The following is a 57,505-nucleotide window of genomic DNA, read 5'->3' as shown; positions in this document are numbered from 1 at the left end:
GGTGCAGGCGCTGCACGCGCAAAGCGAGCGCCGCATCCGCTGGTCGGCCGACATCGACCCGCAGGAAATGTAGCCCGCAAAAGCAGCCTGAAAACCGCGCCCAGCCTTTCAGGCTGCCTGTTTGCGCCAATACCCGAAACTTTAATCCGATATAATTCATGCCGATAAAATTTTCAGGCTGCCCAAGCCTTGCCAAGAGCGGCCTTCTTTGGTTTAATGCGCGTCTTTCGCAAGGCCAGATAGCTCAGTTGGTAGAGCAACGGACTGAAAATCCGTGTGTCGGCAGTTCGATCCTGCCTCTGGCCACCAAGTTTTTAAAGCCGCTTTCCAAAGCGGCTTTTTCTTATGGCAAATTTCCCCGCCGTTTGCCGCGCAAAAAAAGCAGCCTGAAAACCAAAATCGGTTTTCAGGCTGCTTTTTTATTGCACTCAGATCAGCTTATTTGGCCTGCTCGATCTGTTCGGCCTGGATGGCGGTAAGGGCGATGGTATAGACGATGTCTTCCACCAGCGCGCCGCGCGAAAGGTCGTTTACCGGCTTGCGCAGGCCTTGCAGCATGGGACCGACGCTCAGCACGTTGGCGTTGCGCTGCACGGCTTTGTAGGTGCAGTTGCCGGTGTTCAGGTCGGGGAAGACGAACACGGTGGCTTTGCCGGCGACGGCGCTGTCGGGCGCTTTGGATTTGGCAACGCTCTCAACCACTGCGGCATCGTATTGCAGCGGGCCGTCCACCGCCAGATCGGGGCGTTTTTCGCGCACCAGGCGGGTGGCTTCGATAACGGCATCAACATCGGGGCCGCTGCCGGAATTGATAGTGGAATAGGAAATCATCGCCACACGCGGCTCGATGCCGAAGGCTTTGGCCGAATCGGCCGACTGGATGGCAATCTCTGCCAGCTGCTCGGGCGTGGGGTTGGGATTGACCGCGCAGTCGCCGTAAACCACGGTCTGGCCGGGCAGCAGCATAAAGAATACGCTGGATACGATGCTGGCATTGGGCGCGGTTTTAATCAGCTGCAATGCAGGGCGGATGGTGTTGGCGGTGGTGTGCACGGCGCCGGAAACCAGGCCGTCCACATCGTTTTGCGCCATCATCATGGTGCCCAGCACCACGGTGTCTTTGAGCTGTTCGCGCGCCTGCTCTTCGGTCAGACCTTTGGATTTGCGCAGTTCGCACATCGGCGCGACGTATTGCTCGGCGATGCTTTCGGGATCGATGATTTCCAGGCTGTCCGGCAGGGCGATGGCCAATTCCTGCGCCACGGCATGCACCGCGTGGCGGCTGGCCAAGAGCACGCAGCGGGCGATGCCTTTTTCGTGGCAGATAGCGGCGGCGCGCACGGTGCGCGGCTCGGCGCCTTCGGGCAGCACGATGCGTTTGTTTGCCTTGCGGGCGGCCTGCATCATGTTGTAGCGGAACTGCGCGGGCGACACACGGTCGCTGCCGGTTTTCGCCAAATGAGCGGTATTTTCCGGCTTGGCGGCACTGCCCAGATACGGCAGTTTCACCAGTTCGGCGGTTTTCGGATTGTCGGCAACCACGCCGGCGAACACCACGTCGCGGCCGGCGAAGGTCTGCTTGGCGGCGGCCACGCGGCGCGCGCTTTCGGCGGAATGGTCGCCGCTCACGGCAAACACCACCGCCGCATTAAACGACAGCGCCAGCTCGACGTTTTGCGATGACAGCAAAAGATTGTCGGCATCGGGCTGGATGCCCTGGATGACGATATTCCGCTGCGGCAGCGCGCCGACTTCGCCCACCAGCAGATCGAGCCAGTCGTCGCCCTTGCCTTCGGACAGCAGGCGCTCGGCGCGTTCGGCATCGGCCAGCGGATTGAAAACGGCCGCATCGGGAAGCGTTGCGGCCACGGCTTGGGCAACGGCACCGCTGTTGGCATAGCGGCCCACCGGCACAATCAGGATTTTGGACATAGTATTTTCCTTTGGTAATCAGACAAACGGACAAGGCGGCAATATAGCGTATTTGCGCCGATTGATAAACCGCTTTATCCGGCAAAAAGCAGCCTGAAAGCGGCAAAAAACGCTTTTCAGGCTGCTTTTTTTGTCCCGACCTTTTCAGGCTGCCAGCAGATCGGCGAGCATGTTTTCATACACCGCCGAAAGTTTGGGAATATCGGCCAGTTCCACGTTTTCATTAACCTGGTGGATGGTGGCATTGACCAGCCCCAGCTCGATCAGCTCGCGGGCGACGGCTTTGATAAAGCGGCCGTCGGACGTGCCGCCGGTGGTGGAGAGCGCGGCGTCGATGCCGCAGACGGCTTTTACCGCGCGTTTGGCGCTGTCGGTCAGGCGGCCGGCTTCGGTTAGGAAGGGATGGCCGGAGAGCGACCAGTCGAGCGTATAGTTCAAACCGTGCGCGTCCAGAATTGCGTGTACCCGTTTTTTCAGACTGCTTTCACTGCTTTCGGTGCTGAAACGGAAGTTGAACTTCACGTCCAAATCGCCGGGAATCACATTGGTGGCGCCGGTGCCGCCTTGGATATTGGAAATCTGAAAGCCGGTGGGCGGGAAATAGGCGTTGCCGTTGTCCCAATGCTCGGCGGCCAGCGCGGCCAGCGCGGGGGCGGCGCGGTGGACGGGGTTGTCGGCCAGATGCGGATAGGCGATATGCCCCTGCTTGCCGATCACTTTCAGGCTGCCTGAAAGCGAGCCGCGACGGCCGTTTTTCAGGGTGTCGCCCAGCTGCTTTTCGGCGGTCGGTTCACCGACGATGCAGTAGTCGATGCTCTCGCCGCGCGCTTTGAGCGCATCGACCACGCGGGTGGTGCCGTCGGCGGCGTCGCCTTCTTCGTCGGACGTAATCAGCAGGGCGATGCTGCCGCCGTGATCGGGATGTGCGGCGACAAAGCGCTCGCAGGCGGTAACGAAGCAGGCGATGGCGCTTTTCATATCGGCGGCGCCGCGCCCGTAGAGCCGGCCGTCGCGCTCGTTGGGCACAAAGGGCGGGCTGTCCCACGTCGCTTCATTGCCGGCGGGCACGACATCGGTATGGCCGGCGAAGCACAGCAGCGGCGCCGCCCTGCCGCGCCGCGCCCACAGGTTTTTGGTGTTGCCGAAGTTCATTTCTTCGATTGCAAAACCGATGGCGGCCAGGCGCTCGGCCAGAATCTGCTGGCAGCGGCGGTCGTCAGGCGTTACGGAGGGTTCGGCAATCAGTTGTTTGGCCAAATCAAGGGTGGCGGTTTCGTGGGAAGACATGGAAGGCAGCCTGAAAAGTTGGAAAATCAAAAGGGGCGGATTTTAACCGATGGGCGGGCAAAAGGGCGAAAAGCAGCCTGAAAACGGCTTTCAGGCTGCCTATGCCGCTTGGCGGCGTTTAAGCGTTTTAAGCGTCGAGCCGCTCGCCGTTAAAGGTTTTGCGCCGTTTCCAAAAGGCAAACTGCGGCTTGGGCGGCACGGTGAGCACGCCGCCGGACAAACCGTCGCAGACCAGGCGCAGGCCTTTCAGGCTGGCGGTTTTGAGTGCGTCCCACACCGGGGCGAAAAAGTCTTTTTCCCAAGCCGCAAGGGTATCGAGATAGCGGGCGGGGTCGTCGCTGCCGGCGTTTAAGGCATCGAGCCACAGGGCGCTGCGGTTGATGTCGGCACCGGCGTTGCGGCACTGCTGCTGCCAGGCGGCAAAGTCCTGCGGCTCATCGGCGGTGTTCAGCGCGCTGTGGCTGCGCCACGGATTGCCGCTGCCCACCAGCTCAAAGGCTTCGGCCGGCGCCGGCAGCACCGGCGGCGTCCACAGCCAAACGGCATTGACCGGAATGCCGCGGCCGCTGTTGAGCGGATGGGCGTGCAGCCACATCTGGATTTCGGTCTGCATCGACAGCCATTGGCGCGCGTTTTCGCCCTGCGCGCGGGCGGAGCCGTCGATCAGCCCTTCGGCCTGCCACAAGGGCGGCGCCTGCCAGCCGGCCGGCTCAGGCAGGGTCAGCAGCCACAAATCGGGGCGCAGCACGGCAAACTCGGCGTCGCCGGCGAAAAACTCGTTCAGGCCACGGCACCACTCTCCGGCTTCTTCGGCGCTGATGCCGAGTATGGCGCCGCCGTGCTGCATAATGCTGTTCATGCCGGTGCGCTGGCACACCGGACTGGCGTAGGCCTGATTGGCCGGCAGATCGAAGGCGGCGCCGAGCCAGCGGCCGAGCATCTCGCCGCGCTCGGCGGCTTCGCCGGCAAAACGGCCGAAGCGCAGCAGGCGGTTTAAAGCGGGGGTGGGCGGCAGCGGCAGTTGGGCGGCGTTCTCGCGCAGCAGGCCGGGAAGAATCAGGGTAAACATGGGCGGATAAAACGGCAAAAGCAGCCTGAAACGGCCGCCGAAACAGGAAAAACGGTTTTTCAGGCTACCAAGCTTGCCGGCAGCGCCAACCGGACGGAAAAACCGGCGGATTCTAGCATTTTTCCGTTTTTCAGGCTGCCTGCGCGGGCAGAGCGCCGCCGCTCTCCGCCGGCAGCCTGAAAGCGGCGGCGTTTGTGCGCTACAAGACGCGCGTTTTCAGGCTGCCGCCGTTGAAAAAGCGCCGCCCAAGCCTTAGCATGGCCGCCTTAACTCTTTTCCCAACCGTTTTCAGGCTGCCCTGCCGTTTGCGCCATGATTCCGAACGACTTGACCGCTTTTCTCGCCGCGCTCCACCGCCACCCGCCGTCCGGCGCGTTGGCTGCGCGCAATTTCAGCGTGCGCCGCCACCGCGGCACCTTTAAAGAAGCCGCGGTGCTGGTGGGCATTGTGCCCGATGCTGCCGGCGCCCAGCTGCTGCTGACCCGCCGTACCGCCAGTCTGCGCCAGCACGGCGGCCAGATTGCCTTTCCCGGCGGCCGCCAAGACCCGCAAGACGCCGGCAGCCACACCGCCACCGCCCTGCGCGAAGCCGCCGAAGAAATCGGCACCCCGCCCGAGAGCTGGCAGACCTTCCCGCCGCTGCCGCCCTTTTATTCGCCCACCGGCTACAGCGTCCGCCCCGTGCCCGCGCTGCACACCGGCGGCAGCTGGCGCGCCAGCCCCGACGAAGTGGCGGAAATCTTCCTGCTGCCGCTGGCCACCGCGCTGAACCCCGACGCCTACCGTTTCCGCCCGCTGCCGCAGGAGCTGGAGCGCGTCGTCCCCGCCCTGCCCTACCGCCATTACGACATCTGGGGACTGACCGCCGCCATTCTCTACCACATCGCCCAAGCGGCGCAGGCAGCCTGAAAAGCGCCGGCAGGTTTTCAAGCTGCCTGCGTTCCGTTCATTTCCACCCATACTTCTTGCAAAATCGCACCCAAGCCTTTTCCAAACCCTTTATTGTGCCGGCAAAAATTAAAATCGGCGGCAGCGTCCCGCCATTGCGCCACCAGCGGAGAACCGTCGTCCGCAAGCTCGATCTCAAAATAAACAATCTGCTCGCGCCCGTGCATGATCCAACCATAGAGATATTCGGCTTCGTGAAAACTATTGTTGTCAAACGAGCCGCCCACATCAAAAAACACGGCGTGTTCGGTGTCGATTCCGCGTTCTTGGCAAACTTGCGCCAAGACATCAGGCAGGCCATGTTCGCGCCAATAGCGGGCTTCCCGCAGGCAGTTTTCCTTAATCTGTTTGTTTTGTGATTGGACATCCAAACCGCGCGCCATTGTTGCCTCCACAAGAAAAAGCGGATTATCGGCCAAATGCGTGCCGATACAAAACCGCTTTCAGGCTGCACTGTTTGGGGCGGTAGGACAGCTAATCCCCTTGCGAAAAAGAAACCCCAAGAGCAGCCTGAAAGCAGAAATTCTGTTTTCAGGCTGCCTTGTTTTACAATACGCGCCTTTTTCACAAACGTTTGACTGAAACCGCCATGACCCTGCAAATCGGCATCGATCTGGGCACCACCAACAGCTTGGTCGCCCAATTTCTCGACGGCGAAACCCGCCTGATTCCCAACCGCCTCGGCCATTTCCTTACTCCCTCCGTCGTCAGTGCCGACGATGCGGGCAATATCCTTGTCGGCCTGGCCGCCCGCGAGCGTCTGCGCACCGCGCCGCAGTCCACCGCTTCGGCTTTCAAACGCTTTATGGGCACCGACAAAACCTTCCGCCTCGGCGGCAAAAACTTCCGCGCCGAAGAGCTGTCGGCGCTGGTGTTGAAGCAGCTCAAAGAAGATGCCGAAGCCTTTTTGGGCGAAGCCGTTACCGATGTTGTGATTACCGTACCCGCCTATTTCAACGCCATCCAGCGTCAGGCCACGCGCAACGCGGTGCAGATGGCGGGGCTCAATCCCTTGCGCTTACTGAACGAACCCACCGCCGCCGGCCTGGCCTACGGCCTGCAGGAGCGGCCGGACGACACCCGTTTTCTGATTTACGACCTGGGCGGCGGCACCTTTGACGTGTCCGTGCTCGATTATTTCGACGGTGTGGTGCAGGTGTCCGCCAGCGCGGGCGACAACCATTTGGGCGGTGAAGATTTCGTGCAGGTGCTGCGCCACTGCTTTTTACGCCAATGCAAAGATTTGAGCGACGACGAACGCGCCAAACTCACCGACAGCAGCGAATTGTGGCAGGCGCTGGAAACCGCCAAGCGCAAACTCGGCAGCGAAATGCAGGCGGAAATCGCCGTAAACGTTGGCGGGCGCATGGTGTCCGCCAACGTTACCCGCAACGAGTTCCACGAAGCCGCCAAGCCGCTGATGGCACGATTGCGCCGCCCGCTCGAGCGCGCCCTGCGCGATGCCAAGCTGCGCCCCGACGAAATCGACAGCATTATTCTGGTCGGCGGCGCCACCCGTATGCCGCTGATTCGCCAGAGCATTGCCCAACTCTTCCGCCGCATTGCCAACGTATCGGTGAATCCCGACGAAGCCATCGCCCGCGGCGCGGCGGTTCAGGCTGCCCTGATTGCCCGCGACGAGAGCGTGGAAGAAGTGGTGCTCACCGACGTAATGCCCTTTTCGCTGGGCGTGGAAACCAGCGTCGAAATCGAAAACGGCCAGCTGGTCGGCGGCCGCTTCTCGCCGATTATCGAGCGCAATATGCCGGTGCCGGTGTCGCGCGTCGAACGCTATTTCACCGTAAACGACCATCAGGACGCCATCCGCTTCAACGTTTTTCAGGGCGAATCGGCCGTTGCCAAAGAAAACCTGCATCTGGGCAGCATGGAAATCAAAATCCCGCCGCGCCCCGCCGGCGCCGTGTATGCCGACGTGCGCTTCAGCTACGACATCAACGGCCTGCTCGACGTGGACATCAGCAACGACGAGTTCGACATCCGCGCCAACCAAACCTTCCGCCACAACAGCGCCAACCTCAGCGAAGCCGAAATCCAGGCCTCGCTGGCCAAACTCGCCGCGCTCAAAGTACATCCGCGCGAGCAGCAGGAAAACGTCTATCTCTTGGAAAAAGCCAAACGCCTCTACGAAGAATACCTTGGCGACCAGCGCCAAACCATCGGCCATGCCCTCGCCCAGTTCGAACGCGTGTTAGAGAGCCAAGACCCCGCCGCCATCCGCCGCGCACAAAAAGAGTTCGGCGAATTTTTGGAACGCTACGACGGCGGCTGGCTGCTGTAAAACAACGCCGCAGGCAGCCTGAAAGCCTTTTTCAGGCGGCCTGAAAAGAAAACGGAAGCAGCCTGAAAGCCTTACCAAACCGCAAATCGAAGTTTTTTGTGCCGAGATAATATGAGCAATCTGACATGGTTTATCGTTTTGGCGTTATCGCTTGCCATACTGAAAGCCTTTCTAAACAGCCCGACCATCAAAGGCAAAATGGGTGAATCCGCCGTCCGTTCGCGCTTGGGCAAGGATTTGGATCAGAAAATCTACATCCCGTTTCACGACCTGATTATTCCGGCCGGCTCGGGCACTACCCAGATCGATCACATTTACGTTTCTGTTTTCGGGATATTTGTTGTCGAAACCAAAAACTACACGGGCTGGATTTTCGGCAGCGAAAAACAGGCATATTGGACGCAGACCATCTACAAGGAAAAACACCGCTTCCAAAACCCGCTGCGGCAAAACTACGCGCACATCAAAGCACTGGCCGCCCTGTTGAAGCTGCCCGAAAGCGTTTTCCATTCCGTGGTGGTGTTTACCGGCGATTGTGAGCTGAAAACCGAAATGCCGCCCAATGTCTGCCGCACGCGCCAAGCCGCACGGCATATACGGAGTTTTCAGGCTGCCCTGCTTTCCAAAAGCGAAGTCCGAGCCGCCCTATCCGTCTTGTCCGACCCCAAATATCAGGCAGACAGCGAAAAACTGCGCCTGCACAAAAAGCACCTGCGCCAACGCCACAAACGCTGATACCCAAAGGCAGTCTGAAACGGCTTTCAGGCTGCTTTCCCGTCTCCACCGAAAGCCCCTTATGGACTGCTGGCAAATCCTGCAAATCGAGCCCACCGGCGATACGCGCGCCATCAAACGCGCCTACGCCAAGCTCCTGAAAACCACCCGCCCCGACGACGATGCCGCCGCCTATCAGGCGCTGCGCGAAGCGTTTGACGAAGCGCTTGCCATCGCCCCCCATCTGCTTGCGGACGAAGACGCAGACGACTGGTCGTTCGACGGCGATACCGCCGGCGAAACCCCGCCGCCCGATGCGTTTGCCGACAGCCGCGATCAGCAGCCTGAAAGCGCCGATACGGATTTTCAGGCTGCCTTTACGCCCGACGAAACGCCGTCTGGCCAAGCCGGATATGCCGAACAGGATTTTTCAGGCTGCCCCGATACCGCTTGGGAAAACGAATCCGAAGCGCCGGCCGATGGCAAAAGGCAGCCTGAAAATCCGGAAAATGTTTATTCCTATCCCGAAAAGCAGCCTGAAAGCGCCGACGATGCTTATTTTTACCCCGATCCGCCGCCGGCCGACGATACGCCGCTGCTGGTATCGCAGCTGGAATATCTGTATGCCGAAGGCGGCAGCGCTTTGCTGCTTGAGCGCTGGCCGCAGATTAGCGGGGCGCTCGACAATCTGCCGCTGGGCGCCGCCGAGCAGGCTTCCCACGCTTTTGCCGGCTTTTTGCGCCGCCACCGCATCGCCCATCCGCTGCTGTGGGTGCAGTGGGCGGACTATTTCCGCTGGGACGAAGATGTGCGCGGCGAAGTGCTGTCGCTGGAAGAGTCGCAGCGGCTGGCACAGTTTCGCCGCCACGCTGCGCTGCTGGCGGGCTACCGCCATGTGCGGCCGGATGCCGGCAGCGCGCCCGATATCGGTGAAGGCTGGCGCTTTACCCGCGCCTTCAACCGCTTTCTTGGCAGCCATCCTTCCGGCTGGCGCAGTTTTCAGGCTGCCTGCGCGGCGGCGCTGCTGTGGCCGGAATTGGATCGCGAAACCGATGAATCCGACCGCGCGGATATTGCTGTCAGCCATCCGCCGCTGGCGCGGCTGCTGTTGTGCAACCGCCCGTGGCGCATAGCCATGCTGCTGGCCGTGCTGGCGCTGTGTCTGGCGGCGGGCATGTGGCTGCAGCCGGTATCCGGGGAGAGCCAGTCATGGGCGCAGCTGATGTTCGGTTTGATTTTGTCGCCGCTGGCCGCGTCCGCCGCCATCTGCGTTTATCTTTTTGGCTGCGGCCTGCTGCACAATATGCTGTTTTTGGAAGATGTCTTAAACAAATGGCGCGAAACCAAATACCGGCCGCACATCGCCCCGCTGTTTCTGTTTACCCTGCCGGCGCTGGCGGTGGCGCTCTTTGCCTACGCGCCGGAAGATTCATGGGCGCAATGGCTGCTGACATTCTGCTTCGGCACCGCCTGGTTTTACTACTATTTTTACCTGATACCCAATAATCGCGGCGGCTGGTGGGGCTGGGGCTGGCTGGCGGCCTGTCTGGCGGTTACCCCTGCAACACTCTGGCTGCTGAGCCGCGATCTGCCCGCCGGCTGGCGGCTGCCCGCATCCGTCAGCATGCTGCTGGTGCTGCTGTGGTTCGACGCCGCGCTCTGGCTGCTGATGAGCCACAACGAGCGCTTTGAGCGGATAAACGCCTTGGTTCTCCGCGCCGCCCGTTTTCAGGCTGCCCCGCTGTGGCTGCGCCCGTTTGCCGCCATGGCGGCGGGCGTGGTATGGCTGCTGCTCCTGCCGGCCTACGCCGCCCGCGCCGTGCTGCTGAACGCACACGGACGGATGCTGGACTGCACGGCGCTGGCGCTCACGCTGCTGGTGCCGCTGCTGCCCTTGCTCCCGTCCGGGCATCCGCACAATATGCTGCTCGCCTACCCCGCCCTGCTGCTGGTGGTGTGGCTGCGCCTGCTGCTGGGCGACTGGGTTTTGCGTTTTATCGAACGCCGCCCCGCGCCCGAAAATGCCAAAGCAGCCTGAAAATTTCCATACAGGGTTCAGCTAGCTGCGCTGCCCTTGCCGGCGTTTTCAGGCTGCCCGGCCGGCGCCGATTGTCCCCGCCGGCAATCGCCGATACAATGCCGCGCTTTGCCGCCCCTTCAGGCAGCCTGAAAACGCGGCACCCCGCGAAAGGACGTTTCCGATGGCTTCAACCAAACCCTATCTGATCCGCGCGCTCTACGAATGGTGCGGCGACGAAGGCTACACCCCTTATCTTTCGGTTTGGGTAAACGAGCACACCCGCGTGCCCGCCCAATTCGTGCGCGACAGCCAAATCGTGCTCAGCATCAGCCCCGCCGCCACCAAAGATTTGCAGATCGACAACGAATGGATCCACTTTCACGCCCGCTTTAGCGGCGTGTCGCACGAATTGTGGATACCCGTCGGCCACGTCCAAAGCATCTTCGCAAAAGAAACCGGCGAAGGCATGGGCTTCGAAGTCGAACCCTGGCAGCCTGAAAACGCCGACAGTACCCCTGCAGCAGCCGACAGCAGCAGCGATCCCGCCCCCGCCGCCGCCACGTCCGAAAGCGGCGAAGCGCCCAAGAAAAAGGGGCTGAAACTGGTGAAATAGGCTGCCGGCGCGTTCCAAACGCTTGCCGCCGCAAGCAGCACAGCGGCGTTTGCCACCGCATCAGCCAAACGCGGTTTGGTGCGCGGTGCGCACCCTACACACGATTGTGCAAACAAACCGACGTAGGGTGCGCACCGCGCACCAAAAAGCAGCCTGAAACCCAAAAAGCAGCCTGAAACGCCGTTTTAAGCGTTTCAGGCTGCTTTTTGGGTTTCAGGCTGCGACGCTGCCTTATCCGCGGTTTTTGCCGTCGCGGCGCAGAAAGTCGGCCAGCGCGCTGTGGCGGCGGCTTTGCTTGTGCACCGCTTCGGCCAGCAGCGCGGCGTTCCAGCAGACAAAGCGCTCTTTGGCGCGGGTAACGGCGGTGTACAGCAGGGTGCGGTCGGGCAGCTGTTCGGCGACAGCGGGCAGCGGCAGCCACACTTCGCGGTATTCCGAACCCTGGCTTTTGTGCACGGTAATCGCAAAAGCGCTGTCGTGCTCGGGCAGACGGGCTGGCGGGACGGGGCGCAGGCGGGCGCCGTCGGCAAACCACACGGCGGGCACGCCCTGATGCGGCAGCACGATGCCGATGTCGCCGTTAAACAGCTGCTGCGCCGGATCGTTGCGGCTGATCATCAAGAGCTGGCCGGCAAACCAGCCTTCGGCATCGGCGCGACCGTGCGCCTGCAGCAGGCGGCGGTAGGCACGGTTGAAGGCGGCGGCTTCGTCGCGCAGGGCGCACAGCACCACGGCATCGGCGTAATGCCCGAACACGGCGGCGGCTTCGCCCGCATCCACCGCCTGCCAATAGGCTTCCTGCGTGCGGTAAAGCGCGGCGGCCATCTCGTCGATGCTGCCTTCGCGCCGCGCCAGCTGCTCGGGAAAGTCGGCAAACGCCCGCTCCGCCGCCGCGCCGTCGCCCGCCACCACCGCGCGCGCCAGCACGCCGATGCCGCTGCCGCTGTCAAAACGGTGGCTGACGGCCAAACGGGCGCTGTGCTCGCGCAATTCGGTCTGCCAGCCCTGCGGCAGCAGTTCGCGCAACAGTTCGGCGGTGGCGGGCGACAGCGCTTCGCCCTGCGACAAGGCTTCGAGCACCGCGCCGGCGCCCACCGAAGGCAGCTGGTCGGCATCGCCCAGCAGCACCACGCGGCAGCCGTCGGGCAGGGCGGACAGGGTTTGCAGCAGCAGGCCGTTGTCGAGCATCGACGCTTCGTCGAGCAGCAGTACATCCAGCGGCAGCGGGTTGCCGGCGTGAAAAACCGGCTGCATCTGCGGCGGGCGCAGGCCGAGCAGGCGGTGCACGGTCTGCCCCTGCAGCGCCGACAAATGGCCGCGCACGGCATCGTCCAAGCCGCTGATTTTCGCCACCGCCTGATGCAGCGACTGCGCCATCCGCGCCGCCGCCTTGCCGGTGGGCGCCGCCAGCGCGATGCGCGGCAGGCTGCCGTTTTGGCACAACAGCGCCAGCAGCTTGGCAACGGTAGTCGTTTTGCCGGTGCCCGGCCCGCCGCTGACCAGCATAAAGTTCTGCAGCAGCGTCAGCGCCGCCGCGGCTTGTTGGTCGCGGCTGCCGGCATCGGCAAACCACTGCTGCAAAAGGGCGCGCAGCTGCGGCAGATTGTCCGGCGGCGCGGCGCGGGTGCGCAGACGCAGAATCTGCCGCGCCAAATCGCGCTCCAGCTGCCAGTGCCGCGCCAGAAACAGCCGCCGTCCGTCCAGCACCAGCGGCGACGCGGCATCACTGCCGACCACCGGCACCGCCTGCGCCAGCTCCTGCGCTTCGTCGCGGCTCAGATAGATAAAGCTGTTGCCGTCGGCCAGCGCGGCAAACAGCCGCGGGATATACGGCGCCACGCGCTCTGCCGCCTGCGGTGCGAGTTTGGCCAGCAGCGGCAGCACCGCCGCGCTCAGATAATCGGGGGTTTCGCTCATGGCTGTTCCTGATAGGGGGCGGATAACGAAAAACGAAGCGCAACAGGCAGCCTGAAAAGCGTATCGGCGTTTTCAGGCTGCCTGCGGCAAAACGGCGGGCGCATTCAGTCTTCCCAGGCGCGGCGCTCGTCGCGGGCACGGCGGATGCGGGCAAACGCCCAACCGGCCAAATGGCCGAGGGCATACCAATATACGGCATTCAGCGCCACCATAATCCACTGCTCGGCGCTGATGCACTGCTCCGGCTGCCAGTGGCGCGATACGCACAGCCACGATGCCAGTTCAGAGCTCCACTCCAGCGAAAACAGGCTGAAGGGATAGGCGCCGTAAAGCGAGTACAACACCGGCAGCCGCGCATCGGCCGCCGCCGTCAGCGCCGCCCAGCCGGCCAGATAAATCGCAGCGGCCGCCAGGCCGGTACGGCTGATATTCACGGTTTACTCCTGTTTTGCGGTTTTAATCGGGACAAAACGTTTTCAGGCTACCTGCACCGCTTGCGGCAGAAAAGGCAGCCTGAAAAGCTATAGGTAAGCTAGGTATGTTGGCATTCGGCTTGCAAAGCGGTTTTTTGCCAAAAACACCGCCGCAATGCCGATTGCCAGCACACCCTAAGCAAGTACCAGCACCGCTTCGGCTTCCACCAGCGCGCCGCGGGGCAGGGCGGCAACGCCGACGGCGGCGCGGGCGGGATAGGGCTGGGCAAAATACTCCGCCATCACTTGGTTGAATACGGCAAAGTCGGACAAATCGGTCAGATAGGCGTTAAGCTTGACGATGTCGTTCAGGCTGCCGCCGGCCGCTTCGCACACCGCGCGCAGGTTTTTAAACACCTGATGCGCCTGCTCGGCAAAGCCGCCGGCCACCATTTCCATGCTGGCGGGATCGAGCGGAATCTGGCCGCTGAGATAAACGGTATTGCCGGCGCGTACCGCCTGGCTGTAGGCGCCGATGGCGGCGGGCGCCTGATCGCTGTGGATGATCTGTTTGCTCATGTCAAAACTCCTGTCGGGGGTGAAAAAAGGGGGGCGGCTCAGCGTTTGCGTTTGCTTTTGGCCGCTGCCGGCGGCGCGCCGCATTGGGCTTTTCCCTCGGCAATGCAGCGTACTTCGTTGAAGAAAGACTGCTGGTGTTTCTCGGTAACTTCGTTGGTCAGGCGGGTTAGCGACGGCGTGAAACGCTCAAAAAACTGCGGCTGTTTGGCCAAAACCGACTGCCCGACCGGCGTGCTGTAAAAAGCGATCAGCGCGTCCACTTCTTCCTGGGTATAGGTTTTGGCGGCTTCGGCCGCAAACAGCGCTTTGAAGCGGCCGGTAAACACCGGCGAGCGGATATCGGCCGCCATGTTTTCCAGATAGCGCTCGGTGGCGGCTTTGACCGCCTGCCGTTTGTCGGCCGGCACTCGGTTGAGCATACCCTGTTTTTGCACCATATCGATGGTAAGGGCCGGCACTTTGGCAAACATCTCGTCGAGCATTTTATCGACGTGCTGCACCTGCATCAGCCGCTCCAGCGACTCTTCGCTCGGCGGTGCGGCAAACGCGGCGGCGGCACTCAAAAACAGCGCGGCGCCAAACAGATACTTTTTCATGTTTTTTCTCCCAATAAAGCCAAACAAACGGACGCCCGATTGTAAAGGCAGCCGCCGGCGCAGGCAACCGCGGGCGCGGCGGCGGTTTTCAGGCTGCCGTAAAGGACGGCGGCCTTGTTATAATCGCGCCTTTTTCTCCCGCCGCGAAAACCGATGGATACTGCCGCCCCCCTGCCCGACTACCTGCAAAACTTAAGCGTGGTGCTGTGCCGCACCAGCCATCCGGCCAATATCGGCGCGGCGGCGCGGGCGATGAAAACCATGGGGCTGACCCGGCTGGTGCTGGTCGCCCCCAATCTGATGGCCACGCCGATGACGCCCGAACCGCCGGCCTTCGATCCAGCCGCGCCCGAGTCTTTCAGGCTGCCTGAAGAAAGTTTCGTCCTCGCTTCCGGCGCCGCCGACGTGCTGGAAAACGCCCGCATCTGCGCCACCCTGCCCGAAGCGCTGGCCGACACCGTTTTGAGCTGCGCGCTCACCAGCCGCAAACGCGAGCTGTCCGCCCCCTTGCACAGCCCGCGCGAACTCACCCCCGAAATTCTTGCCGCCGCCCGCGCTGATCTGCCGGCGGCGCTGGTGTTCGGCAACGAAACCTTCGGTCTGAGCATCGAAGAAGTGCAGTGCTGCAACCGCCTGATGACCATCAGCGGCAACCCCGCCTATTTCTCGCTCAATCTGGCGCAGGCGGTGCAGGTGGTGAGCTACGAAATCTTCAGCCAGACCGGCTATGAAATGAGCCACCTGCTGCCCGAGTCCCGCCCCGCTACCCATGAGCAGGTGGCGGGGATGACCGGCCATCTGGAGCGCATGCTCGACGAAATCGGTTTTTTCCGCCGCCGCAACCGCGAGCGCATGATGCGCCGTCTCAAAGCATTGTTCGACCGCGCCGGCGCCGGCAGCGAAGACATCGACATCCTGCGCGGCATCTTCAGCACCGTGGAAAAAAAACTCGATGCCAAGCAGCCTGAAAACTGATTTTTCAGGCTGCCTGCAGGCCTTGGCAGCCGCACGCTGCGGATGAATTTGCCTGCCGTTTCGGCTATAATCGGCCGCTTGGAATTTCCCCAAACCCGTATCGGAGCGCGAATGTTTAACAAACCGGAAGAACTGATTATGGCCGTGCTGGCCGGGCTGTGGGTGGTGGCGAGCTATTTTCTCGCCGGCTTTACCGGCGCCTCGGCCAAATATGTGTTTCTGATTAGCGGCCTGACTCTGGGCTGGTCGGCGCTGTCGTTTACGATATGGCGCGCCGACCGTCTCTCTGCGTGGTGGCCGGTACTGCTCGGCCTTTTGGCCGCCTGCTGGTGGCCGTGGCTCGACTGGCTGGTGGTGCGCGGCGTGGTGCCGGAGAGCAGCAACGGCGTGATCGTGCTCAACAAACCCTGGTACGCCTCGTGGACTTTCAAACTCACCGTGTCGCTGCTGATCGCCGCCGCCGGCTACGCCTACAAATGGCAGCGCGGCAGACGCCGCCGCAACGCCGGCCTGCTGTAAACCCGTTTCGCGCCGGCCGCCCGTCCGCCATCCCAACGGCTTTCAGGCTGCCTTATCCTGCCTGAAAGCCGTTTGCCGTGATTATTTAGGGGAATCGCGGCGGTTTTGTCCAAGTCCCGGCCGGCCTTCCCCGCGCGGCATATAGTGTTCCTGCCATGAAAAACATCTTCGTCCTTTACACCGGCGGCACCATTGGCATGCGCCCCGGAGAACACGGGCTGGAGCCCGATCCCGCGCTGGCGCAACACGCGCTGGCCGCCCACGCCGGCAGCCTGAAAGCCGACTGGCACATCTGCGAACCGCTGATCGACAGTTCCGCCGTTTCGCCGCAGCATTGGCATGACTGGCTGCAGCTGCTGCGCGAGCGCCTGCCGCATTACGACGGCGCGCTGGTGCTGCACGGCACCGACACCCTCGCCTACACCGCCAACCTGCTCGCCCTCGCTCTCGACACCGGCGGCAAAGCGGTGGTGCTGACCGGATCGCAGCGCCCTTTCGGTACGGACTACAGCGACGCCCCCGCCAATCTCGCCCTTGCCGCCCAAACGCTGGCCGCCGGCAAAGCAAAAGGCGTGATGCTGGCCTTTGCCGGCAGCCTGTTTCCCGCCGTCGGCAGCAGCAAATGCAGCACCGAGCGCGATGCCGGTTTTACCAACCACCGCTTCGGCGCCCTTAATCCGCAGGGTGCAGACGTTTCAGGCTGCTTTTTGGCGCCGCCCGCAGGCAGCCTGAAACGCGAAATCGACCCCGCCAAGCGCATTGCTGCGGTGTTTCTGCTGCCCGGCAGCGAAGCCGCCGCCGCGCACACACTCAACAGCGGCGAAAGCGACGGCGCCGTGATTTTGGGCTACGGCCACGGCAACGCCCCCGCCCATCCCTCCCTGCTGGCGGCGGCGCAACAATACTGCGCCGGCGGCCGCCCGCTGCTGTTAATCAGCCAAACGCCCGACGGCTGCGCCGCACCCGTTTACGCCCAAAGCGCGCCACTGCTGGATGCCGGCGCACTGGCTGCCGGCTACTGCAACACCGAAACCGCCGCCGCCCTGCTGCTTTTGGCCGCCTCCAACGGCTGGCAGCACGACGACATCCGCACCGAACTGCAACGCCTGCAGCTGCTGCCGGCAGCCTGAAACCCCGTAGGGTGCGCACCATAAAGCAGCCTGAAAACTCCCCGCAACCCCGTCCCGGAAATCCGCCATGTCCACCCTCGAAACCAAACTCGCCGCCGGCCTGGCCGCCATGAACCTGCAACTGCCCGCCGAGTCGCAGCAAAAACTGCTGGCCTACATCGGCCTGCTGCAAAAATGGAACAGCACCTACAACCTCACCGCGCTGCGCGACCCGCTGCGCATGGTCAGCCACCACCTGCTCGACAGCCTCACCCTGCTGCCCTATCTCGACGGCGCGTCCGGCCTGATTGACGTCGGCTCCGGCGGCGGCATGCCCGGCATTCCCGTTGCGATTGCCCGCCCCGATCTGGCGGTTACCCTGCTTGATGCCAACACCAAAAAAACCGCCTTTTTGCAGCAGGCGGTGATCGAATTGGGGCTGGACAACGTAACCGTCAGCTCCTGCCGCGTGGAAAAACTCACCGACCGCCAGGCCGACGTGGTAACCAGCCGCGCCTTTGCCGAACTGGGCGACTTCGTCTCCCTCAGCCGCCACCTGCTCAAAGACGGCGGCCGCTGGGCGGCGATGAAAGGCGTTTACCCCTACGAAGAACTGGAAACGCTGCCGGAAGACGTCGAAGTCTGCCAAATCGACAAACTCACCGTGCCCGAACTCGACGCCGAGCGCCACATGGTGCTGCTGCGCCCGAAAGGAAACTGATATGGCCGCCCGCATCCTCGCCGTTGCCAACCAAAAAGGCGGCGTAGGCAAAACCACCACCGCCGTCAATCTGGCCGCCTCGCTCGCCCACAAAGGGCAGCGCGTGCTGCTGATCGATCTCGACCCGCAGGGCAACGCCACTACCGGCAGCGGCATCGACAAAACCGATTTTGCCGCCGGCGTGTACCACGTTTTACTCGGCGAAGCGGGCGCCGCCGATGCGCGGCTGCACAGCGAAGAAGGCGGCTACGACCTTCTCGCCGCCAACCGCAGCCTGGCCGGCGCCGAAATCGAGCTGGTGCAGGAATTGGCGCGCGAGATGCGGCTCAAGCAGGCGCTGGCCGCCGTTGCCGATGATTACGACTACATCCTGATCGACTGCCCGCCCACCCTCACCCTGCTCACGCTCAACGGCCTGGTCGCCGCCCACGGCGTGCTGGTGCCGATGGTGTGCGAATACTACGCGCTCGAAGGCATCAGCGATCTGGTGGCCACCGTGCGCAAAATCCGCCAGGCGGTCAATCCCGATTTGGACATCGAAGGCATCGTGCGCACGCTCTACAACAACCAAAACCGCCTGTCGCAGGAAGTGAGCGAGCAGCTCGAACAGCATTTCGGCGGCAAGCTCTTTGCCACCGCCATCCCGCGCAACGTGCGCCTGGCCGAAGCGCCGAGTTACGGCAAACCGGCGCTGGCCTACGACCCCCGCGCCAAAGGCACGCTGGCCTATCTGGATTTGGCCGACGAAATCCTCGCCCGCGCCGGCCGCGGGTAAATACCGGCGGCAGCGCTTTCGGTGCGCGGTGCGCACCCTACAGTGATATTGTTTTCAGGCTGCCTGCCGTAGGGTGCGCACCGCGCACCAAACTCTGTCAAAGCAAACGCGGCAAAACAACCTAAAAAACCTTTTTCAGGCTGCCTGAAACCCCGTTCCGCCGCCATAACAAATCTCCCGAACCCAAACCACTGCCGTCTGCCTTTTCATTGTTACGGGAAACGCACGATGAGCATCAAACACTGGCCCGAAGGCGAGCGCCCGCGCGAAAAACTGCTCGAGCGCGGCGCCGCCGCCCTGAGCGACGCCGAACTACTGGCCATCCTGCTGCGGGTGGGTACGCAGGGCATGAGCGCCGTCGATCTGGCGCGTTCGCTGCTGCAGGACTTTGGCGGACTGGGCGCGCTGATGACGGCGCCGCAGGCCGAATTATGCCGGCACAAAGGCATGGGGCGCGCCGCCTACGCGCAGTTTGCCGCGGTGCTGGAAATCGGCCGGCGGGTGCTGGGCGAAGAGATGCGGCAGCTGCCGCTGGTCGATTCACCGCAAAAAGCCGCCGAGTTTCTGCGCCTGCGCATCGGTCGCGAACGGGTCGAAGTCGGCACCGCGCTGTTTCTCGACGCGCAAAACCGCCTGCTCGCCTGCGAAGAAATGGGGCGCGGCAGCGTGGCCGAACATACCGTTTATCTCGGGTCGCTCGCCCGCCGCGCGCTGCACCACCACGCCGCCGCGGTGATTTTCGCCCACAACCACCCCGGCGGCAGCCTGAACGCCAGCGCTGCCGACCTGGCCTTTACCGAGCGCCTGAGCGCGGCGCTGGCGCTGATCGACGTGCGCCTTTTGGACCATTTTGTCGTTACCGCCGCCGCCGCGGTGTCGATTATGCCGCGTGGCGGCTGATGTGGTATATTGCGCCGCTTTACGAACCCTTCTCACTTCAACCGCAAGGACAAGGCCATGAACTTCAAAGCGAAACTCTCCGCCATCGCCCTGATGCTGCCACTGGCGGCGTGCAATGTGATCGACAGCGCTTCCATCAACCAGCAGTCTGAAAACAGCTACCGCCAGGTGGTGCAGCAGGCGCGCAGCAAAAACGTGGTCGACAATTCCTCGCCCACCGCCCAGCGCATCCGCCGCGTGTACCAGCGCCTGCTGCCGCACGCCAAAGCCGCCAACCAAACCGGCCAGCAGTTCAACTGGGAGCTGACCGTTATCCGCTCCGACGAACTCAACGCCTGGGCGATGCCCGGCGGCAAAATGGCGGTCTATACCGGCATCGTTGAAAAACTGAAACTGAGCGACGACGAAACCGCCGCCATCATCGGCCACGAAATGACCCACGCGCTGCTCGAGCACAGCAAAAAAGAAGCCAACCGCAGCGTCGGCATCGGCATCGGCGCGCAGCTGGGCGCCAGCATCCTCACCGCCGCCACCGGCGTGGACGGCCAGCTGATCAACACCGGCGTCGGCCTGGCCACCGACTTGGGTCTGAACAAACCCTTCAGCCGCAAAGCCGAGCGCGAAGCCGATCTCGGCGGGCTGCGACTGATGGCGCAGGCCGGCTACGATCCGCGCGCTGCCGTTACCGTGTGGGAAAAAATGAACCGCATGAACGACAACAACAATATGGCCAACAAAATCCTCTCCACCCACCCCACCAACAACGAGCGCATCCAGCTGATCCGCAACGAGCTGCCCAACGTGATGCCGATTTACGAGCAGGCGCGCCGCGGTGGCGCTTCCGTACGCACCGACAGCCCGTCTGCGCCCACCGCGAAAAAACCGACGCGCCGCCGCCGTTAAACCCCGCCCGCAGGCAGCCTGAAAGCGCGCAAACCGTTTTCAGGCTGCCTGCGGTTTTGTCTGCCCCAAGCAGCCTGAAAACCCGCAGGGTCGCTCCGCGCACCGAAACCATCCGCAACCCAAAAGGCAGCCTGAAACTCCGTCCCGCGTTTTCAGGCTGCCTTGCCGCCCATCCTTGCCCCAAACCATGCCCCGCTACGCCCTTACCCTTTCCTACGACGGCAGCCGCTTTTTCGGCTGGCAGAAGCAGGCCGGCGACACGCCCACCGTCCAAGCCGCGCTGGAACACGCGCTCGCGGGCATCGCCGGCCATCCCGTTGCGGTAACCGCCGCCGGCCGCACCGACACCGGCGTGCACGCGCTGGCGCAAACCGTCCATTTCGACAGCGACGCCGTGCGCCCGCAGCAGGCATGGGTGCGCGGCGTCAACGCCCTGCTGCCCGCCGGCGTGGCGGTGTTGCAGGTGCAGGAAACCGACCCGCATTTCCACGCCCGCTTCGACGCCTGCGCCCGCCGCTACCGCTACCTGCTCGCCTCCGCGCCGGTACGGCCGCCGCTGCTGGCCGGCCGCGCCGGCTGGACGCACTACCCGCTCGATACCGCCGCCATGAGCCGCGCCGCCGCGCTGTTGGAAGGCGAACACGATTTTTCCAGCTTCCGCGCCAGCCAGTGCCAGGCCAAATCGCCGGTCAAAACCCTCTACTGCGCCCGTGTCGCCGAAAGCGCCGGCCTGATCCGTTTCGACTTTCACGCCAACGCCTTTTTGCACCACATGATCCGCAACATCGTCGGCGCGCTGGTGTACGTCGGCAGCGGCCGCCTCGATACCGCAGACTTCGCCGCGCTGCTCGCCTGCCGCAGCCGCCTGTCCGCCCCGCCCACCTTTATGCCCGACGGCCTGTATTTCGTCGGCGCCGACTACCCGCCGCAATGGCAGATCAGGCAGCCTGAAATCCCCGAATGGCTGTGGTAGCAGGCAGCCTGAAACGTGCCGGCCTTCGCCGTTCACAAACAAAAAGCAGCCTGAAAGCCGGTATTGCGGTTTTCAGACTGCCTTTATACCAACGGCTGATACCTTACCCTCCCTCTCCCGCTTGCGGGGGAGGGTCGGGGTGGGGGCGGTTGGCGTTTCGGCAATATCTGCTGCAGCATTTCTGCGAAATACCACCCCCACCCTAACCCTCCCCCGCGCAAGCGCAGGAGAGGGAATAAGTACGCCGCAACCGTATCGGCGGCAGCCTGAAAACAGAATTGCTGCTTTCAGGCTGCCTTAAAAGCCGCTTTAAAGGCAGCCTGAAAACGCTGCGGCCGCCCGCAGCGCCCGTCCCGCCCCGTCGGCAGATATGCGAAAATAGCGCGTCCGCATTGCCTGATTTTAAGGAGCCTGCCATGTCCGGCAACGTTTTCCGACTGCTGCGCCTGAGCGCGGCGCTGCTGCTGTGTTCCTGCTCGCTGGTGTCCTACCAGCCGCTGGAAACCATAGACAAAATCGATCCCGACAGCGGCTACCGTCTCGGCAGCCGCTTCGGCCAGAGCGAAGACGACACGCTGCTGGTGCTGGCCTTTTCCGGCGGCGGCAGCCGCGCGGCGGCCTTCGGCTACGGCGTACTCGAGCAGCTGAACCGCCAGCAGGTCGAAATCGGCGGCAGGCGCCAAAGCCTGCTCGAGAGCACCGACCTGGTGTACGGCGTGTCCGGCGGCTCGGTGCTGGCGGCCTATTATTCGCTGCACGGCAAAGACAGCATTCCCGCCTTTGAAAAGCGTTTTCTCAAGCAGAACTTCCAGCGGCAGGTGGCCGGCCAGGTGTTTTCGCTGGCCAATATGCCGCGCCTGACTTCACCGCAGTTCGGCCGCAGTGATCTGGTGCAGGAGCAGTTTGAAGCCGCCCTTTTCGGCCAGACCACCTTCGGCGATTTGGAAAAACGGCGCAAAGGGCCGTTCGCGGTGATTTCCGCCACCGATATGAGCCTGGGCAGCCGCTTCGATTTCGTGCAGGAATACTTCGACCCGATGTGCCTGAACCTTGCCAAGCTGCCGATTGCCCGCGCCGTGGCCGCTTCCAGCGCGGTGCCGCTGGTGTTTAGTCCGATCACGCTCAACAACAACGGCGGCCGCTGCGGCTACCGGCCGCCGGCGCATCTGCAGGCGCCATCAAAGTCCCAAGACGGCGAAGGCCGGCTGCAGGACGAAACACGCAAAGAATACCTGCGCCAGATCGAAGCCTATACCGACGGCGGCAAACGCCCCTTTATCCACCTGCTCGACGGCGGCCTGACCGACAACCTCGCCCTGCGCGGCCTGCTCGACGGCACCGTCGTCCACCCGCAGGCGCTGCTGCAGCGCAGTCTGGCGGAAAACCGGCTCAAACGGGTGGTGCTTATCAGCGTCAATGCGCAAAACCAGGCCGGCAGCCCCATCGACCAAAGCGCCGACGTTCCGGGCTTTAAGCCGGTGCTCGATGCCGTGGTCAATGTGCCCATCGACCGCAATTCGCAGGAATCGCTGCGCCAGGTGCGCGCCTACGCCGACCAGTGGAACGCCAAACTGCCGGTCGGCGGCGGCGCGCCGCGGGTGTATTTCGTCAGCCTGCAGCTGCGCGATCTGCCGCCCTCGGTGCTTAAAGAGCAGGTGCTGAACATCTCTACCAGTTTCAGGCTGCTGCCCTCGGAAGTGAACGCGCTCAAGCAGGCCGCCGCCGTGCTGCTGCGCACCTCGCCCGAATACCGCCGCCTGCTCGACGACCTTTCCGCCACCCCCGACAACAGCCCGATGCCTGCCGACCTTCAGGCTGCCGCCACCGTTTCCGCCGCGCTCGGGAACGATGGCGCAGACGGCAACGCGGCCGCCTCCGCCGCCTCGGCACCGGCGGCGGAATAAGCGCCCGCGAGCCGTGCTCCCCAAAAGCAGCCTGAAACCTGAAAGAAAGGCAGCCTGAAAGCCGGTAGGGTGCGCCGCGCGCACCAAAAAACTCCAAAAGACACGAAACGAAGCTGCTGTGCCGCTTACGCCCAAGCAGCCTGAAACCCTTTCAGGCTGCCTGACAAGCCAAACCAAACGCAAAAAACCGCATGCCCTGCTTCAGGCATGCGGTTTTGTGTTGCGTCCAAACGGTGCGGGTTAGTCTTTTTCCGCTTCCAGCGCCGTTTTGCAGCTTTCTTCCTGCTCCGCCGGCTCGGCGAGTTTGAGCTGCGCCAGCCATTCGTCGAGATGTTTTTGCTCCTCGGCTTTTTCCTCGCCGCTCAGGGTGGCGATGTATTTCTCGTTTTCGGCTACCGCCTGACGGCAGACCGGCGGCAGCTCGCCCACGGCCACCGGCTCGGCGGGCATTTCGACGGCGCTGTCGGACGCGGTTTCTACCGCGGCGGCTTCGGACACGGCGGCCTCGACGGCACCGTCGTTTTGCTGGCCGCCGCAGGCGGCAAGCACGGCTGCCAGCAGCAGGGCGGCAAACGGGGAAGTTTTCATAAGTGGCTCCTTTCCTAATTATCGCTTATCCGAGCCGGCATCATGCCAGCCGGAAACGGGGGCAGGTTATTGCCTGACGGCGGCGCTGTCAAACTTTTGCCAAGTATCTGCTCGAATCTTTGCGGCAGCGGCAACAGGCAGCCTGAAAACGGCCGCCGGTGTTTTGTTTGCTATACTTGCCGCTTTTATCAGCACAAGCACCCAAGGAGAAAACATGCAAGCGACGCTCAGGCCGCGCAGCGCGAGCATTTTGCTGGTGGCCGGCTCGGTATTGTTCGGGCTGGGCAGCGTGATTGTGGCGCGGGTGTCGCTGGGCGCTTATGCCGTCGCCTTTTGGCGGCTGGCGGTGGCGGCCGCGGTTTTTCTGCCGCTGGTGCGCCTGTCCGGCCAGCGCTGGCCGCAAAGCCGCAGGGCGCTTGCCGGAGCGCTGCTGGCGGGCGTGTTTCTCGCTTTCGATCTGGCGCTGTGGCATGAGAGCATCCGCGCCGTCGGCCCGGGCATTTCCACCGTGCTCAACTGCCTGCAGATTTTCTGGCTGACCGCCATCGGGCTGATGCTGTTCGGCGAAACGCTGGGCAGGCTGCAGCTGGCGGGACTGCTGGCGGCAATCGGCGGCGTGGCGATGATTGCCGTGCCCGAGTTCGGCCACAACGTGCAGGCAGGCTGGGGGTTGGTATCGGGGCTGCTGTCGGGCGTGATGCTGGCGGTGTCGATGGTTTTCGTGCGCCAAACCCAGCAGGCCGGACCGGTGGGCATTTTTCCGCTGATGTTTTTGATCAGCGTCGGCGGCATGGCGGCGCTGCTGCCGATTTCGCTGCTTTGGGAGAGCAACCGTTTTTTTCCCGCCGATTGGACGGAAGCCGGCTGGGTAATCGTTTACGGCATCGTGATGCAGTGCCTGGCCTGGGGCATGATTGCCTACTCGATTCCGCTGCTGTCGCTGGCGCTTACTGGTCTTTTACTGCTGGCCGAGCCGGTGGCGGCGCTGCTGATCGACAGCGTGTTTCTGCACAAGCCGGTCAGCGCCCTGCAATGGGCGGGCGCGGCGCTGACCATGCTGGCGATTTATCTCGGCTCGCTCAAAAGCGGCGCCAAGCAGGAGGCAGCCTGAAATGTCGCTGCAACGCATTATCGAGCGCCACTGGCAGCAGCCCAATTTGCTGCTGACCATATTGCTCTGCAGCTTCTCGCGCCTGTTTCAGGCTGCCGTATCGCTGCGACGGTGTCTGTATCTTTCAGGCTGCCTGAAACGCGAAAAACTGCCGCTGCCGGTGGTGGTGGTGGGCAATCTGCACAGCGGCGGCACCGGTAAAACGCCGGTTACCGCCGCGCTGGTGCGCGAACTGCGCCGGCAGGGCGTTGCCGCCGGCATCGTCAGCCGTGGCTACGGCCGCCGCAGCGGCGATATCCATGTGTTAAACGACAACAGCAGCGCTGACCAGGCCGGCGACGAGCCGCTGATGCTCTACCGCCAAACCGGCGCGCCGGTGGCCGTCGGCGCCGACCGCGCCGCCGCCGCCCGCGCCCTGATCACCGCCCATCCCGAACTCACGCTTTTGGTATGCGACGACGGCCTGCAGCACTACCGCTTGGCGCGCGATTTGGAAATCGTCGTCTATCCCGCCGCCGACGCCGGACGCCGCCCCGACCTGCTGCCCAACGGCAGCCTGCGCGAGCCGCTCTCGCGGCTGGCCGCAGCCGATGCGGTGCTGTTTTCCAACGGTGATGCCGATACCGCCCGCAGCGCCGAAAAACTTTTCAGGCTGCCTGCAGCGCGTTTTTACAGCCGCACCGAAGCCGGCCGCCCTTATCGTTTCGGCAGCCCCGCAGAAACCCTGTCGCCCACCGACATCCCCGCAGGCACGCGCTGCGCCGCCGCCGCCGCCATCGCCCGCCCCGAGCGCTTTTTCCACGAATTGGCGCAGCAGGGCTTTTGTCTCGACTCTGCCACCGCCCTGCCCGACCACGCCGCCATCGACCCGGCCAAACTGCCTGCAGCCGACTACGTTTTCATCACCGAAAAAGACGCGGTCAAACTGCCGCCCACAGCCGCCGGCAATATCTGGGTGCTGCCGGTTTGTGCGATAATCGCGCCCGATTTGGCTGCTTTCGTGCGTGCGCGCCTGAAGCTGTAACAAGCGCCACGCCAAGCAGCCTGAACGCCCCAAACGCCAACCCGCAGCCTGTTTTCAGGCTGCCTGAAAACGGAAAAACCGCCATGAACCGCGAAACCCTTGCCGTTTTGGTCTGCCCGCTGACCAAAAAACCGCTCGAATACCACGCCGACAAACAGGAATTGTGGAGCAAAGCCGCCAAGCTCGCCTTCCCCATCCGCGACGGCATCCCGATTATGCTGCCCGACGAAGCCCGCGAACTGAGCGATTTGGAAATCGATTCATGAGCATCTTCAGCGTGATTGTGCCCGCGCGGCTCGCGTCCACCCGCCTGCCCAACAAAGCGCTGGCCGACATCGGCGGCAAACCGATGGTGGTGCGTACCGCCGAACAGGCCGCCAAAAGCGGCGCGCAGCGGGTGTGCGTCGCCACCGACCACGCCGACATTCAGGCTGCCTGCCGCGAACATCACATCGACTGCGTGATGACCGCCGCCGATCACGCCAGCGGCACCAGCCGTCTGGCCGAAGCCGCCGCCCTGCTCGGTCTGGCCGACGGCGAAACCGTGGTCAATGTGCAGGGCGACGAGCCGCTGATTCCGCCGGCACTGATTGGCCGCGTTGCCGCCACCCTGCACGATAGCGGCTGCGCGATGGCGACCGCCGCCCATCCGGTTGCCGACTTTGCCGAGTTCACCAACCCCAACTGCGTGAAAGTCCTGACCGACGCCCAAGGCCGCGCCCTGTATTTCAGCCGCGCGCCGATTCCCTACCCGCGCGATTCGATGGCGCACGGCCGTCTGCCCGAACCGGCGCCGCTGCGCCACATCGGCATCTACGCCTACCGCGTCGGCTTTCTGCGCCGCTACGCCGCCCTGCCGCCCGCGCCGCCGGAAACGCTGGAAAGTCTCGAGCAGCTGCGCGCGCTGTGGCACGGTTTTGACATCGCCGTCGAAACCGCCGCCGAAGCCCCGCCCGCCGGCGTCGATACCGCCGCCGATCTGGCCCGCGCCCGCGCGGCTTTTCAGGCTGCCCAAAGCGTTTAAGGCAGCCTGAAACGGCACAAAGGCTGTTCAGGCTGCTTTTATCCCGCCCCGTTTTCCCGTTCACCCGCCCGATGCCTGCCGGCACCGCGCCCGTTTTTTCAGGCTGCCTGCCATGTCTCCCGATGCCCTGCGCGCCGAGTTGCGCGCCATACTCGGCGAAAACGAAATCGCCGCCGATCCCGCCCCCTACCAAACCGACCAGCGCCGCCGTTATTTCAGTCCCGATACCGTGGTGGCGCTGCCCGCCAGCGTGGCGGCGGTACAGGCGCTGGTGCGTTTTTGCCGCGAGCGCGGCATCACCCTGACCCCGCAGGGCGGCAACACCGGCCTGGTGGGCGGCAGCTGCGCCGATGGCGGCGTGATACTCAACCTGAGCCGCATCAACCGCATCCGCCACATTGATTTGGCGGATAACGCGGTTACCGTCGAAGCCGGCTGCGTGCTCGACACCCTGCGCGCTGCGGTGCGCGACGCCGGCCGTTTTTTCCCCTTGTCGCTTGCCAGCGGCGGCAGCTGCCAGATCGGCGGCAACATCGCCTGCAATGCCGGCGGCCTGAACGTGCTGCGCTACGGCACCATGCGCAATCTGGTGCTGGGGCTGGAAGTGGTGCTGCCCGACGGCTCGCTGGTGTCGCAGCTGGCGCCGCTGCACAAAAACACCACCGGCTACGATCTCAAGCAGCTTTTTATCGGCAGCGAAGGCACGCTGGGCGTGATTACCGCCGCCACACTGAAGCTGTTTGCGCTGCCGCAGTCGGATGCCACCGCCTGGGTCGGTACTGCCGGCATCGACGACGCGGTGCGGCTGCTGGCGCTGGTGCGCGACCGCTTCGGCGAGCGTTTGAGCAGCTTCGAGCTGGTCAGCCGCTACGCGCTGGAATTGTCGGCTTCTTTCAGCAGCCTGAAAGCACCAGCCGATGCCGACTGGCATGTGTTAATCGAGCTGACCGACAGCCTGCCGCAGCAGGATTTGGGCGCGCTGCTGGCCGAATGCCTGCTGGAAAACGGTTTTGACAACGCGGTACTGGCGCAGTCGGAACAAGAGCGGCGCGAATTGTGGACGCTGCGCGAAAATATTTCCGCCGCCCAGCGCAGTCTGGGCGCCAGCATCAAGCACGACATCGCCCTGCCGATCGCCCGCGTGCCCGAATTTGCCGACGCCTGCAGCTACGAGCTGAGCGCGCGTTTTGCCGGCATCAAAATCGTGCTGTTCGGCCATCTGGGCGACGGCTCGCTGCACTACAACACTTTTTTGCCCGGGCATCTGGACAATTCGGTGTACGAAGCCGAAGCGGCGATCAACGAAACCGTTTACCGCCACGTGCTGGCGCTGGATGGCACCATCGCCGCCGAACACGGCATCGGCAGCCTGAAAAAACACTGGCTGCCCCAAGTGCGCAGTGCCGAAGAAATGGCGCTGATGCGCGCGGTCAAGCAGCATCTCGATCCGCAAAACCTGTTCAACCCCGGCAAAATCTTTATTTAATTTCCCTACAAATCAAACCAATAAAAATCCCGCCGCGCCGGCGCATTGACAGGAAAACGCCGCCACAGTATAGTGCGCGCTTTCCAAACGCAGCGGCGAATTAGCTCAGTCGGTTAGAGCAGAGGAATCATAATCCTTGTGTCCGGGGTTCGAATCCCTGATTCGCCACCACAATTTGGGGGTATAGCTCAGTTGGTAGAGCGCTTGCATGGCATGCAAGAGGTCAGCGGTTCGATCCCGCTTACCTCCACCAAATTCAGAAAACACCGGCTTTCACAGCCGGTGTTTTTATATGCGCGGAAAATCTGCCGCCTGCTGCCGGTTCCAATATCAAAAAGGCAGCCTGAAAACCGTAAAACCGGTTTTCAGGCTGCCTTTATGCTGTCAAAAACGCTTTAAGAGGGCAGCGGATAAGTGCCTTTAACCAAGATGCTCTCGTCCACGCCCTGCAGGTCGCGGTGGCCGGTGAAGGCCATGGAGATGTCCATTTCGTTGTACATAATCTGCAGCGCACGGGTTACGCCGTCTTCGCCGTAGGCACCCAGGCCGTACAGGAAGGCGCGGCCGGTCATAAAGCCGCGGGCGCCCATTGCCCAGGCTTTGAGCATGTCCTGGCCGCTGCGGATGCCGCTGTCGAGCCATACTTCGGTTTGGCTGCCGACGGCCTGCACCACATCGGGCAGGGCGCGGATGCTGGACGGCGCACCGTCGAGCTGGCGGCCGCCGTGGTTGGAAACCACAATCGCATCGGCGCCGTATTTGACCGCCATTTCGGCGTCTTCCGGCTCCATAATGCCTTTGATGATGAGCTTGCCGCCCCACAAATCTTTAATGCGGGCCACGTCGTCCCAAGAAAGGCGCGGGTCGAACTGCTCGGAAGTCCAGGAAGAGAGCGAAGACAAATCGCCGACGTTTTTCGCATGGCCGACGATATTGCGGAAGGTGCGGCGCTCGGTATTGAGCATCGCTAAGCCCCATTCGGGTTTGGTCATCAGGTTGAGGATGTTCATCAGCGTCGGTTTGGGCGGCGCGGACAGGCCGTTTTTGATGTCGCGGTGGCGCTGGCCCAAAACCTGCAGATCGGCGGTCAGAATCAAGGCCGAACATTTGGCAGCTTGGGCGCGCTTGATCAGGTTTTCCATAAATTCGCGGTCGCGCATCACATACAGCTGGAACCAAAATGGCGCGCTGGTATTTTCGGCCACGTCTTCAATCGAGCAGATCGACATGGTGGAGAGCGAAAACGGAATGCCGAATTTTTCGGCGGCGCGGGCGGCAAGGATTTCGCCGTCGGCGTGCATCATGCCGGTGAAACCGGTGGGGGCGATGGCCAGCGGCATGTGGACGTCCTGGCCGATCATTTTGGTAGCGAGGCTGCGGCCTTCCATGTTGACCAGCACCCGCTGGCGGAATTTGATGGGATCGAAGTCGCTGCTGTTTTCGCGCAGGGTGGTTTCGGTCCACGAGCCGGAGGCTACGTAGTCGTAAAACATCTTCGGCACTTTGCGCTTGGCAACGCGGCGCAGGTCTTCGATGCAGGTCATTTTGCTGAGATTGCGTTTCATGGATTACCTTTTCTTCTTCGGAATGGAAACACAGGGGCGGCGCGGCAGGCCGGTCGTCCCACGGGGAAAAAACGCTGCATTCTTACCGATTCGCCCGCAAATTACAATAAGCAGTAGGGATTAGAAGGCGGCTATAATGCGCCCCGCACCGTTTCAGGCAGCCTGAAAGCGGCGCGCCGCCTCCTTCCAACCGTATGAAAGCAGCCGCCATGCACACCTGGCAAGACATTCTGGGCGCGGAAAAACAGCAGCCCTATTTTCAAAACACCCTGGCCGCCGTGCGCGGCGAACGCGAAAGCGGGCAGGCCGTTTACCCGCCCGCTGCTGATGTGTTCAACGCCTTCAAATACACCGCCTTTGCCGATGTAAAGGCAGTTATCCTCGGCCAAGACCCCTATCACAACGCCGGCCAGGCGCACGGGCTGGCCTTTTCGGTGCGCGAAGGCGTCCAGATTCCGCCCTCGCTGGCCAATATTTATAAAGAACTTTCCGAAGACATCCCCGATTTCCAGATTCCGCCGCACGGCTGCCTGACCGCCTGGGCGCAGCAGGGCGTACTGCTGCTCAACACCGTGCTTACCGTCCGCGCCCATCAGGCACACTCGCACGCCAATCTCGGCTGGGAAACCTTTACCGACCGCGTGATTGCCGGCCTGAACCAAGAGCGCGAGCATCTGGTGTTTATGCTGTGGGGCAGCCACGCCCAGAAAAAAGGCGCCATGATCGACCGCAGCCGCCATCTGGTGCTCACCGCGCCCCACCCCTCGCCGCTGTCGGCCTACCGCGGCTTTTTCGGCTGCCGCCATTTCTCGCAGGCCAACGCCTATCTTGCGGCGCACGGCATTGTGCCGATCGACTGGCGTTTGTAACACGGCTTTCAGGCTGCTTTCGGGTAAAAAGCAGCCTAAAAACTTGTCTGCCCGCCAAACTTTCAGGCTGCCCTGCCGGCAGCGCAGGCAGCCTGAAACATCCGAGTGCCCTGCCCCGCCGCCAATCTATGAATCATTTAAGCGCGCGCGTCGAAAATAATGGCGGATGCCAAAACGGCGTTCCGTTATAGAATGCGCGCTTTCAGGCTGCCTGAAAGGTTTTCAGGCTGCCGCACCGGTTTTCTTTCCCCAACCCGAGAGGATTACTATGAATTTCCAAGATCTGTTCAACCGCGACGAATTTGCCGCCCGCCACATCAGCTTCCCCAACCAGGCCGCGCTGCTGGCCGAGCTGGGCGAAAAGGACATGGCGTCCTTTATCGGCAACACCGTGCCGCAGAGCATCCGCATGCCCGGCGAAGTGCCGCTGCCCGACGCGCTCTCCGAAGCCGACGCGCTGGCCAAGCTCAAAGGCATCGCCGCCAAAAACCAAATCAAAAAATCCTATATCGGGCTGGGCTACTACCCCACCCGTCTGCCCAATGTGATTCTGCGCAACGTGCTGGAAAACCCGGGCTGGTACACCGCCTACACCCCCTATCAGGCCGAAATCGCCCAGGGGCGCTTGGAAGCGCTGCTGAACTTCCAGCAGATGTGCATCGACTTGACCGGTTTTGAAGTGGCCGGCGCCTCGCTCTTGGACGAGGCGACCGCCGCTGCCGAAGCGATGTCGATGGCGCACCGCGTGAGCAAATCGAAATCCAACCGCTTTTTCGTTGACGAGCGCGTTTATCCGCAAACGCTGGATGTGCTCAAAACCCGCGCCAAATATTTCGGCTTCGAGCTGGTGGTCGGCGGCTTTCAGGCTGCCTCGGAAGGCGAATTTTTCGGCGCGCTGTTCCAATACGTCGGCAAAGACGGCGATGTGGCCGATCTGGCCGACGTGATTGCCGCCGTAAAAGCCAAGGGCGCGGTGGTGGCCGTGGCCGCCGACGTAATGAGCTTGGTGCTACTCAAATCGCCCGCCGCGCTCGGCGCCGACATCGCTTTGGGCAACACCCAGCGCTTCGGCGTGCCGATGGCCTTCGGCGGCCCGCACGCGGCTTACTTTGCCTTTAAAGACGAATACAAACGCTCCTCGCCCGGCCGCATCATCGGCGTATCGAAAGACGCGGCGGGCAAACCGGCGCTGCGCATGGCGCTCTCCACCCGCGAGCAACACATCCGCCGCGAAAAAGCCACGTCCAACATCTGCACCGCGCAGGCGCTGTTGGCCAACCTATCGGGCATGTACGCGGTTTACCACGGCCCCGAAGGCGTCAAACGCATCGCCCGCCGCATCCACGCGCTGGCCTCGGCCTTTGCCGATGCCGTTCAGGCGGCAGGCAGCCTGAAAACCGTGCATCCAGTGTTTTTTGACACCGTTGCCGTCGATTGCGGCAGCGCGGCCAAAGCCGACGAAATCTACCAAAACGCGCTGGATGCCGGTTACAACCTGCGCCGCGCCGGCGATAACGTGCTCTCCGTCGCCTTCCACGAGCAGGCAAACGCCGAAGAATTTGCCGAGCTGGTAAAACTCTTTACCGGCCAAAGCGGCACCCTGCCGACCGAACCCGTTTTCAGGCTGCCTGAAAACCTGCTGCGCAGCGACGCCATCCTGCAGCACCCCGTGTTCAACCGCTACCACACCGAACACGAAATGCTGCGCTATCTGAAAAAACTCGAAGACCGCGATCTGGCGATGAACCGCAGCATGATTTCGCTCGGTTCCTGCACCATGAAGCTCAACGCCACCAGCGAAATGCTGCCGATTACCTGGCCCGAGTTCACCGAAATCCACCCCTTCGCCCCCCGCGAGCAGACCGCAGGCTATCTGGAAATGATCCGCGGCCTGGAAGAGCAGCTCAAAGCCGTTACCGGATTTGACGCCATCTCCATCCAGCCCAACTCCGGCGCCCAGGGCGAATACACCGGCATCCTGTCCATCCGCCGCTACCACGAAGCCAACGGCCAGCCCGAGCGCAACGTCTGCCTGATTCCGCGTTCTGCCCACGGCACCAACCCCGCCACCGCGCAGATGCTGGGCATGAAAGTCGTCGTTGTCGATACCGACGAACACGGCAATGTGGATGTTGCCGATCTCAGAGCCAAAGCCCAAGAGTACAAAGACACCCTCGGCGCGCTGATGATCACCTACCCCTCCACCCACGGCGTGTACGAAGAAGGCATCCGCGAAATCTGCCGAATCATCCACGAGAACGGCGGCCAGGTGTATATGGACGGCGCCAATATGAACGCCCAAATCGGCATCATGCAGCCGGCCGAAGTCGGTGCCGACGTGTTGCACATGAACCTGCACAAAACCTTCTGCATCCCCCACGGCGGCGGCGGCCCCGGCGTCGGCCCCATCGGCCTGAAAGCCCACCTCGCCCCCTTCGCGCCCAACCACAGCGTCAGCCCCGTCGAAGGCGCGTCAGACGGCCAAACTGCCGTTTCCGCCGCCCCCTACGGCTCCGCCGGCATCCTGCCGATTACCTGGATGTACATCACCATGATGGGCAAACGCGGCATGGAACAGGCCACCGAATGGGCGCTTTTAAACGCCAACTACGTCGCCAAACGCCTGAGCGAAGACTATCCCATTCTCTACACCGGCAAAAACGGCCGCGTCGCCCACGAGTGCATCGTCGATCTGCGCCCGCTCAAAGCCGAAAGCGGCATCACCGAAACCGACATTGCCAAACGCCTGATGGACTACGGCTTCCACGCCCCCACCGTCTCCTTCCCCGTGGCCGGCACCCTGATGATCGAGCCCACCGAGTCCGAGAGCAAAGCCGAACTCGACCGCTTTATCGCCGCGCTCAAATCCATCCGCCGCGAAGTGCAGCAGGTAATCGACGGCACCTGGCCCAAAGACGACAACCCGCTCGTCAATGCCCCGCACACCGCCGCCGACCTCACCGGCGAATGGACGCATCCCTACAGCCGCGAAGAAGCCGTGTTCCCGCTGCCGCACATCCGCGAACACAAATTCTGGCCCAGCGTCAAACGCGTGGACGACGTGTACGGCGACCGCAACCTCGTCTGTACCTGCCCGCCGCTTGAAGCCTACGAAGAAGCGTAAGCATTAAAGGGCAGTAAAGATAAGGCAGCCTGAAAGCCGCAAAAACGGTTTTCAGGCTGCCTTTTCCTGTGCCTGCGCTATAATGCCGCCTTTTCCACATTTACGGCCGATGCCATGAAAATCAGTACCCGATTCGATGCCGGTTCGGTAATTGTCCGCGAGTGCGCGCGCGCGGACGATATCCGTTTGTCGCTGCGGCCGGACAACGCCGCCGACTTCAAGCAATGGTTCTACTTCCGATTGCAGGGCGCGGCTTATACGCCCTGCCGCATCCGTTTCGACAATGCCGGCGAAGCGGCCTATCCGCAAGGCTGGGACGGCTATCAGGCGGTGGCTTCTTACGATCGCCAAAACTGGTTCCGCGTGCCCACCCGCTATGAAAACGGCGAGCTTGTGATCGAGCACACGCCGCTGGCCAACAGCGTTTATTACGCCTATTTCGAGCCCTATTCCTACGAGCAGCATTTGAACCTGCTGGGCGAAGCGCAGGGCAGCGGCCTGTGCCAGATCAGCGATTTAGGCAGCACGCCCGAAGGGCGCGACATCAATCTGCTGACCATCGGCAACTGCGTGGACAGCGATTTGAAAGTGTGGATTATTGCCCGCCAGCATCCGGGCGAGAGCATGGCCGAATGGTTTGCGGAAGGGCTGCTCACCCGACTGCTCGACCACCAAGACCCGACCGCGCGCGCGCTGCTGGATTTGGCCACCTTCTACGTTGTTCCGAACATGAACCCCGACGGCGTGGCGCTGGGCAACCTGCGCACCAACGCCGCCGGCGCCAACCTGAACCGCGAATGGCTCGCGCCCAGCGTGGAAAAAAGCCCGGAAGTGTATTACGTGCGCGAGAAAATGCACGAAACCGGCGTCGATCTCTTTCTCGACATTCACGGCGACGAAACCCTGCCGTATGTGTTTGTGGCCGGCACCGAAGGCGTGCCGAACTACAGCCCCAACACCGCCGAGCTGGAGCGCCTGTTCAAAACCGCCTTTCAGGCTGCCTCGCCCGATTTCCAAGACCAGCACGGCTATGAAAAAGACCAGCCCGGCCAGGCCAATCTGAATATGGCCACCGCCTATGTGGGCAACACTTTCGGCTGCCTGGCCTACACGCTGGAGATGCCGTTTAAAGACAACGACAACCTGCCCGACGACGATTTCGGCTGGAACGGCCAGCGCTCGCTGCGCCTGGGCGAGAGCATCTTAAGCCCCATCCTCGCCGTCTGCCGCCGCCTGCACCCCGAAGCCGGCGACGAGTAAAACCGTTTTCCCGCCCACAATTTTCAGGCTGCCCAAGCCAACAGCGGCAGCCTGAAAACGCCAAAAGCAGCCTGAAAGCCCTATCCGCCTTTCAGGCTGCTTTTATTGGGATAACCTACCCTATACTGCTCTCCCTAAAGAAAAAGGCAGCCTGAAACCCCACCTGTAGGGTGCGCACCGCGCACCAAAACACCCGCCCCAAACACTTTCAGGCTGCCCGAAACCTGCCAACAACAAAGCAGCCTGAAAGCGCCCGCCTTGCCGCCGCCGGCGCGCACGCCGTATAATCCGCCCGTTTTTTTCCGCTTGGAAACCCGCCATGAGCACCCGCCGCCATTTCGCATCCACCGCCAGCCCGCAGCGCGGCGGATGTTTTGTTTTCCCGACCCGTTGCCGCCAGACGGGTTTTGTTTTGCCCGCCAGAAAGGAAACGCCATGAACAACCCGTTTTACCGGCAGCACCTGATTTCCGTGCCCGACTGCGGCAAAGAAGGCCTGCAGCTGCTGCTGGATACCGCGCTGAAACTCAAAGCCGAACCGCGCCGCGACCTGCTGGCCGGCAAACTGATTGCCTCCTGCTTTTTCGAGCCCTCCACCCGCACCCGCCTGTCGTTTGAAACCGCCGTGCAGCGGCTGGGCGGCACGGTGATCGGTTTTTCCGACGGCGCCAACACCAGCGCCAAAAAAGGCGAAACCCTGGCCGACACCGCCCGCATCATCTCCGGCTACGCCGACGCCATCATCCAGCGCCACCCCAAAGACGGCGCGGCGCGGCTGGCGGCGGAATTTTCCGCGGTGCCGGTAATCAACGCCGGCGACGGCACCAACCAGCACCCCAGCCAAACCCTGCTCGATCTGGTCAGCATCTACGAAACCCAAGGCCGCCTGAACGGCCTGAAAATCGCCATGTGCGGCGACTTGAAATACGGCCGCACCGTGCATTCGCTGGCACAGGCGCTCAAACTGTGGGGCTGCGAATTTGCCTTCGTCTCGCCGCCGACGCTGGCCATGCCCGACTACATCACCGAAGAGCTGGACGACGCCGGCTGCCGCTGGCAGGTGTTTACCGACCTGCAAAGCGCGGCGCAATGGGCGGACATCCTGTATATGACCCGCGTGCAGCGCGAGCGTTTCGATGCCGAAGAATTTTCGCGCATCCAGGGCAAGTTCAACCTCAATGCCGCGCTGCTCTCCGGCGTGCGCGACAATCTGCGCGTGCTGCACCCGCTGCCGCGCGTCGATGAAATCCACCCCGACGTTGATGCCACGCCCTATGCCTACTATTTCCAGCAGGCGGGCAACGGCCTGTATGCGCGGATGGCGATTTTGTCGCTGGTTTTAAACGAAACCGTTTAGGAGACACCCGTGAAAAACACCCGACTCAGCGTAGAAGCCATTGAAAACGGCACCGTAATCGACCACATCCCCGCAGGCCTCGGCCTGACCATCCTGCGCCAGTTCAAACTCCTGCACTACGGCAACGCGGTAACGGTGGGCTTCAACCTGCCGAGCAAAACGCAGGGCAGCAAAGACATCATTAAAATCAAGGAAGTGCACTTCAAAGAAGAAGACGCCAACCGGCTGGCGCTGTTTGCGCCGCAGGCGGTGGTCAACCGCATCAGGGGATTTGAAGTGGTGGAAAAAATGCGCCTGACCCTGCCCGAGGCCATCAGCGAAGTATTCCGCTGCCCCAACCACAACTGCGCCAGCCACGGCGAGCCGGTAAAAAGCCGCTTCTACATCGCCACCCGCGGCAGCGACATCCGTCTCAAATGCCACTACTGCGAAAAAACCTTCGAGCGCGAATCGGTGGCCGAAGCGTAAAACCGTGCTTTCAAGCAGCCTGAAAACAGCCAAGCGCTTTTCAGGCTGCCTTTTCCGTCTTCCAACCCGCAAGGTTTTTTACATGAAATACCGTCTAAGCATCCTAGTCGTTGCGCTGCTGGCCGCACATACCGCCGCCGGCGACACAGGCATTAGCGCCGACGAAATCAAAGCCGTGCTGCAATGCCGCTACACTTCGCTTCAGGCGCAGCTTTGGCGCATGGATTTGCCTGCAGAAGGGCAGCATTCGGGCATTGTGCGCCGCGCCGGCACTTATGGCGGCAGACTTGCGCGTTACACCCTTGACCAGCCGGTCAGCCTTGTCGAGCCCACCGGCGGCGATGTGCTGCAAATCCGCGAATTTACCGTTAGCGGCAAAGGCGTTTTGGCGGCCGTCGATATCGCCCGCTATCCGGCGCTGGCACAACGGCTCAAACAGGCCGACGAAGCATTCGCCCGCAGCATTGCCGGCCAAAAGACACACGCAAGCATACCGCTCGGCCGCGACATCGCCGCCAGCGAACCCGATTTGTCGGGCAACAGCGAGACGCCCTACCAAGACATCACCGTCAGCCGCTATTACGGCTTCTGGCCGGTCAGCGACGCAGCGGGCAAAAAAATTGCCGGCAAAGAATTTATCGGCTGCCGCTATCCGCAGTAAGCGCAAAGCGAAAATACCTTGCCCGCACCTTTTCAGGCTGCCTTTAAAGGCAGCCTGAAAGCCAAAAAACAGCCGAAATCGGGTAAAATCCGCCGCCTGATTTTCACCGGACACACCATGAGTTCCACCCCGCAAAACATCATCGTCGGCCTTTCCGGCGGCGTTGATTCTTCCGTTACCGCGCAGCTCTTGAAACAGCAGGGGCACCATGTGCGCGGCGTTTTTATGCAAAACTGGGAAGACGACGACAACGACGAATACTGCAGCATCAAGCAAGATTCCTTCGATGCCATCGCCGTGGCCGATATCGTCGGTATCGACATCGACATCGTCAATTTCGCCGGCCAATACAAAGACAAAGTCTTCGCCTACTTTCTGCAGGAATACCAGGCCGGCCGCACGCCCAATCCCGATGTGCTGTGCAACGCCGAAATCAAGTTCAAATCCTTTCTCGACTACGCCCTCGAACACGGCGCCCAAGCCCTGGCCACCGGCCACTACGCGCGCAAAGAAGTGCGTGCCGACGGCCGCCACTACCTGCTCAAAGGCCTCGACGAAAACAAAGACCAAAGCTATTTTCTCTACCGCCTGCAGCCCTACCAGCTCGAGCGCGCGCTGTTTCCCCTAGGCAGCCTGAAAAAGCCCGAAGTGCGCCGCATCGCCGCCGAAGCCAATCTGCCCACCGCCGCCAAAAAAGACAGCACCGGCATCTGCTTTATCGGCGAGCGCCCGTTTCGCGAGTTTCTGCAAAAATACCTGCCCACCGCCGAAGGCGAAATGGTTACGCCTGAAGGCAAAGTGGTCGGCCGCCACATCGGCCTGATGTTCTACACGCTCGGCCAGCGCAAAGGGCTGGGTATCGGCGGCGCCGGCGAGCCGTGGTTTGTTGCCGGCAAAGACTTGGCCGCCAACAAACTGATCGTGGTGCAGGGACACGACCACCCGCTGCTGTTTTCAGGCAGCCTGACCATGAGCCAGCTAAGCTGGACGCTGCCCGCGCAAGCCGGCGATCGCGAAGGCGCCGCGCCGCCGCCCGGCCGCTACACCTGCAAAACCCGCTACCGCATGGCCGATGCTCCCTGCGAATTGCGCTATCTCGACAACAACCGCGCCGAATTGGTGTTTGATACGCCGCAATGGGCGGTAACCCCCGGCCAGTCCGCCGTGCTGTACGATGGCGACGTGTGCTTGGGCGGCGGCATTATCGACAGCGCTGCTAGCGAGCCCAAATAAAAAACCTACGGCTCTGCTGCGCCTTGCCGTACCGGGTGTACTGTCTGCGGCTTGCTGCCTTGTATCTTTTTCATTTTGACTCGCTATCAATAACTTTCAGGCTGCCTACCATGAGCAACAAACGACTGATCTACGGCTTTCACGCCGTTAATGCCCGCCTGTGGCAAAACCCCAAAAGCCTGCTCGAACTTTATGTGCAGGAAGGCAAAAGCGATGCCCGCACCCGCGAAGTGCTGGAGCAGGCGGCCAAATGCAATGTGCGCGTGCATTTTGCCGATGCCGAGCGCCTGGCCGCCATCTGCAAAAACGCCCGCCATCAGGGCGTGGCCGGCTTTATCGACGCTTCCAAAAACCACGTCCATCTCGAAGACGTGCTGGAAAACCTGAAAGAGCCGCCGTTTTTACTGGTGCTCGACGGCATTACCGACCCACACAATCTCGGCGCCTGCCTGCGTACCGCCGACGCGATGGGCGTGCACGCCGTTATCGCGCCCAAAGACCGCAGCGCCGGCCTGAACGCCACCGTGAGCAAAGTTGCCTGCGGCGCCGCCGAAAGCCTGCCCTACATCACCGTAACCAACCTCGCCCGCACCCTGCGCGAACTCAAAGAATACGGTATCTGGATCGTCGGCACCGATATGGGCGGCGAAGCCGACCTCTTTCATTATCCGGTGCCCGAGAGCGTGGCGTGGGTGATGGGCAACGAAGGCGAAGGCATGCGCCGTCTCACCCGCGAGCATTGCGATGCGCTGGTGTCGATTCCGATGTACGGCAGCGTCGAGAGCATGAACGTTTCCGTCAGCACCGGCATGGTGCTTGCCGAAACCCGCCGCCAACGCAGCCTGAAAGCATGAATGCCGTTTCAGGCTGCCTTGCCGCAGCCGATGCCGACACCGTCCGCCGCGAGTTCGCCCCGCGCCTGATCCGCTGGCAGCGCCGCCACGGCCGCCACGGCCTGCCCTGGCAGGGCGCCGACGCCTACGGCGTGTGGCTGTCGGAAATCATGCTGCAGCAAACCCAGGTCGCCACCGTGCTCGACTACTACCCGCGTTTTCGCAGCGCCTTTCCCGATGTCGCCAGCCTGGCCGCCGCGCCCGAAGACGAAGTGCTGCGGCTGTGGGCCGGACTGGGTTACTACAGCCGCGCCCGCAACCTGCACAAAGCCGCGGCGCAGGTCAGCCGCGACTTTGGCGGCCGTTTCCCCGCCGAACGCAGCGAATTGGAAAAACTCGCCGGCGTCGGCCGCAGCACCGCCGCCGCCATTGCCGCCTTCGCCTTCGGCCGCCGCGAAACCATACTCGACGGCAACGTCAAACGCGTGCTGTGCCGCCTGCTCGCCCTCGACGGCGACCCTGCCGACAAAACCTTCGAGCGCCAGCTGTGGCGGCACGCCGAACAACTGCTGCCGCCAGCCGCCGCCGATATGGCCGCCTACACCCAGGGGCTGATGGACTTGGGCGCCACCGTTTGCCGCCGCAGCAAACCCGACTGCGCCGCCTGCCCGATGCACGACATCTGCGCCGCCCGCCGCGACGGCCGCACCGCCGAGCTGCCGCGCAAAAAAAGCGCCGCCGCCGTCAAACAGCAAACCCTGTACTGGCTCGACCTGCGCCGCGCCGACGGCAGCCTGCTGCTGGCAAAACGCCCGCCCAAAGGCATCTGGGCAGGACTCTACTGCCTGCCCAGCTTTGATAGCCTGGCTGCCGCCCACGCCTTTGCCGAACAATGCGGCTGCCCCGCCGCCGCCCTGCACGAAGAGAGCCCCCTAACCCACCGCCTGACCCACCGCCTGCTGGAAATCATCCCCCTATCCGCCCGCATCAGGCAGCCTGAAACCCCCGCCGCCCCCTACCAATGGGTAAGCCCCGCCCAACTGCCCGACTACGGCCTGCCCAAACCGCTCGAACGCTACCTGCAGCACAAAGCAGCCTGAAAAACAAAAGCAGCCTGAAAACCCCACCCCGTAGGGTGCGCCCCGCGCACCAAAACACCCGCACCAAACTCTTTCAGGCTGCCTGAAAACAAAAGCAGCCTGCAACCCACCCCGCAGGGTGCGCACCGCGCACCAAAACACCCGCCCAACCCTTTCAGGCTGCCTGAAACCCGACAACAACAAAGCAGCCCGAAACCCCACCCCGTAGGGTGCGCACCGCGCACCAAACACCCACCCCAAACACTTTCAGGCTGCCTGAAACCATCCGATAAAAAGCAGCCTGAAACCCACACCCGACCAACCAAGCAAAGGAGCAAAGCCATGCAGCACGACTACGCCGCCGCCGAAAACTGGCTGGCACAAGACCCCGACCCCGAAACCCGTGCCGAACTCTCCGCCCTACTCGCTGCCGCCCGCAGCGGCGACGATGCCGCGCGGCAGGAAATCGGCAGCCGCTTCGCCGGCCGTCTCACCTTCGGCACCGCCGGTTTGCGCGGCCCGCTGCAGGCCGGCCCCTCGGGCATGAACCGCGTGTTGGTGGCGCAAAGCGCAGCCGGTCTGGCCGCCTATATCAAAGCCGCCAATCCCGAGCGTCCCAGCATCGTTATCGGCTTTGACGCGCGCAAAAACTCCGAACGCTTCGCCCGCGACAGCGCCGAAATCATGGCCGGCGCCGGCATCCGCACCCTGCTGCTGCCTCGTCCGCTGCCTACCCCCGTGCTCGCCTACGCCCTGCGCCTGTTTGACGCCGACGCCGGCGTGATGGTTACCGCCAGCCACAACCCGCCGCAGGACAACGGCTACAAAGTCTATCTGGGCAAGGCCAACGGCGGCGGCCAAATTGTGCCGCCCGCCGATGCCGACATCGCCCGCCATATCGACCAGGCCGCCGCCGGCGACATCCGCAAGCTGCCGCGCAGCCAGGACTACCAAACTCTCGACGAAAGCTGCATCGACAGCTATATCCGCACCACCGCCGAGCGCATCGATGCCGCCCAAGTGCCGCTGAACTACGTTTACACCGCCCTGCACGGCGTCGGCAGCGAAGTGCTGTTCAAAACCTTTCAGGCTGCCTCGCTGCCGCTGCCGCAAGCCGTGGCCGAGCAAAACGAGCCCGATGGCCGTTTCCCCACCGTATCCTTTCCCAATCCCGAAGAAGCCGGCGCCCTCGATCTGGCGCAGGCGCTGGCAAACGCCGTCGGCGCCGAGCTGATTATCGCCAACGACCCCGACGCCGACCGGCTGGCCGCCGCCATTCCCGACGGCAGCGGCGGCTGGAAAATCCTCCACGGCAACACCATCGGCAGCCTGCTGGGCTGGGATGCCGCCCGCCGCGCCCAAGCCGCCGGCCGCCGCGGCACCCTCGCCTGCTCGCTGGTATCCTCGCCTGCACTGGCCGAAATCGCCCGCCGCTACGGCCTGGCCAGCAAACAAACCCTCACCGGCTTCAAATACATCGCCCAAATCCCCGATCTGATCTACGGCTACGAAGAAGCGCTCGGCTATCTCACCGACCCCGAAAAAGTGCGCGACAAAGACGGCATTTCCGCCGCCGCCGCCTTTGTTGCGCTGGCATGCAGCCTGAAAAAACAAGGCAAAACCCTTGCCGACCATATCGCCGAATTTGAAGCCGAGTTCGGCATCTACGCCAGCGCCCAGCTCTCGCTGCGCACCGCCTCGCCTGCCGCCGCCGGCGCCCTGGTCGCCACCCTGCGCCAAAACCCGCTGCGCGAGCTGGCCGGCCGCGCCGTCCAAGCATGCCGCGACTACCAAGCCGAAAGCCCCGCTGCCGACATCCTGCAATACACCCTCGCCGACGGCAGCCGCCTGATTGTCCGCCCCTCCGGCACCGAACCCAAAGTCAAGTTCTACTTCGACGTGCGCGGCGACACCCCCGCCGCCGCCGATGCCCTGCTCGCCGAACTCGACACCGCCCTGCGCGAAACCCTGCGCCGCCCCGAATACGGCAGCCAGCCGGTCTAAGCCCCAAAACGCGCCACCGGAAATCCATCCGGCGGCGCGTTTTTTCAGGCTGCTTTTCTCGGACAAGGCAGCCTGAAACGGGACTTTGTTTCCGCGCGTAGGGTGCACACCGTGCACCATTTACCGCACCGGCCACCGCTTCGATGCGCGATGCGCACCCTACACCGATAAAAGCAAAGCAGCCTGGAAAGGGAGAAATACCGTTTTCAGGCTGCCTGTTGATTGGCTTTTCAGGCTGCTTGGACAGCGGGCGGGCAGCCTGAAAAACAATTACGCCGCATCGCGTTTGGCGGCGGCTTTGATGTCTAGGATTTGGCGCACGAAGGCGGCGAGTTTGGCGGGGAAGTCGGCATTGTTCAGGCTGCCGATTAGGGCGAAGGTGTCGGGTTTGCCGCCGTCGTCGGCGGTGATAGTTTTGCCGGTGTAGTATTTGAAAAACAATGCCTTGCCGCCGCGGATTTTGCCGCGGTGCAGAACGAGAATATCACCGTTTTCAGCTGCGGCGAATGCGCCCGATAAGGCGCGGTTGATGCCGTCGGACGGAAAGTTGATTTCGGCGGCGAGCGAGACTTTTTTGCCGGCAACGGGTGCGCCTAAGCCGAAGCCGTTCCAGCATTTTTTATCCTGCTGCGCGCGGGCGTACCACAAATCCAGCTCGGGCGAGTAGGCGGCTTCGGTGTCCAATCCGCCGCCAACGCCGGAGACGGTGCAGGGGATGGTTTGCGTTAGAACGGTTTGCAGGACTTGGACGAAACGGCTATGGGCGGCGGCGAGCTGGGCGGAGTCGGTGAGAATGGCGGGCATGTGGTGTCCTTTGCTTGTGGTGGATGGAAAGGCAGCCTGAAAATGGGGTTTCAGGCTGCTTTTGGGTGGTTGTAGGTTGGGTTGTAAACCCAACAAAACAGGTGAATTTTACGGTTTTGTTGGGTCTAAACCCAACCTACGCTTGCTGTTTGCTGGCAGACAGGTTTTCGGCACGAGGGAAATGGGCGGAGAATTTGGTTTTAATCAGCCGCCAGCGCAGGGAATAATCCGCATCGTCGGGTGGCAGCGTCCAAATGGCATGAATGTGGTTTGGCAGTACGCATACGGCGACGGTTTCAAAGGGATATTGTTTTTGCACATCCACATAAGCTGCACGCGAAGCCGATATGTTCGACAAGCAGGCGCGATTTTGGATCGGCGAGTTTGACGGTGAAAAAGAATGTGCCGCCGGCAATGAAGTTTCTGCGATAACGCGCCATAGGATTTTTGTTTGTGGTTTGGGTGTTGGAGAAGGAATGGTTTGTTGTTTAAGGTTTTAACTTTGTTGGAGCTGATGTTTTCAGACGACATTGGAGGCCGTCTGAAATGTTGAAACGGCAAACCGTCAATCAAGCAACCGCGTGCGTGCGTACCGCACACACCTTACACGTTGGTTTTTAAGTTCTGAGTGATTCATCGGCAGGGTGTGTGACGCAGCCACGCACGCGCTCGGTTGGATATGCAGGCTACGGCTTGCTACGGGGATGGTTTCAGACGGCGTTGGAGGTCGTCTGAAAGGGTTGTAGGTTGGGTTGTAAACCCAACAAAACGGATGGAATTAAAAGTTTTGTTGGGGCTAGATCAAACCTAAGCTTGCCAGTTTATTCACATTTTTTGAGATAATTTTCGATATCTGAAATAACTTTTTCTGGAAAGGTTCCTTTAACTTTTAAAAAGTAAGTCTGAGCTGATGCATCATTTAATTCATAAGATTTTAAAACCATAATTTTACAAAAAACAAAAATTAACTTATTAAATATATCACTACCTCTGTCAAACTTTTGTTCTATTCTTAAAATAGAAGAATTTAGGTTATTGTAATCTATTTTGACATTATTTTTAATAATCTCCAATTCAACAAGATAAGGATATATAGCATCAGGGAAAGCATTTATGCAGTCATTTATTTCTAAAAGAGCTTTAGAATAATCTTTTTGTACATAGGCTATAAATTGTGCTTTTGAAGTACCAAACATTTCTTTAGCTTTTTCATGTTGACTACTTTTTAGAGCATCCAAAAGAGTATATAATATATTCTCCTTATCTGAATCTAATAATTTATCATCACGGATAATACATTTAAAATAACTTTGAATGTAATAGGGATTAGATGGATCCGATTCGTAATTTGATTTTGCAAGACCATAAGCCTTATCATATTGTTCTGTGTTTATATAAACTTGAACCAATTCTCGTTTAGCTCTAAAGTGGTTGGGATCATTTTCTAAGGTTAACAATAAATTTTCAATGGCCTTATCAGAACGGTTAGTCAATCTATAGTAAAATCCTAGTATGAAATTATGCTCAACTCCATTTATTTTTTGAACTACACGTAATAGACTAGAGTTTCTTAAACGAGCTAAAGATAGACAATACCAATATAAAACTTCATCTATAATTTTCTTGTCTAGATTATTTTCATACGATAAAATTTTTTCAGCTAATTTCACAACAAAAGAATATTTTTTATCATAATTATATAGATCACGCATTGCGTTTAAATATAGAGATGGAATTGCATACCTTAAAGGAATTTCCATATCCATTTTTAGAGATTGTCTTGAGTAAAATACTTCAGATGATCTATCTATACTTAAATTCTGAAAATATTTTTCTGCCTGTTTTCTAATAATAGCTTTATATTCTTGATTTAATTCGAAATTTAATCTTTCTATATAATCTCTTGTGGAATCAGTTAGCTTGATATACTCCTCTCCTTTGACAATGGGTTCTATTAGTAATTCATTCTCAAAAGATATGAGCAATTTCTCAATATCAGAATATTCTTTTTTAAAAACAGAATAAATAAGGGTTTTGCTAAATATTTCTCCCATCGATAAAAATTTTAATAACTGAAGTGCTAATTTATCATTTTTATGCTCATATTCCTCCAATAATTTTTTTAGATAATCATTATTAAAGTCTACCGCATTCTTTATAATTTCAGAAATATTAACACCTATTTCAAGAAGTTTTACAATAATCCTAATTTGTTTTGGGATGCCAGTACAGATCTTAAGTAGATCTTTTGCATCACTTTCGCTTAATTCGATACCATGTATTTTTATCAATCTTTCAAGATATAGTTTTCTTTCATGTGGCGCAAATTCAGGAAGTGTAATATTAATTAAACAATCTCCAAAATCTTTCCATGTATTTCTTATTCTTGTTTTAGTTGCAACACAAATTTTAATATCAGTAGTTTGTAAGCTTAATTTTAATTTTCTCATTAATTCAATAAACCACTCGGCACACTCTCCTCTTTTTGAAAAAATACAATGATCATCTATTATCATAATAATTTCATCATTATTAAACAACTCTAAAATTAGATTATAGCAAATTTCTATTTTCTCATTAATCGTTTTGGATAAAAGATTTTCTACATAGGAAACATCTTTCTCAGAAGAGTATTGGTCAAATAATTGAAGAATAAAGTCTTCAATAGACTTTCTTCTGTCAAGAGAAATTTGTATAGGATAATAATATTTCTCTATGATATGTGCATCAGTTAAAACTTTTTTAATGAATTTTTTCTTACCGATATTGGGAAGTCCACTAACTAACAAGGAAAAGGGTCTTTCTCCATCCGCAGGGTATAACTCTTTTTCAAAAAAAGCTTTTTCTTCATTTCTTCCTATAAATAATTGTTTTTCTTCATTATTTATAGGTAGTTTATCAGCTATAGCAGATAAAATTTTTTCTTTTATGAATTTTGCAGCTTTCTGTGGTTTATTAATTAATTTTATATTATAAGATTTCATCCATTCAGGTATTAATGGCGATTTATGAGTAATAGAAGAATCGATTAAAATTGGAATAAATTTTTTATAACTATTGCTTTTAATAAAATTTTCTGCTTCTATTAATTCTTTTTTTACCCACTCACTACTTAAGGAGTCGGTAGATATAAAAAAAACAAATACTCCACTATTTTCGATTCCTGTATATATTTCATCTAATGTCTTACCTCCCGCATCAAAGCTCCAGCTATCATAGTTGACCTTATCTTTACCTAAAATACTCGCCACTTGCTCAACATAATCTTTTTGTTTGCTACTATGAGATAAAAAAGCCTTCATAAATAATTCCTTTAATTAATTAGTTAGTTAATATGATGCATCTTAAATATTTCCCAGTATAACTGGTTCCCATCTTTGCCACATCCTCCGGCGTTCCTTCCGCAATAATTGTACCACCCCCATCGCCCCCCTCGGGCCCTAAATCCACAATCCAATCCGCCGTTTTAATCACGTCCAGATTATGCTCGATAATCACTATCGAGTTGCCTTTGCCTTTCAGACGACCTATGACTTCCAGCAGTAGTGCAATATCGGCGAAGTGCAGGCCGGTGGTGGGTTCGTCGAGGATGTAGAGCGTTCTGCCGGTGTCGCGTTTGGAGAGTTCCAAGGCGAGTTTGACGCGCTGGGCTTCGCCGCCGGAGAGGGTGGTGGCGGATTGGCCGAGGCGGATGTAGCCTAGGCCTACGTCCATCAGGGTTTGCAGTTTGCGCGATACGGTGGGAACGGCGTCGAAAAATTCGCGGGCTTCTTCGACGGTCATGTCGAGGACTTGGCTGATGTTTTTGCCTTTGTATTGGATTTCGAGCGTTTCGCGGTTGTAGCGTTTGCCGTGGCAGACTTCGCAGGGGACGTAAACGTCGGGCAAAAAGTGCATTTCGACTTTAATCACGCCATCGCCTTGGCAGGCTTCGCAGCGGCCGCCTTTGACGTTGAAGGAGAATCTGCCGACGTTGTAGCCGCGTTCGCGCGAGAGGGGTACGCCGGCGAAGAGTTCGCGGATGGGGGTGAACAGGCCGGTGTAGGTGGCGGGGTTGGAGCGCGGGGTGCGGCCGATGGGGGATTGGTCGACATTGATGACTTTGTCGAGGTGTTCGAGGCCGCGGATATCGTCGTATGGGGCGGGTTCTTCTTGGGCGCGGTTGAGTTCGCGGGCGGTGATTTTGGCGAGGGTGTCGTTAATCAGGGTGGATTTGCCGCTGCCGGATACGCCGGTGATGCAGGTAATCAAACCGAGCGGCAGTTCGAGGGTTACGTTTTTGAGGTTGTTGCCGCGCGCGCCTTTGAGGACGAGCATTCGATCGGGATTGACGGGCGTGCGTTCAGACGGCACGGCAATGGATTTTTTACCGCTGAGGTATTGTCCGGTAACGGAATTTACGCATTTAGCGACGTTTTCGGGAGTGTCGGCAATCAATACGTTGCCGCCGTGTTCGCCTGCGCCGGGGCCCATATCGATGACGAAATCGGCTTCGCGGATGGCGTCTTCGTCGTGTTCGACCACAATCACGCTGTTGCCCAAATCGCGCAGGCGTTTGAGGGTGGCGAGCAGGCGGTCGTTGTCGCGCTGGTGCAGGCCGATGGAGGGTTCGTCCAACACATACATCACGCCGGTCAGGCCGCTGCCGATTTGGCTGGCGAGGCGGATGCGTTGGGCTTCGCCGCCGGAAAGGGTTTCGGCGGAGCGGGAGAGATTCAGGTAATCCAGCCCGACGTTAATCAGGAAACCGAGCCGCTCGGTGATTTCTTTGAGGATTTTTTCGGCGATTTGTTTTTTGTTACCGTCTAAATCCAGCGTTTCAAAGAATTGGTGGGTTTTGGTCAGCGGCCAGGCGGAAACTTCGTGCAAGGGTTCACCGCTGACGTAAACGTAGCGCGCTTCTTTGCGCAAACGTGCGCCGCCGCAGCTTGGGCAGGCGCGGTGGTTTTGGTATTCGCGCAGTTTTTCGCGCACGGTTTCGCTGTCGGTTTCGCGGTAGCGGCGTTCGAGATTGGGGATGATGCCTTCGAAGGCGTGGCTGCGGTTAAAGGTGGTGCCGCGTTCGGACAGGTAAGTGAAATCAATGACTTCTTTGCCTGAGCCGTGCAGCACGACTTTTTTGACTTTTTCAGGTAGCGTTTCCCAAGCAGCCTGCACATCGAAACCATAATGCCGCGCCAGCGACTGAATCATTTGGAAATAGAACTGGTTGCGCTTGTCCCAGCCGTCAATCGCGCCCGTTGCCAACGACAATTCGGGATGGGCGACCACTTTTTCGGGATCGAAGAAATTGGTGTTGCCCAAGCCGTCGCAAGTCGGGCAGGAACCCATCGGGTTGTTGAACGAAAAGAGGCGCGGCTCCAATTCGGGCAGGCTGTACGAACAGACGGGGCAGGCGAAACGCGCGGAAAACCAATGTTCTTCGCCGCTGTCCATTTCCATCGCCAGCGCGCGCTCGTTGCCGTGGCGCAGGGCGGTTTCAAAACTTTCCGCCAGCCGTTGCTTGATGTCCGCCTTCACTTTCACGCGGTCAATGACCACGTCGATATTGTGTTTGATGTTTTTTTCCAGCTTCGGCACTTCGTCAAGTTGATAGACTTCGCCGTCCACGCGCACCCGCGCAAAACCCTGCGCCTGCAAGTCGGCAAAGAAATCGACAAACTCGCCCTTACGCTCGCGCACCGCCGGCGCCAGAATCATCACGCGCGTGTCTTCCGGCAGCTTCAATACGGCATCAACCATCTGCGACACGGTTTGGCTGGACAAGGGCAAATCGTGCTCGGGGCAATACGGCGTGCCGACGCGGGCGTATAGAAGCCGCAGATAATCATGAATTTCCGTAACCGTGCCGACCGTGGAGCGCGGATTGTGGCTGGTGGATTTCTGCTCGATGGAAATCGCGGGCGACAGGCCTTCGATCAAATCGACATCGGGTTTGTCCATCATCTGCAAAAACTGCCGTGCATAGGCGGACAGGCTTTCGACATAACGCCGCTGCCCTTCGGCATACAGCGTGTCAAACGCCAGCGACGACTTGCCGCTGCCCGACAAACCCGTTACCACCACCAGCTTGTGGCGTGGAATGTCCAAATCGACGTTTTTCAAATTATGCGTGCGCGCGCCGCGAATGCGGATGGTGTCGTGGTCGTGGGCGGGTTTGTGTGTGTTTTTAGACATTTTCAGGCTGCCTGATGCAAAAAGGGAAAACGGCGGATTCTAGCATTTTTCCGTTTTTCAGGCTGGCTGAAAGCATCGGGCGGCTTTCAGGCAACCTGAAACCTATATCGGAACAAATTAAAGCAGCCTGAAAACGCCGCAACGGCTTTTCAGACTGCTTTGTACTGCGGATAACGCGCGGTATTCAGGCGTTTTCCGATTCGGCGGCAGCGCCCTGCCCTGCGTCATCGGCCAGATACTGCGCGGCCAGATACTGCGCGGCCAGGCGGGCGTAGTGGGCGGCAGAGTAGCGCAGGTGTTCTTTTTCGGCGTCGGTGAGCGGGCGCACGGCTTTGGCGGGGCTGCCCATATAGAGATAGCCGCTCTCGAGCCGTTTGCGCGGGGGGACAAGGCTGCCGGCGCCGATGATGACGTCGTCTTCGATTACCGCGTCGTCGAGCACGGTGCTGTCCATGCCCACCAGCACGCGGCTGCCGACGGTGCAGCCGTGCAGGGTAACGCGGTGGCCGACGGTTACGTCGTCGCCGATAAGCAGCGGCGAGCCTGCGGGTTTGGCGTCGGTTTTGTGGGTAACGTGCAGCATGCTCAAATCCTGAATATTGCTGCGGCGGCCGATGCGGATGGAATTGACGTCGCCGCGCAGCACGGCCAGCGGCCAGACGCTGGCGCCTTCGGCCAGGATGACGTCGCCGATCACGACGGCCTGCGGGTCGATATAGACGTCTGCCGCGAGCGCGGGCAGGCGGTTTTGGAAGGGGCGCAGGGGCATGGCGGGGTTCCTTTTGTTTTGGTTTGAACCGGCAGGCAGCCTGAAAAGTTTTCAGGCTGCCTGAATGCCGCTCCCGCGTAGGCGGGAATCTTGGTGGCTATTTAGCAATACTTAGAAAAACAAACGATTGCTTGGATTTCGGCAAGATTCCCGTCTGCGCGGGGGGAGCGCAGCGGACTTGCGTAAGCTAATGACGGCGCTTATGAAAATGACGGCGTTTATTGGCTTTCAGGCTGCCTTTGGTTTCAGGCTGCTTTGGCTTTCAGGCTGCCTGTGCAGACGTTACCCGATCCAGTCCGGCCAGATCGGTTTGGGTGGCGATGTCGGTGAAACCGGCGGCGGCTAGGATTTCGCGCACGGCAGCGCCCTGGTTGTAGCCGTGCTCGAACAGCAGCCGACCGCCGCTTTTCAGATGTTGGCGGGCACCGGCGGCGATGGCGCGGATGCAGCTTAGGCCGTCGGCAAAATCGGTGAGCGCGCCCTGCGGCTCGAAGCGCAGATCGCCTGCGGCCAGATGGGCGTCGCCGGCTTCGATATAGGGCGGATTGGAAACGATGACGTCGAATTTTTCGTTTTCAGGCAGCCTGAAAGGGCTGTCGGCGGCAGGGACGGCATCAAACCACGAACCCTGCGCCCATTCGATATCGGCGCCGAGTGTGCGGGCGTTACGCCGCGCCATTGCCAAGGCTTCGGCGCTGATATCGGACGCGCGCACGCGGGCGTCGGGGCGCTCGAGCTTGGCGCTGACGGCGATGATGCCGCTGCCGGTGCCCAAATCCCACAGGCTGCCGCCTTCGGGCAGCACCTGCAAAGCGGCTTCCAGCAGGTGCTCGGTTTCGGGGCGCGGAATCAGCACGGCGGGCGAAACGGCAAACTCGCGGCCGTAAAATTCGCGGCGGCCGAGTATATAGGCCATCGGCTCGCCCGCCAGCCGCCGCGCAGCCAGCGCATCGAGCGCGGCCGAATCGGCGGCGGGAAGCGCGTCGCCGTCGCGGGTAATCAGCTGGCTGCGGCTGAAACCGGTTTGGTGCTGCAGCAGCATCCGCGCTTCGTTTTTCGGCAGCGGGCAGGCGGCAAGCCATTGGGCGATGGTGGTCATGTTTGTCCTGATGGGCAGGCAGCCTGAAAACGGTGTTTCGCGGTTTTCAGGCTGCCTGATTGAAAATGAAAGACGGGTTTCAGGCTGCCTGAAACTTTTGTCAAACGCCAAATCCATTAAGCCCCGTCATTCCCGCGCAGGTGGGAATCTTGGTTGGACTTTAACAACATTATGTTTCTTAAATTATTTTCGAATGCCAAGCAGGATTCCCGCCTGCGCGGGAATGACGGCGTTTGTTGTGTTTTCAGGCTGCCCGTTGGTGGGATTAAGGCAGCCTGAAAGCGGGATGGCGTTTTCAGGCTGCCTTTGGCTTAAGCGGCGTTACAGCACCGATTTGACGGCGGCGGCGACATTGTCGGCGGTGAAGCCGAACAGTTTGAACAGTTCGCCGGCGGGGGCGGATTCGCCGAAGCGGTCAATGCCGATTACTTTGCCGCTTGAGCCGACATATTTGTACCAGCCGTCGGACACGCCGGCTTCCACGGCGACTTTGGGCAGGGCGGCAGGCAGCACGGCGGCGCGGTAGGCGGCGTCTTGGCGGTCGAACACATTGGTGCTGGGCATGGAAACGACGTTGACGGCGATGCCTTCCGCTGCCAGTTGTTTTTGCGCCGCCAGCGCCAGTTCGACTTCGGAACCGGTGGCGATAATCACGGCCTGCGGGTTTTCGACGGCGCAAACGGTGTAGCCGCCGCGTTTGATGTTCTCCAGCGCTTGGGCGCTGCGCGGCACGAATGGCAGGTTTTGGCGGCTGAAAATCAGGCTGCTGGGGCGGTCGGCCTTAACCGCTTCGCTCCAGGCGACCAGCGATTCGGCGGTGTCGCAGGGGCGCCAAACGTCCATATTCGGAATCAGGCGCAGGCTGGCGGTTTGCTCGACGGGCTGGTGGGTGGGGCCGTCTTCGCCCAGCCCGATGGAATCGTGGGTGAACACGGAAACCGACGGGATTTTCATCAGCGCCGCCATGCGCAGGGCGTTGCGGGCGTATTCGCTGAACATCAGGAAAGTGGCGCCGAAGGGGCGCAGGCCGCCGTGCAGCGTCATGCCGTTGACGATGGCGGTCATGCCGAACTCGCGCACGCCGTAGTGGACGTAGTTGCCGCCGTGCTGCTTGGTTACGGCAACGCTGCACGGCCAGTCGGTCAGGTTGGACGGGGTCAGGTCGGCGGAGCCGCCCACCAGCTCGGGCAGCAGGCCGGCCAGGATTTCGATGCTGTTTTGACTGGCTTTGCGGGTGGCGATTTTTTCGGCTTTGGCGCAGACGGTTTCCAAGGCAGCCTGAACGGCGGCATCGAAGTTTTCAGGCAGCCTGCCGGCCATGCGGCGCTCAAACTCGGCAGCTTCGGCGGGATATCGGCTGCGGTACTCGGCAAACAGGGCGTTCCACTCGGCTTCGAGCGCGGCGCCTTGAGCTTTGGCGTCCCAAGCGTTGTAGATGTCTTGCGGGATTTCGAAGGCGCCGTGCTTCCAGCCCAGATGTTTGCGCGTGGCGGCGATTTCGTCGGCACCCAGCGGCGCGCCGTGGGTTTTGTGGCTGCCTTCCTTGCTGGCGGCGCCTTTGCCGATCAGGGTTTTGCAGCAGATGATCGAAGGCTTGCCGCTTTCGGCGCGGGCGGTTGCGATGGCAGCCTGAAGGGCTTGGGCGTCGTGGCCGTCGACATTGGGCACGACGTGCCAGCCGTAGGCGGCGAAGCGCTCGGGGATGTTTTCGCTGAACCAGCCGTCCACTTTGCCGTCGATGGAGATATTGTTGTCGTCGTACAGCACAATCAGTTTGCCCAGCCCCAGCGTGCCGGCCAGCGAGCAGGCTTCGTGGGAGATGCCTTCCATCAGGCAGCCGTCGCCGAGAAAAACATAGGTGTGGTGATCGACGATGTTCAGGCCGTCTTTATTAAACTCTTCGGCAAGGATTTTTTCCGCCAACGCCATGCCCACGGCGTTGGCAATGCCCTGCCCCAACGGGCCGGTGGTGGTTTCGACGCCGTCGGTGTAGCCGTATTCGGGATGACCGGGGGTTTTGCTGTGCAGCTGGCGGAAGTTTTTCAGATCGTCAACGGATAAGTTGTAACCAGAGAGATGCAGCAGGCTGTATAAAAGCGCCGAAGCGTGGCCGTTGGAGAGCACGAAGCGGTCGCGGTTGGCAAACTTGGGATTGGCGGGGTTGTGGCGCAGAAAACCGCGCCACAGCACGTCGGCCATATCGGCCATGCCCATCGGCGCGCCGGGGTGGCCGGAATTGGCTTGTTGGACCATATCCATAGAGAGGAAGCGGAGGGCGTTTGCCGTTTGCGAAGCCATAATGATTCCTTGCAGTAGGTATTGGGGAGAAAGGCGCCGATTATCGCAGCCTTCCGCCCGCATGGTAAAGCAGGCAGCCTGAAAAAACGCAGCCTGAAACATGGCTGCCGGGGCTGTTTTTCCGTTTTCAGGCTGCCTTATTTGCCGGCGCCCGCCCGCACCCTGCCCCATTCCAAAATCAACACCGCCAAAATTTTCTTAACAAAATGCGCGACAAACTTCACCCGCGCCGTCCTTTGTTTGACAAACCCAGCGCCGATACCTATAATCCGCCGCTTCCAACTCACGGAGTAGTGGCTGAGAGGCTGAAGGCACCTCCCTGCTAAGGAGGCATACGGGGTCAACCTGTATCGAGGGTTCGAATCCCTCCTACTCCGCCAGCTAAACTAAAAACGGCAAGATTTCCGAATCTTGCCGTTTTTTCATTTTTCAAGATTTAAAACAGTGCATTAGCGCCAACCAAACAGGCAGCCTGAAAGTTTCAGGCTGCCTGTTGGCGCGTTTGCCCGTTTCCCATCGTCGCCCGAGTGTGGCACAATTTGCGCGGCGTTTCGCGCGCCGCACCGTATCCGAAAAACAATACCGATTAGGGGAACTTTATGTCCGTCCACCACGCCGTCCAACTGATTGAAGACAGCGAAGCCCGCTTTGTCGATCTGCGTTTTACCGATACCAAAGGCAAGCAGCACCATTTCACCGTGCCTGCCGCCGTGGTGCTGGAAGACCCCGAAGAATGGTTTGAAAACGGCCAGCCGTTTGACGGCTCTTCGATCGGCGGCTGGAAAGGCATTCAGGCCTCCGACATGCAGCTGCGCCCCGATCCGGCCACCGCCTTTGTCGATCCCTTTTTCGACGATGCCACCGTGGTCTTTACCTGCGATGTGATCGACCCCGCCGACGGCCAGGGCTACGGCCGCGACCCGCGCTCCATCGCCCGCCGTGCCGAAGCCTATCTGAAATCCACCGGCATCGGCGACACCGCCTATTTCGGCCCCGAACCCGAATTTTTCGTGTTTGACGGCGTCGAATTTGAAACCGCCATGCACAAAACCCGTTTTGAAATCACTTCCGAGAGCGGCGCTTGGAGCAGCGGCCTGCATCAGGACGGCCAAAACACCGGCCACCGCCCCGTAGTTAAAGGCGGCTACGCGCCCGTCGCCCCCATCGACGCGGGGCAGGATCTGCGCTCGGCAATGGTCAATATCCTGACCGAAATCGGCATCCCCGTGGAAGTGCACCATGCCGAAGTCGGCACCGGCAGCCAGATGGAAATCGGCACCAAGTTCAATACCTTGGTGCGCCGCGCCGACTGGACGCAGGACATGAAATACGTGATTTGGAACACCGCGCACAACTTCGGCAAAACCGCCACCTTTATGCCCAAACCGCTGATGGGCGACAACGGCAGCGGCATGCACGTGCACCAGTCTATCTGGAAAGACGGCCAAAACCTGTTTGCCGGCGACGGCTACGCAGGGCTGTCCGACACCGCGCTCTACTACATCGGCGGCATCATCAAACACGCCAAAGCGCTCAACGCCATCACCAACCCCTCCACCAATTCCTACAAACGCCTGGTGCCACACTTTGAAGCGCCGGTCAAACTGGCCTACTCGGCGCGCAACCGCTCCGCTTCCATCCGTATCCCGTCGGTGGGCAGCAGCAAAGCCCGCCGCATCGAAGCGCGTTTCCCCGACCCGACGGCCAACCCCTATCTGGCCTTCGCCGCGCTGCTGATGGCCGGCTTGGACGGCATCCAAAACAAAATCCACCCCGGCGATCCGGCCGACAAAAACCTGTACGATTTGCCGCCCGAAGAAGACGCGCTGGTGCCCACCGTCTGCGCCTCGCTGGAAGAAGCGCTCGCCGCACTCAAAGCCGACCACGAATTCCTGCTGCGCGGCGGCGTGTTCAGCCAAGACTGGATCGACAGCTACCTCGCCTTTAAAGAAGAAGACGTACGCCGCATCCGCATGGCACCGCACCCGCTGGAATTTGAGATGTACTACTCGCTGTAAGCCTTTTTCTCCAAACTTTCAGGCTGCCTGAAAACCCTTCAAACGGGGCTTTCAGGCAGCCTGAAACGCAAAAGCAAACGTTTTTCATAAGGTTAAACATTTTTAAATCCCGATAATCGGCACCGGCTTTGCTTATAGTTTCTCCGCGTCGCTAACACCACCCCGACAGCACAAAACACCTGATTGAAATTCGCTATTACCAAATCAAGCCGTCAAAAATTCCGTATAATCCGCGCCGAATTTTTCCGCCCGTACTGCCGTGCCTTCTTTTAGGAAGGCTTTTTTCAGGCAGCCTGAAAATGAAAAATACGCAGCCGGACAACCTATTACATTCAAAACCAAAAGGAAATCTGAAAATGAACCGTATCTACAAAACCATCTGGAACCACGCCAGCGGCACGGCAACTGCCGTTTCCGAACTCACCGCCGCCTGCGGCAAACGCAGCAGCGGCCGTTCAGGCAGCCTGAAAAATGCCGCCCCGCGCTTCCGTCTCAGCGCACTCTCTGTCGCCCTGCTGCTGGCCGGCACTCCTGCCGTTGCCGCAACGGTGGAAAACGGCACCGGCACCAATTCCGTTATCCTTAAAGGCGACACCGTTACTACCGCTACTGCCAACGGACAAGACGCCACCGCCATCGGCACCGGCGCAAAAGCCGATGAACAAAGCTCTTTCGCTGCCGGTACCAATGCCAAAGCCACCAATAAAAATGCCATTTCCATCGGCACCAACTCCAACGCCAGCGGAGCCACATCAACTGCCGTCGGCCAAGGAACCGTAGCCAACAGCCAATCTGCCACCGCGTTGGGTGACGGCGCAAAAGCTACTGAGAGCCAAGCCACTGCCATTGGCGTAGGTGCAAAAGCCAGTGAAGCAGGCGCATTAGCCGTTGGCATGACTTCCGCCGCCAGCGCATGGAACAGCGCGGCAATCGGCAGCAACGCCTCCGCATCAGGCTCAACTTCCCTTGCCGCAGGCTACAAAGCATCAGCAGGCAGCAGCAACTCTCTTGCTGTGGGCAGCTCTGCCAACGCACGCAAATTAAACGGTATCGCCATCGGCAAAAACGCCCAAGCAGGCACATCGGGCACAGTAACCACCACCGATGCCGATGCCATCGCCATTGGTTCAGACAGCGTGGCTTATGAAAAAGACACCGTTGCGCTGGGCAATTCCGCCAAAGCCACCGCCGATAGCGCAACCGCGCTGGGCAAAGGCTCAAAAGCCGATTCCCAATACGCCACCGCAGTCGGCTTGGATGCACACGCCAATGGCGACGGCGCAGTTGCCATGGGTTCGGGCGCAGGCACCACAGGCAACAGCGCAGTCGCCGTCGGCAATGATGCCAAAGCCACGCAAACCGATGCCAGTGCATACGGCCATAAGGCTGTGGCAAAAGGCGTGAGCGCCAGCGCATTCGGTCATGATGCACAAGCCGATAGCGAACATTCCGTGGCGCTTGGTTCCGCCTCTCGCGCCAAAGCAAACGG

The 57,505-nt window shown here is 60.3% G+C and carries 49 protein-coding genes and 4 tRNA genes (2 of these 53 only partly in view); 36 read left to right on the top strand and 17 right to left on the bottom strand.

Annotated features, from left to right (window positions below; translation table 11 throughout):
- Both OP500_RS05710 and OP500_RS05705 read left to right on the top strand, forming a co-directional pair.
- A protein-coding gene (locus tag OP500_RS05710; RefSeq protein ID WP_274070448.1) for a primosomal protein N' crosses the window boundary here: on the top strand, window positions 1-73 show its 3' portion. The gene continues 2,093 nt to the left of window position 1, outside the view; the window shows 73 of its 2,166 coding nt (coding positions 2,094-2,166); its start codon lies off the left edge, out of view; its stop codon occupies window positions 71-73.
- A 160-nt stretch (window positions 74-233) separates the two neighbouring features.
- Window positions 234-309, top strand: a tRNA-Phe gene (locus OP500_RS05705).
- A gap of 129 nt (window positions 310-438) precedes the next feature.
- On the opposite strand, the gene pta is transcribed toward OP500_RS05705, so the two are convergent.
- From pta to OP500_RS05690, 3 genes are all read right to left on the bottom strand, one after another.
- Window positions 439-1,932, bottom strand: coding sequence for a phosphate acetyltransferase (gene pta, locus OP500_RS05700; protein WP_274070447.1), 1,494 nt, complete (start codon window positions 1,930-1,932; stop codon window positions 439-441).
- A gap of 144 nt (window positions 1,933-2,076) precedes the next feature.
- Entirely contained in the window at window positions 2,077-3,219 is a 1,143-nt protein-coding gene (dapE, locus tag OP500_RS05695) for a succinyl-diaminopimelate desuccinylase (RefSeq protein WP_274070446.1), read from the bottom strand.
- A gap of 127 nt (window positions 3,220-3,346) precedes the next feature.
- On the bottom strand, window positions 3,347-4,306 hold the full coding sequence (locus OP500_RS05690; RefSeq protein ID WP_274070445.1) for a hypothetical protein: 960 nt from the start codon (window positions 4,304-4,306) through the stop codon (window positions 3,347-3,349).
- Window positions 4,307-4,600: 294 nt separating this feature from the next.
- Here OP500_RS05690 and OP500_RS05685 point away from each other — a divergent pair, with 294 nt between their 5' ends.
- Entirely contained in the window at window positions 4,601-5,197 is a 597-nt protein-coding gene (locus OP500_RS05685; protein ID WP_274070444.1) for a CoA pyrophosphatase, read from the top strand.
- A 17-nt stretch (window positions 5,198-5,214) separates the two neighbouring features.
- Here the strand turns inward: OP500_RS05685 and OP500_RS05680 are convergent, their stop codons facing one another.
- On the bottom strand, window positions 5,215-5,655 hold the full coding sequence (locus tag OP500_RS05680; protein ID WP_274070443.1) for a hypothetical protein: 441 nt from the start codon (window positions 5,653-5,655) through the stop codon (window positions 5,215-5,217).
- Between the two features lie 170 nt (window positions 5,656-5,825).
- Here OP500_RS05680 and OP500_RS05675 point away from each other — a divergent pair, with 170 nt between their 5' ends.
- From OP500_RS05675 to OP500_RS05660, 4 genes are all read left to right on the top strand, one after another.
- Window positions 5,826-7,535, top strand: coding sequence for a molecular chaperone HscC (locus OP500_RS05675; protein ID WP_238746568.1), 1,710 nt, complete (start codon window positions 5,826-5,828; stop codon window positions 7,533-7,535).
- A gap of 111 nt (window positions 7,536-7,646) precedes the next feature.
- Complete coding sequence (locus OP500_RS05670) at window positions 7,647-8,270, top strand: nuclease-related domain-containing protein (protein ID WP_238746567.1); 624 nt, start codon at window positions 7,647-7,649, stop codon at window positions 8,268-8,270.
- Between the two features lie 61 nt (window positions 8,271-8,331).
- The gene (locus OP500_RS05665) at window positions 8,332-10,287 is read left to right on the top strand and encodes a J domain-containing protein (protein ID WP_274070442.1); all 1,956 of its coding nucleotides are present in this window, start codon (window positions 8,332-8,334) and stop codon (window positions 10,285-10,287) included.
- 163 nt (window positions 10,288-10,450) lie between these two features.
- Window positions 10,451-10,882 carry a ClpXP protease specificity-enhancing factor gene (locus OP500_RS05660; protein WP_274070441.1) on the top strand — a complete coding sequence of 144 codons (432 nt, stop codon included), beginning with the start codon at window positions 10,451-10,453 and terminating at the stop codon, window positions 10,880-10,882.
- A 231-nt stretch (window positions 10,883-11,113) separates the two neighbouring features.
- Here the strand turns inward: OP500_RS05660 and recD are convergent, their stop codons facing one another.
- The 4 genes from recD to OP500_RS05640 form a co-directional block, all read right to left on the bottom strand.
- Window positions 11,114-12,799 carry an exodeoxyribonuclease V subunit alpha gene (gene recD, locus OP500_RS05655; RefSeq protein ID WP_274070440.1) on the bottom strand — a complete coding sequence of 562 codons (1,686 nt, stop codon included), beginning with the start codon at window positions 12,797-12,799 and terminating at the stop codon, window positions 11,114-11,116.
- A gap of 104 nt (window positions 12,800-12,903) precedes the next feature.
- Complete coding sequence (locus OP500_RS05650; RefSeq protein ID WP_274070439.1) at window positions 12,904-13,233, bottom strand: hypothetical protein; 330 nt, start codon at window positions 13,231-13,233, stop codon at window positions 12,904-12,906.
- Window positions 13,234-13,407: 174 nt separating this feature from the next.
- Complete coding sequence (locus OP500_RS05645) at window positions 13,408-13,791, bottom strand: RidA family protein (protein ID WP_238746557.1); 384 nt, start codon at window positions 13,789-13,791, stop codon at window positions 13,408-13,410.
- A gap of 38 nt (window positions 13,792-13,829) precedes the next feature.
- Window positions 13,830-14,387 (bottom strand): DUF2059 domain-containing protein, encoded by a 558-nt coding sequence (locus OP500_RS05640; RefSeq protein WP_274070438.1) that lies wholly within the window; start codon window positions 14,385-14,387, stop codon window positions 13,830-13,832.
- A 153-nt stretch (window positions 14,388-14,540) separates the two neighbouring features.
- On the opposite strand from OP500_RS05640, the gene OP500_RS05635 reads away from it, so the two are divergent.
- From OP500_RS05635 to OP500_RS05595, 9 genes are all read left to right on the top strand, one after another.
- The gene (locus tag OP500_RS05635) at window positions 14,541-15,362 is read left to right on the top strand and encodes an RNA methyltransferase (protein ID WP_274070437.1); all 822 of its coding nucleotides are present in this window, start codon (window positions 14,541-14,543) and stop codon (window positions 15,360-15,362) included.
- Window positions 15,363-15,473: 111 nt separating this feature from the next.
- Complete coding sequence (locus OP500_RS05630; RefSeq protein ID WP_274070436.1) at window positions 15,474-15,881, top strand: hypothetical protein; 408 nt, start codon at window positions 15,474-15,476, stop codon at window positions 15,879-15,881.
- Between the two features lie 155 nt (window positions 15,882-16,036).
- Window positions 16,037-17,011 (top strand): asparaginase domain-containing protein, encoded by a 975-nt coding sequence (locus OP500_RS05625; protein WP_274070435.1) that lies wholly within the window; start codon window positions 16,037-16,039, stop codon window positions 17,009-17,011.
- Window positions 17,012-17,078: 67 nt separating this feature from the next.
- On the top strand, window positions 17,079-17,711 hold the full coding sequence (gene rsmG, locus OP500_RS05620; protein WP_238746550.1) for a 16S rRNA (guanine(527)-N(7))-methyltransferase RsmG: 633 nt from the start codon (window positions 17,079-17,081) through the stop codon (window positions 17,709-17,711).
- 1 nt (window position 17,712) lies between these two features.
- Entirely contained in the window at window positions 17,713-18,486 is a 774-nt protein-coding gene (locus OP500_RS05615) for a ParA family protein (protein ID WP_274070434.1), read from the top strand.
- A gap of 228 nt (window positions 18,487-18,714) precedes the next feature.
- Window positions 18,715-19,386 (top strand): RadC family protein, encoded by a 672-nt coding sequence (radC, locus tag OP500_RS05610; protein ID WP_274070433.1) that lies wholly within the window; start codon window positions 18,715-18,717, stop codon window positions 19,384-19,386.
- A 57-nt stretch (window positions 19,387-19,443) separates the two neighbouring features.
- Window positions 19,444-20,289: a M48 family metallopeptidase gene (locus OP500_RS05605; protein ID WP_274070432.1), complete on the top strand. Its 846-nt coding sequence runs from the start codon at window positions 19,444-19,446 to the stop codon at window positions 20,287-20,289.
- 187 nt (window positions 20,290-20,476) lie between these two features.
- Window positions 20,477-21,262 carry a tRNA pseudouridine(38-40) synthase TruA gene (truA, locus tag OP500_RS05600; protein ID WP_274070431.1) on the top strand — a complete coding sequence of 262 codons (786 nt, stop codon included), beginning with the start codon at window positions 20,477-20,479 and terminating at the stop codon, window positions 21,260-21,262.
- A 416-nt stretch (window positions 21,263-21,678) separates the two neighbouring features.
- Window positions 21,679-23,166: a patatin-like phospholipase family protein gene (locus OP500_RS05595; protein ID WP_274070430.1), complete on the top strand. Its 1,488-nt coding sequence runs from the start codon at window positions 21,679-21,681 to the stop codon at window positions 23,164-23,166.
- Between the two features lie 240 nt (window positions 23,167-23,406).
- On the opposite strand, the gene OP500_RS05590 is transcribed toward OP500_RS05595, so the two are convergent.
- The gene (locus OP500_RS05590) at window positions 23,407-23,754 is read right to left on the bottom strand and encodes an anti-anti-sigma factor (RefSeq protein ID WP_274070429.1); all 348 of its coding nucleotides are present in this window, start codon (window positions 23,752-23,754) and stop codon (window positions 23,407-23,409) included.
- 214 nt (window positions 23,755-23,968) lie between these two features.
- On the opposite strand from OP500_RS05590, the gene OP500_RS05585 reads away from it, so the two are divergent.
- The 7 genes from OP500_RS05585 to OP500_RS05555 all read left to right on the top strand — a co-directional run bounded on the left by OP500_RS05585 (window position 23,969) and on the right by OP500_RS05555 (window position 28,652).
- Entirely contained in the window at window positions 23,969-24,865 is an 897-nt protein-coding gene (locus OP500_RS05585) for a DMT family transporter (protein WP_274070428.1), read from the top strand.
- Window position 24,866: 1 nt separating this feature from the next.
- Window positions 24,867-25,889 carry a tetraacyldisaccharide 4'-kinase gene (lpxK, locus tag OP500_RS05580; RefSeq protein ID WP_274070427.1) on the top strand — a complete coding sequence of 341 codons (1,023 nt, stop codon included), beginning with the start codon at window positions 24,867-24,869 and terminating at the stop codon, window positions 25,887-25,889.
- A gap of 83 nt (window positions 25,890-25,972) precedes the next feature.
- Window positions 25,973-26,155: a Trm112 family protein gene (locus tag OP500_RS05575; RefSeq protein WP_274070426.1), complete on the top strand. Its 183-nt coding sequence runs from the start codon at window positions 25,973-25,975 to the stop codon at window positions 26,153-26,155.
- A complete protein-coding gene (kdsB, locus tag OP500_RS05570; protein WP_274070425.1) occupies window positions 26,152-26,913 on the top strand; it encodes a 3-deoxy-manno-octulosonate cytidylyltransferase in 762 nt (253 codons plus the stop codon). Before OP500_RS05575 ends, kdsB begins: the two co-directional genes overlap by 4 nt.
- 112 nt (window positions 26,914-27,025) lie before the next feature.
- Window positions 27,026-28,399: an FAD-binding oxidoreductase gene (locus OP500_RS05565; protein WP_274070424.1), complete on the top strand. Its 1,374-nt coding sequence runs from the start codon at window positions 27,026-27,028 to the stop codon at window positions 28,397-28,399.
- Between the two features lie 94 nt (window positions 28,400-28,493).
- A tRNA-Met gene (locus tag OP500_RS05560) sits at window positions 28,494-28,570 on the top strand.
- A 6-nt stretch (window positions 28,571-28,576) separates the two neighbouring features.
- Window positions 28,577-28,652, top strand: a tRNA-Ala gene (locus OP500_RS05555).
- 142 nt (window positions 28,653-28,794) lie between these two features.
- Here OP500_RS05555 and OP500_RS05550 read toward each other — a convergent pair.
- Window positions 28,795-29,964, bottom strand: coding sequence for an alpha-hydroxy acid oxidase (locus OP500_RS05550; RefSeq protein ID WP_274070423.1), 1,170 nt, complete (start codon window positions 29,962-29,964; stop codon window positions 28,795-28,797).
- Between the two features lie 209 nt (window positions 29,965-30,173).
- On the opposite strand from OP500_RS05550, the gene ung reads away from it, so the two are divergent.
- From ung to OP500_RS05500, 10 genes are all read left to right on the top strand, one after another.
- Complete coding sequence (ung, locus tag OP500_RS05545; protein ID WP_274070422.1) at window positions 30,174-30,833, top strand: uracil-DNA glycosylase; 660 nt, start codon at window positions 30,174-30,176, stop codon at window positions 30,831-30,833.
- Between the two features lie 268 nt (window positions 30,834-31,101).
- Window positions 31,102-33,957 carry an aminomethyl-transferring glycine dehydrogenase gene (gcvP, locus tag OP500_RS05540; RefSeq protein WP_274070421.1) on the top strand — a complete coding sequence of 952 codons (2,856 nt, stop codon included), beginning with the start codon at window positions 31,102-31,104 and terminating at the stop codon, window positions 33,955-33,957.
- Between the two features lie 114 nt (window positions 33,958-34,071).
- Window positions 34,072-35,217, top strand: a complete 1,146-nt coding sequence (locus OP500_RS05535; RefSeq protein WP_274070420.1) for a M14 family metallopeptidase — start codon at window positions 34,072-34,074, stop codon at window positions 35,215-35,217.
- 435 nt (window positions 35,218-35,652) lie between these two features.
- The gene (pyrB, locus tag OP500_RS05530; protein ID WP_238746529.1) at window positions 35,653-36,573 is read left to right on the top strand and encodes an aspartate carbamoyltransferase; all 921 of its coding nucleotides are present in this window, start codon (window positions 35,653-35,655) and stop codon (window positions 36,571-36,573) included.
- 9 nt (window positions 36,574-36,582) lie between these two features.
- The gene (gene pyrI / locus OP500_RS05525; protein WP_238746528.1) at window positions 36,583-37,041 is read left to right on the top strand and encodes an aspartate carbamoyltransferase regulatory subunit; all 459 of its coding nucleotides are present in this window, start codon (window positions 36,583-36,585) and stop codon (window positions 37,039-37,041) included.
- Between the two features lie 82 nt (window positions 37,042-37,123).
- Window positions 37,124-37,702 (top strand): hypothetical protein, encoded by a 579-nt coding sequence (locus OP500_RS05520; RefSeq protein ID WP_238746527.1) that lies wholly within the window; start codon window positions 37,124-37,126, stop codon window positions 37,700-37,702.
- 117 nt (window positions 37,703-37,819) lie between these two features.
- Entirely contained in the window at window positions 37,820-38,935 is a 1,116-nt protein-coding gene (mnmA, locus tag OP500_RS05515; RefSeq protein ID WP_274070474.1) for a tRNA 2-thiouridine(34) synthase MnmA, read from the top strand.
- Window positions 38,936-39,045: 110 nt separating this feature from the next.
- Window positions 39,046-39,789 carry a 23S rRNA (guanosine(2251)-2'-O)-methyltransferase RlmB gene (gene rlmB / locus OP500_RS05510; protein WP_274070419.1) on the top strand — a complete coding sequence of 248 codons (744 nt, stop codon included), beginning with the start codon at window positions 39,046-39,048 and terminating at the stop codon, window positions 39,787-39,789.
- A complete protein-coding gene (mutY, locus tag OP500_RS05505; RefSeq protein WP_274070418.1) occupies window positions 39,786-40,868 on the top strand; it encodes an A/G-specific adenine glycosylase in 1,083 nt (360 codons plus the stop codon). The genes rlmB and mutY overlap by 4 nt, the downstream gene beginning before the upstream one ends.
- A 321-nt stretch (window positions 40,869-41,189) precedes the next feature.
- Entirely contained in the window at window positions 41,190-42,851 is a 1,662-nt protein-coding gene (locus OP500_RS05500; RefSeq protein ID WP_274070417.1) for a phospho-sugar mutase, read from the top strand.
- A 270-nt stretch (window positions 42,852-43,121) separates the two neighbouring features.
- On the opposite strand, the gene OP500_RS05495 is transcribed toward OP500_RS05500, so the two are convergent.
- The 7 genes from OP500_RS05495 to tkt form a co-directional block, all read right to left on the bottom strand.
- Window positions 43,122-43,655 carry a restriction endonuclease gene (locus tag OP500_RS05495; protein WP_274070416.1) on the bottom strand — a complete coding sequence of 178 codons (534 nt, stop codon included), beginning with the start codon at window positions 43,653-43,655 and terminating at the stop codon, window positions 43,122-43,124.
- A gap of 136 nt (window positions 43,656-43,791) precedes the next feature.
- Window positions 43,792-43,974 carry a hypothetical protein gene (locus OP500_RS05490; RefSeq protein WP_274070415.1) on the bottom strand — a complete coding sequence of 61 codons (183 nt, stop codon included), beginning with the start codon at window positions 43,972-43,974 and terminating at the stop codon, window positions 43,792-43,794.
- 502 nt (window positions 43,975-44,476) lie between these two features.
- On the bottom strand, window positions 44,477-46,957 hold the full coding sequence (locus OP500_RS05485; RefSeq protein WP_274070414.1) for a toll/interleukin-1 receptor domain-containing protein: 2,481 nt from the start codon (window positions 46,955-46,957) through the stop codon (window positions 44,477-44,479).
- A gap of 19 nt (window positions 46,958-46,976) precedes the next feature.
- On the bottom strand, window positions 46,977-49,832 hold the full coding sequence (gene uvrA / locus OP500_RS05480; protein ID WP_274070413.1) for an excinuclease ABC subunit UvrA: 2,856 nt from the start codon (window positions 49,830-49,832) through the stop codon (window positions 46,977-46,979).
- Between the two features lie 184 nt (window positions 49,833-50,016).
- Entirely contained in the window at window positions 50,017-50,601 is a 585-nt protein-coding gene (locus OP500_RS05475) for a gamma carbonic anhydrase family protein (RefSeq protein ID WP_274070412.1), read from the bottom strand.
- A gap of 262 nt (window positions 50,602-50,863) precedes the next feature.
- A complete protein-coding gene (prmC, locus tag OP500_RS05470; protein ID WP_274070473.1) occupies window positions 50,864-51,700 on the bottom strand; it encodes a peptide chain release factor N(5)-glutamine methyltransferase in 837 nt (278 codons plus the stop codon).
- A gap of 321 nt (window positions 51,701-52,021) precedes the next feature.
- Window positions 52,022-53,998, bottom strand: a complete 1,977-nt coding sequence (tkt, locus tag OP500_RS05465; protein WP_238746510.1) for a transketolase — start codon at window positions 53,996-53,998, stop codon at window positions 52,022-52,024.
- A 287-nt stretch (window positions 53,999-54,285) separates the two neighbouring features.
- Between tkt and OP500_RS05460 the strand changes: the two genes are divergently transcribed.
- The 3 genes from OP500_RS05460 to OP500_RS05450 form a co-directional block, all read left to right on the top strand.
- Window positions 54,286-54,378 (top strand) — tRNA-Ser (locus OP500_RS05460).
- 219 nt (window positions 54,379-54,597) lie between these two features.
- Window positions 54,598-56,016, top strand: a complete 1,419-nt coding sequence (gene glnA / locus OP500_RS05455) for a type I glutamate--ammonia ligase (RefSeq protein WP_238746508.1) — start codon at window positions 54,598-54,600, stop codon at window positions 56,014-56,016.
- A gap of 356 nt (window positions 56,017-56,372) precedes the next feature.
- On the top strand, window positions 56,373-57,505 hold the start of the coding sequence (locus OP500_RS05450; RefSeq protein WP_274070411.1) for an ESPR-type extended signal peptide-containing protein. It continues 3,391 nt past the right edge of the window; the window shows 1,133 of its 4,524 coding nt (coding positions 1-1,133); the start codon lies at window positions 56,373-56,375; its stop codon lies beyond the right edge, outside the window.

The sequence above is a fragment of the Kingella sp. SNUBH-2017 genome (assembly GCF_028680565.1).
In the GTDB taxonomy this organism is placed as follows: domain Bacteria; phylum Pseudomonadota; class Gammaproteobacteria; order Burkholderiales; family Neisseriaceae; genus Kingella_D; species Kingella_D pumchi.
The sequence above is the reverse complement of the archived record's forward strand: the minus strand, read 5'-3'. Positions and strand labels throughout refer to the sequence as shown.

What these genes read in the sequence shown, in the direction of transcription:
- OP500_RS05675 (WP_238746568.1), top strand. Translation starts at nt 5,826, where the DNA reads ATGACCCTGCAAATCGGCATCGATCTGGGCACCACCAACAGCTTGGTC.
- OP500_RS05520 (WP_238746527.1), top strand. Translation starts at nt 37,124, where the DNA reads ATGAAATACCGTCTAAGCATCCTAGTCGTTGCGCTGCTGGCCGCACAT.
- radC (WP_274070433.1), top strand. Translation starts at nt 18,715, where the DNA reads ATGAGCATCAAACACTGGCCCGAAGGCGAGCGCCCGCGCGAAAAACTG.
- OP500_RS05685 (WP_274070444.1), top strand. Translation starts at nt 4,601, where the DNA reads ATGATTCCGAACGACTTGACCGCTTTTCTCGCCGCGCTCCACCGCCAC.
- rlmB (WP_274070419.1), top strand. Translation starts at nt 39,046, where the DNA reads ATGAGCAACAAACGACTGATCTACGGCTTTCACGCCGTTAATGCCCGC.
- OP500_RS05585 (WP_274070428.1), top strand. Translation starts at nt 23,969, where the DNA reads ATGCAAGCGACGCTCAGGCCGCGCAGCGCGAGCATTTTGCTGGTGGCC.
- OP500_RS05595 (WP_274070430.1), top strand. Translation starts at nt 21,679, where the DNA reads ATGTCCGGCAACGTTTTCCGACTGCTGCGCCTGAGCGCGGCGCTGCTG.
- OP500_RS05645 (WP_238746557.1), bottom strand. Translation starts at nt 13,791, where the DNA reads ATGAGCAAACAGATCATCCACAGCGATCAGGCGCCCGCCGCCATCGGC.
- OP500_RS05565 (WP_274070424.1), top strand. Translation starts at nt 27,026, where the DNA reads ATGTCTCCCGATGCCCTGCGCGCCGAGTTGCGCGCCATACTCGGCGAA.
- OP500_RS05485 (WP_274070414.1), bottom strand. Translation starts at nt 46,957, where the DNA reads ATGAAGGCTTTTTTATCTCATAGTAGCAAACAAAAAGATTATGTTGAG.
- ung (WP_274070422.1), top strand. Translation starts at nt 30,174, where the DNA reads ATGCACACCTGGCAAGACATTCTGGGCGCGGAAAAACAGCAGCCCTAT.
- recD (WP_274070440.1), bottom strand. Translation starts at nt 12,799, where the DNA reads ATGAGCGAAACCCCCGATTATCTGAGCGCGGCGGTGCTGCCGCTGCTG.
- OP500_RS05670 (WP_238746567.1), top strand. Translation starts at nt 7,647, where the DNA reads ATGAGCAATCTGACATGGTTTATCGTTTTGGCGTTATCGCTTGCCATA.
- OP500_RS05500 (WP_274070417.1), top strand. Translation starts at nt 41,190, where the DNA reads ATGCAGCACGACTACGCCGCCGCCGAAAACTGGCTGGCACAAGACCCC.
- OP500_RS05475 (WP_274070412.1), bottom strand. Translation starts at nt 50,601, where the DNA reads ATGCCCCTGCGCCCCTTCCAAAACCGCCTGCCCGCGCTCGCGGCAGAC.
- OP500_RS05660 (WP_274070441.1), top strand. Translation starts at nt 10,451, where the DNA reads ATGGCTTCAACCAAACCCTATCTGATCCGCGCGCTCTACGAATGGTGC.
- pta (WP_274070447.1), bottom strand. Translation starts at nt 1,932, where the DNA reads ATGTCCAAAATCCTGATTGTGCCGGTGGGCCGCTATGCCAACAGCGGT.
- rsmG (WP_238746550.1), top strand. Translation starts at nt 17,079, where the DNA reads ATGTCCACCCTCGAAACCAAACTCGCCGCCGGCCTGGCCGCCATGAAC.
- OP500_RS05625 (WP_274070435.1), top strand. Translation starts at nt 16,037, where the DNA reads ATGAAAAACATCTTCGTCCTTTACACCGGCGGCACCATTGGCATGCGC.
- OP500_RS05640 (WP_274070438.1), bottom strand. Translation starts at nt 14,387, where the DNA reads ATGAAAAAGTATCTGTTTGGCGCCGCGCTGTTTTTGAGTGCCGCCGCC.
- OP500_RS05605 (WP_274070432.1), top strand. Translation starts at nt 19,444, where the DNA reads ATGAACTTCAAAGCGAAACTCTCCGCCATCGCCCTGATGCTGCCACTG.
- OP500_RS05495 (WP_274070416.1), bottom strand. Translation starts at nt 43,655, where the DNA reads ATGCCCGCCATTCTCACCGACTCCGCCCAGCTCGCCGCCGCCCATAGC.
- glnA (WP_238746508.1), top strand. Translation starts at nt 54,598, where the DNA reads ATGTCCGTCCACCACGCCGTCCAACTGATTGAAGACAGCGAAGCCCGC.
- kdsB (WP_274070425.1), top strand. Translation starts at nt 26,152, where the DNA reads ATGAGCATCTTCAGCGTGATTGTGCCCGCGCGGCTCGCGTCCACCCGC.
- truA (WP_274070431.1), top strand. Translation starts at nt 20,477, where the DNA reads ATGCCCCGCTACGCCCTTACCCTTTCCTACGACGGCAGCCGCTTTTTC.
- OP500_RS05635 (WP_274070437.1), top strand. Translation starts at nt 14,541, where the DNA reads ATGGATACTGCCGCCCCCCTGCCCGACTACCTGCAAAACTTAAGCGTG.
- OP500_RS05535 (WP_274070420.1), top strand. Translation starts at nt 34,072, where the DNA reads ATGAAAATCAGTACCCGATTCGATGCCGGTTCGGTAATTGTCCGCGAG.
- uvrA (WP_274070413.1), bottom strand. Translation starts at nt 49,832, where the DNA reads ATGTCTAAAAACACACACAAACCCGCCCACGACCACGACACCATCCGC.
- pyrB (WP_238746529.1), top strand. Translation starts at nt 35,653, where the DNA reads ATGAACAACCCGTTTTACCGGCAGCACCTGATTTCCGTGCCCGACTGC.
- lpxK (WP_274070427.1), top strand. Translation starts at nt 24,867, where the DNA reads ATGTCGCTGCAACGCATTATCGAGCGCCACTGGCAGCAGCCCAATTTG.
- mutY (WP_274070418.1), top strand. Translation starts at nt 39,786, where the DNA reads ATGAATGCCGTTTCAGGCTGCCTTGCCGCAGCCGATGCCGACACCGTC.
- OP500_RS05575 (WP_274070426.1), top strand. Translation starts at nt 25,973, where the DNA reads ATGAACCGCGAAACCCTTGCCGTTTTGGTCTGCCCGCTGACCAAAAAA.
- gcvP (WP_274070421.1), top strand. Translation starts at nt 31,102, where the DNA reads ATGAATTTCCAAGATCTGTTCAACCGCGACGAATTTGCCGCCCGCCAC.
- OP500_RS05550 (WP_274070423.1), bottom strand. Translation starts at nt 29,964, where the DNA reads ATGAAACGCAATCTCAGCAAAATGACCTGCATCGAAGACCTGCGCCGC.
- OP500_RS05630 (WP_274070436.1), top strand. Translation starts at nt 15,474, where the DNA reads ATGTTTAACAAACCGGAAGAACTGATTATGGCCGTGCTGGCCGGGCTG.
- OP500_RS05665 (WP_274070442.1), top strand. Translation starts at nt 8,332, where the DNA reads ATGGACTGCTGGCAAATCCTGCAAATCGAGCCCACCGGCGATACGCGC.
- tkt (WP_238746510.1), bottom strand. Translation starts at nt 53,998, where the DNA reads ATGGCTTCGCAAACGGCAAACGCCCTCCGCTTCCTCTCTATGGATATG.
- prmC (WP_274070473.1), bottom strand. Translation starts at nt 51,700, where the DNA reads ATGACCACCATCGCCCAATGGCTTGCCGCCTGCCCGCTGCCGAAAAAC.
- OP500_RS05590 (WP_274070429.1), bottom strand. Translation starts at nt 23,754, where the DNA reads ATGAAAACTTCCCCGTTTGCCGCCCTGCTGCTGGCAGCCGTGCTTGCC.
- mnmA (WP_274070474.1), top strand. Translation starts at nt 37,820, where the DNA reads ATGAGTTCCACCCCGCAAAACATCATCGTCGGCCTTTCCGGCGGCGTT.
- dapE (WP_274070446.1), bottom strand. Translation starts at nt 3,219, where the DNA reads ATGTCTTCCCACGAAACCGCCACCCTTGATTTGGCCAAACAACTGATT.
- OP500_RS05615 (WP_274070434.1), top strand. Translation starts at nt 17,713, where the DNA reads ATGGCCGCCCGCATCCTCGCCGTTGCCAACCAAAAAGGCGGCGTAGGC.